Genomic DNA, 55,901 nt, shown 5'->3' on the forward strand with positions numbered 1-55,901 from the left:
CCCTGTTACCGCCGTGAAAGGGCGGTGTCCTAGGCCACTAGACGAAGGGGACACACTACAACATTCACTCCCTGCCGCGTTTCGCTGTGTGCTTTACGCTGCAAGTGGCGCGCATTCTATGGATGGATTGAAAGGTCGTCAACCCCCAGATATAAATTTATTTAAATCAATGACTTCGACCTGCTTTACGCACCGTTTCCGGGTTTTGCGTCGCCCGACGATTGACGCCTATATTCCGACACTCGCCAAGGCGTTATAGTCCACGGCACAGGTGATGGCAATCTGCACCCCAAGGGCCAGCATTTATATAAGCCGGTTCCTGGCCGATACAGATACAGCTTCGCCGATCCAAACCCGTCGAGCGGCGCTAGGCTCCTGTATGCCAAGCCACTACACTCGCACGCGAACCCTATAAAGAGGTCTTACCGGTGACACCACTCATGATCACCCTGCTAGTCATAGCCGGGATCGCAATCTTGATCGCCATTGGCTACATGAACCATGTGGTGGAAAACACCAAACTGGAGAAGGCCCGCACCAAGGTCGAACTCAACGACCGCCTGCGCCGTTGCGGCGAACTGACCGAAACCTTCCCCGGCCAGTTCATGACCCCGGCCCTAAAGCTGCTGCTGACCCGCCTTGAGCTGAACGTCTGCCAGCGCCTGCTGAACCTGGAAAAGACCAGCGCCACCACCAAGGCCCGCATCACCGAACTCAGCGCCCTGGTCGCCCAGGGCGAATCGATCCCGGTCAACAACCCACCAGCCCCGATCCAGACCGAAGCCAAGGCCAAAGACGTCCGCTTCCTCCTCGAAGCCCTCCACGGCCAGATCACCCGCGCCGCCCAGGACGGCTTCCTGCCACCGAACGAAGCCAAACACTGGATCCGCGAAGTACGCCACATCCTCGTACTGCTGCACATCGAGTTCTTCAACAACCTAGGCCAACACGCCCTCCAGCAAAACCAACCCGGCCAGGCCCGCCTCGCCTTCGAACGCGGCGTGCAATACCTGCGCAAACAGCAAGACCCGCAAATCTACGCCGAACAACTCCAATACCTGGAAAAACTCCTGGCCCGCGCCAACGCCCAGGTCATGGACAAGATCGCCCCGGTCGAAGGCGAAGAAAACCAGCTGACCGCCGGCCTCAAAGATGTCGAGGCTGACGCGGACTGGAAGAAGAAAGTGATTTACGACTGAGTGCAGTCAGAGAGAGAAGCCACCGAGAGGTGGCTTTTTTATTGGTAGCGGGAAAGATCAAAATAAAAAGCGCCCTCACCCTAACCCTCTCCCGGAGGGAGAGGGGACTGACCGAGGTGTTTGGGAGAGGTACGCCGACGTGAGATACCGAGTCGAACTCGGTTTTTGAAACGCATGCAACTCGACTCCTGCTTTGGCTTTGGCTTTGGCTTTGGCTTTGGCTTTCACCACTCAACACGATGAGCGTTAGCTCGAGTACCGCTTTTGGCGTGCCGGCCCCATCGGAAGGCTGAGTGGAGGGATTTATCCGTGGGTGGGAGCGCAGCGACCGTGCGGCGAAGCCGCATGCATCGAGAGGAGGTGCAGCGAAGCAAACCGTAGGCGATGCCCCCGGATGAATCCCGGAACGAAGGAACCTCGAGCCTCAGCGAGAGGCCGAACGCAGGGGCCCAGACCTTTGGTTCCTTTGGGGCGTTTGCCAAAGGGACTCGCCGTAAGGGCGAAACCGCCAGCGGCAGCACCCGAAGCAACGGATATTCACCCCAAACAACCAACAACCTGGTCGGCCCAAAGGCCGCCAAGGTCAAAGCCGAAAGTGCCCCACCATCCCCCGCAACTCACTCCCCAACTGCGCCAGCTCAACACTCGAAGCCGCATTCCCCCGCATGGCAATCGAAGACTGATCCGCACTCGCCCGAATACTCGTCACACTGCGATTGATCTCCTCGGCCACCGAACTCTGCTCCTCGGCCGCCGCCGCAATCTGCTGGTTCATCTGCTGAATCAACGAAACCGCCGCCGCAATACTCCCCAACGCACTCTCGGTCTGCAACGCATCACTTACCGCCAGCTTCACCAGTTCGCCACTGCTCTGAATCTGCTGCACCGACGAATGCGCCGCCGAGCGCAAGGCGCTGACCAGCCGCTCGATCTCCTCGGTCGACTGCTGCGTGCGCCGGGCCAGCGCCCGCACTTCATCGGCGACCACCGCAAAGCCCCTGCCCTGCTCGCCCGCCCGCGCCGCTTCGATCGCCGCGTTGAGCGCCAGCAGGTTGGTCTGCTCGGCGACACTCTTGATCACACCCAGCACCGTGCCGATGTTCTGGATTTCCGCACTGAGGCTTTCGATGCTCGAACTGGCCGACGTCGCCGAATCCGCCAGTTGCTCGATCCGCGCCATGCTCTGACGCACCACCTGCTGACCGCTTTCAACCTTGCCATCGGCAGTCTGCGCCGCGAGCGCCGCCTCTTCGGCATTGCGCGCCACATCGTGAACGGTGGCGGTCATCTGGTTCATGGCCGTGGCGACCTGTTCGGTTTCCTCTTTCTGGCTGCTGACCTCAAGGTTGGTCTGTTCGGTCACCGCCGACAGCGATTGCGCCGAACTCGCCAACTGTTCGATCCCCGCCTGCAACCCGCTGACAATCGTGCTCAAACCCGCGCCCATCTGCTGCATGGCCAGCATCAACTGACCGATTTCGTCCCGCCGGGTGACCTCGATCGTTGCACTCAGATCACCGGCCGCAATCTGTTGCGCCACATGAATCACGCTGCGCAACGGCGCCACAATCAGTCGGGTGATCACCCACGCCGCGATCAGCCCGACCAGCAACGCCAGCGCCGACGAGCCAATGATCAGCACCGAATTCTTTTTCAGTTCGCCCTGCATCGCGCCGTCTTGCGCGACATAGGCCTGATCGACCCGCGCCACGACTTCATCGGCCCGCTGGTGCAACTGTTGATAGACAGTCTTTTCCTGAGCCAGCAACCCGGTGTACTCGGCAAGCTTGTCGCTGAAACCGGCAATGTGCCCGGACACTTCATTGAGCACCGTCAGGTAACCCTCGTCCTTGACCGTGGATTTGAGCTGCTCGGCCTGGGCCTGAGCTTGGGCAGCCTGCTCGATATTGCCCTGACCTGCACTGTCATCACCCTTGCGGCTTTGATCCAGACGTACCCGTGCTTCGTTCATTGCCTGCAACATCAAGCGTGAGACTTGGCTGACCTGGCCAGCCTGCTCGATGAATTGCGCCCCGTCCTTGCCTTCGCTGTCTTTCAGGGTGTACGCGCCGTCATCGGCAAGACCGGCCTGCAGCACATCGAGATTGTTGGCGACGCTGGACACCGACCAACTGGCCATTTCCAGCGCCAGGTCCTTGGCCTGGGACAACGAGACGAATTCATCAAACGCCTTGCGATAGGCAACCAGCGACTGTTCTACGTCGCTCATCACCGGCACATTCGCCGAGGATTGCGCCTTGAGCCCATTGGCCATGGCAATCAGACCGTCCACACCTTCGTGCAAGGCATCGACGGTTTTCGGGTTGCCGTGCAAGGCGTAGTCCTGCTCCAGCAGCCGCACCTTGAGCAAGCCACTGTTGAGCGATGACATCTGCTTGAGGCCGTCGAAGCGCTGACTGATGGTTTGCAGGGACCAGACGCCAATCGCCGCCACCAGTGCAGTCAGCAACAACACCAACACAAACCCGATACCCAGTTTTTTTGCCATACCGAGGTTGGCAAAACGTCCTTGCACGGCCGAAATCATTGCGCGTAGCCCCCTGCCATAGTCTGTTGCCGAAGATTCGCAACGGCCTTGAACCAGCACAAGTCTCTGGCGTCGGAATAATGGCAAAAAGCTACGCACGCGTCGTTTTCAGAACGTTCGAGGTCGATCCATGGCTGTATCGCGAAAAAACTGCCGTGCCCGTGGATCACAGGCGTAAGCCACGTTGATCCGCTGCCAGTCGCAGGCTTCGCCACTGGGACTGAACGACGTTGCGCAGGACAACTGAACACCGCAGCGTAGAGCATGCCCGCGCAAACGTGTCTCATCGGCCACTGGCGAACGTGCCCAGATGAACAGGCCGCCCGTGGGCTTGCCGAACACCTCCCAGTCAGCGTCCTCCAGCGCCTGAAGGGCAGCCACACGATCAGTGGAAAGTCGCTGACGCTGACGCTGTACCAGTTTTCGATAGGCACCACTGGCCAGCAATCCGGCCAGAACCGCCTCGCAGAACCTCGAGGTGCCCATGCAACTGATCATCTTGACCCGCGCCATACGCTCGATCAGTTTGTCACTGGCCAAGACAAAACCGACCCGTAGCGAGCTGCTCAGCGTCTTGGAAAAGCTGCCGACATAGATCACCCGCTCCCCGTCATCCAGCGCGGCCAGACGAGTACCGCTGCCATTGTGCAGATCGGCGTAGACATCATCTTCAATCACCCGCAGATCGTAGGTTCTGCTCAATTGCAAGACTTGTCGCGCCACCGCCGGCGCCAGGCAACTGCCCGTGGGATTGTGGTGATGACTGTTGATGAACAGCGCTGTCGGCCTGAACTGTTGCAGTAACGCCTCGAGCGCTTCGATGTCCGGACCGCTCGGAGTGCGGCGCACCTCCAGCATGCGAATGCCGTGCAAGCGCAAAAGTTCGAACAGCGGCGCATGTCCGGGCGTTTCGACCACCACGCAATCGCCGGCCTTGAACAGGGTCCGCATGATCAGGTCCAGAGCGTGGCTGGCACCGGCAGTCGTCAGCACCTGTTCATCGAGGGCCTTGATATCCAGCAATCCGAGACGCTTGGCAATCTGCTCCCGCAACGCCGGAAGACCGAGGGGGTCGTTGTAGTTGAACAGGCTGGCCATATCGGCGCGCGCCACCTGTCGGATCGCATAACTCAGATCATCCGGCTCACGCCAACTCTCCGGCAGGACACCAGCGCCCAGCTTCAATCCGCCGCGCCAGGGCGATTGCGTAACGCGACCGTGCTGCTCGTCGCCTGCCTCGGAGCCATTACTCCCCCGGCAATAATCCGGCAACAACGCCGCCACCATGAATCCCGAGCCCTGGCGCGACGCCAGAATTCCCTGCGCCACCAGACGCTCGCAAGCCTCCATGACGCAGGACTGGCTGAGCAGATTGCGTCGAGCGATCTGTCGTACGGAGGGCAGCCGCGTCGTCGGCGGCACCTGTTCCTGCACGATCCACTCGGTCAACCCGTCAACAATCTGCTGTACAACCGGCACCATCGCCTGTCGGTCAATTCTCAATTCCATGAGCACGCAAACTCCCGTCCGTTTTGCTGGCGGCAGTAAATCACAGCCGCTCCGTTCGGGCTGTGCGACAAAACCGTCAAAAGCCTCCGTTCTAACCATTTGAAACACATTGTTTAGCGGATTCACAAAACCGCTCCCGAGGCGAAAAAAAACCCGCCGATGAGCGGGTCCTTTTTGTACCAGCCGACGCCACCTTAGAAGGCAGTCACGCCACCATCCACCGCCAGCGAATGGCCGGTGGTAAACGCCGCACCATCACTGCACAGGTACAGCACGGCGCTGGCAATTTCCTCGACCTTGCCGATACGGCCGACCGGGTGCATCGCGTTGGCAAATTCGCCTTTCTTCGGATCCGCTTCATAGGCGCGACGGAACATGTCGGTATCGATCACCGCCGGGCATACGGCGTTGACGCGGATTTTCTTCTTGGCGTATTCGATGGCGGCGGACTTGGTCAGACCGATTACCGCGTGCTTGGAGGCGGCATAGATGCTCATCTTCGGCGCAGCGCCCAATCCAGCCACCGATGCAGTGTTGACGATCGCCCCGCCGCCCTGAGCCAGCAGCAACGGCAGCTGGTACTTCATGCACAGCCACACGCCCTTGACGTTGACGCCCATGATCGCGTCGAACTCATCCATCGAGCCTTCGGCCAGTTTGCCCTTCTCGATTTCGATCCCGGCATTGTTGAAGGCATAGTCGAGACGGCCGTAGGTATTGATCACCTCGTCCATCAGATTCTTCACTTCGCTTTCGACGGTCACGTTGCAGCGCACGAAGGTCGCTTCGCCGCCGGCTGTACGAATCAGCGCCACGGTGCCCTCGCCCCCGGCCGCATCCAGATCGGCCACCACCACTTTCAGACCTTCGGCGGCGAACGCCTGGGCCGTCGCGCGGCCGATGCCGTTGGCCGCGCCGGTGACGACGGCTACCTGACCGGAAAACGTCATGCTCATTGTTATGTCCTCGAATGCGGGGGGATTGATGAAGGCAGCATAGCCACAGGGGCCTGAGTGACGTCAGCACTATCAAAAGGCCGGTTAGGCTTGCATGAATCGCAGTGATGAAACCCATGGATCGACTATCACCGTACTGGATCGGCCTGCATTCGCCCCGTGAGCCAACCTTGCGGCATCGCTCATGAAGGTCTATCAACAAGGCTTCATTCAACTCGAGTGCCAGTCATGACCAACCAGACCAATCGTCAGTTCCTGCTCGCCAAACGCCCGGCGGGCGCCGCCACCCGCGAGACCTTCACCTATCAGGAACTCCCGGTCGGCGAGCCGGCGGCGGGGCAGATTCTGGTCAAGAACGAATACCTGTCCCTCGATCCGGCCATGCGCGGCTGGATGAACGAAGGCAAATCCTACATTCCGCCGGTGGGTCTGGGCGAAGTCATGCGCGCACTGGGCGTGGGTAAAGTCGTCGCGTCAAACAATCCGGGGTTTGCCGTCGGCGACTACGTCAACGGTGCCATTGGCGTGCAGGATTATTTCCTCGGCGAGCCAAAAGGTTTCTACAAGGTCGATCCGAAACTGGCACCGCTACCGGTTTATCTGTCCGCACTGGGCATGACCGGCATGACCGCCTACTTCGCCCTGCTCGATGTCGGCGCACCGAAGGCCGGCGATACCGTGGTGTTATCTGGTGCAGCGGGCGCGGTCGGCAGCATTGCCGGGCAGATTGCCAAAATCAAAGGCTGTCGGGTGATCGGGATCGCCGGTGGCGCGGACAAGTGCAAGTTCCTGGTCGATGAACTGGGCTTCGACGGCGCCATCGACTACAAAAGCGAAGACGTGCTCGCCGGTCTCAAACGCGAATGCCCGAAAGGCGTGGACGTGTATTTCGACAACGTCGGCGGCGACATCCTCGACGCGGTGCTGAGCCGCCTGAACTTCAAGGCGCGCGTGGTGATCTGCGGCGCGATCAGCCAGTACAACAACAAGGAAGCCGTCAAAGGTCCGGCCAACTACCTGTCGCTGCTGGTCAACCGCGCGCGGATGGAAGGCTTCGTGGTGATGGATTACGCCGCGCAGTACGCCAGCGCCGCCCAGGAAATGGCCGGCTGGATGGCCAAGGGTCAGCTCAAGAGCAAGGAAGACATCGTCGAAGGCCTGGAAACATTCCCGGAAACCCTGGGCAAACTGTTCAGCGGCGAGAACTTCGGCAAACTGGTATTGAAAGTCTGAAAACAGTGAAGGGAGCCATCGGGCTCCCTTCTTTGATGCTTCAGCTGTTCGCTCAGGCCAGTTCGGCAACCACCGAGGCCAGGGCCTTGGCCGGATCCGCCGCCTGACTGATCGGACGGCCGATCACCAGATAGTCGGAGCCGGCATCCAGCGCCTGACGCGGAGTCAGGATGCGACGCTGGTCGTCCTGCGCACTGCCCGCCGGACGGATCCCCGGGGTCACCAGTTGCAGCGACGGGTGCGCGGTTTTCAGCGCGGTGGCTTCCAGCGCCGAGCACACCAGACCGTCCATCCCGGCCTTCTCGGCCAGTGCCGCCAGACGCAGCACCTGCTCCTGCGGCTCGATGTCCAGACCGATACCTGCCAGATCCTCACGCTCCATGCTGGTCAGCACGGTCACGCCAATCAGCAACGGCTGCGGGCCGCTGCGCTTGTCCAGCTCTTCACGGCAGGCCGCCATCATGCGCAGGCCGCCGGAGCAGTGAACGTTGACCATCCACACGCCCATCTCGGCCGCAGCCTTGACCGCCATCGCCGTGGTGTTGGGAATGTCGTGGAATTTCAGGTCGAGGAATACTTCAAAACCCTTGTCACGCAGGGTGCCGACGATTTCCGCGGCGCAACTGGTGAACAGTTCCTTGCCCACTTTGACCCGGCACAGCTTCGGGTCCAACTGGTCGGCCAGCTTCAGTGCGGCGTCACGGGTAGGGAAATCCAGGGCGACGATGATAGGAGTCTGGCAGGCGGACATGGGTGGGCTCTCAGGCAAGTCGAAATCGGCGCGCATTGTAGCGGAACCGGCGGCGGCGCGGCACCCGATGATCGGTAAATCGTCGCGCCAACCGTGATCAGCATAGCCTTGCAGGGTATTGTGTCGAACCCGATACACAACCGACACGCCGACAACATGCGCCCGCGCTAGCCTCGCCAGCCGCAACAAGTCCTTACAGCAGCCCTTCCCGCCTCACGGCCGGACGCCTATGCTGAAACCACAACCTCGCAGCCTATCTTTGTGGTTGGCGGCCTACTGGCAGATGAACAGCCTCATGCACAACTCCCAAGCCTCCGTGAACGACGAGCAGAAAGACGACAAGCGCTGGAGCATCCGCGCGCTGATCGTCGACGATGACGTGCCGATCCGCGAACTGATGATCGACTACCTGGCCCGCTTCAACATTCACGCCAGCGGCGTCACCGACGGCGCGGCGATGCGCCAGGCGATGCAGGCCGAACATTTCGACGTGGTGGTGCTCGACCTGATGCTGCCCGGCGAGGACGGTCTGTCGCTGTGCCGCTGGCTACGGGCAGAGTCCGACATCCCGATCCTGATGCTCACCGCCCGTTGCGAACCCACCGACCGGATCATCGGCCTGGAACTGGGCGCCGATGACTACATGGCCAAACCGTTCGAACCACGGGAACTGGTGGCGCGGATCCAGACGATTCTGCGTCGGGTGCGCGACGACCGCAGCGAACAGCGTGCGAACATTCGCTTCGACAACTGGCGCCTGAACAGCGTCCTGCGCCAGCTCATCGCTGACGATGGCCTGGTGGTGCCGCTGTCCAATGCCGAATTCCGCCTGCTCTGGGTGTTCATCGAACGTCCGCGCCGGGTGCTCAGCCGCGAACAGTTGCTGGACGCCGCCCGTGGCCGCTCGATCGAAGCCTTCGACCGTAGCATCGACCTGTTGGTCTCGCGTCTGCGGCAAAAACTCGGCGACGACCCGAAAGCCCCGCAACTGATCAAGACCGTACGGGGTGAAGGCTACCTGTTCGACGCCCGGGACATCGGCTGATGCGGGCGCGCTTCGACACGCTGTTCGGCCGCCTGTTTGGCATGCTGTTGGTGGCGATCGTCCTGGCGCACCTGCTAGCCTTTGCCTGGTTCCGCCTCTACGGCCCGCCACCCCCGCCACCGCCGCCGGAGTTCTCGCAAAACCTCGACGGTCAACAGCCGGCTCAGGATCCACGCTACCCGCCCCGTCCACCGCGCCCCTGGTTCGGCGGGCCGATCGTGCCGCTGACCTTCCAGTTCATCTCGCTGATCATCGCCGCCTGGTACGGCGCCAAGCTGCTGACCCGGCCGATCCAGCGCCTGAGCGATGCCGCCGAGCGCCTGAGCGAAGACCTCGACAGCCCGCCGCTGGACGAAACCGGCCCCCGGGAAGCCCGGCAGGCCGCACACACGTTCAACCTGATGCAACACCGCATCCGCGAACAGGTGCAGCAGCGGGCACGAATGCTCGGCGCCGTCTCCCACGACCTGCGCACCCCGCTGTCGCGGCTGAAACTGCGCCTGGAAAACATCAACGACGACAAGCTGCAAGGCCAGATGCGCCAGGATCTGGACGACATGATCGGCATGCTCGACGCCACCCTCACCTACCTGCACGAACAGCGCACCAGCGAAGCCTTGCAATTGATGGACGTGCAGGCGCTGGTCGAATCACTGTGCGAAAACGCCCAGGATCAAGGCGCCGACGTTCAGGTCAGCGGCCACTGCGCACCCTTGCAAGTGCAACCGATGGCACTGCGCTCATGCATCAACAACCTGATGGACAACGCCCTGCGCTACGCCGGCCAAGCGCACATCGAACTGCAAGACCAACGCGAACAACTGCTGATCCGCGTCATCGACCACGGCCCGGGCATCGCGGCAGACAAGCGCGAAGCCGTATTCGAGCCGTTCTTCCGCCTCGAAGGCTCACGCAACCGCAACTCCGGCGGCGTCGGTCTGGGCATGACCATCGCCCGGGAAGCGGCGCAACGTCAGGGCGGACAACTGACCCTGGCAGAAACACCCGGCGGCGGCCTGACCGCCGTGATCCAACTGCCTCGCCGCTGAGCCCGACTGTGTACCAGCCGGTACAAACCTCACATACCCACGACACCTTGCACCTTGAGGCTGCATAAGCCGGTACACCCACCGGTTTTCCAGTCCAAGGAGTGAGCCCGATGATCGGTAGCGTCAGCAACTACACGAGCTATACCAGCAGCACCTCCACCCAAAACGCCCGCAGCCAGCAACTGCAAAAGGAACTGTTCGCCAAGCTCGACAGCAACGGCGACGGCGCCGTGGACCAGGACGAACTGGGCAGTGCCCTGTCACAAAAGTCCAATGACGGCCTGCTGGTCAGCCTGAGCAAACAATTCGGCGATCTGGACAGCGACGCCAGCGGCAGCCTCAGCGCGGAAGAAATGACCGCCATGGCCCCACCTCCACCGCCCCCAGGCGACCAGGCCCCCAACACCGAACTCGCCGACGCCCTGATCAGCGCCCTGGACGCCGACGGCGACGGCGCCATCAGCAGCGACGAACTGAGCAACGGCCTGACCAGCGCCGGCAGCACCGCCGACAGCAGCAAAATCTTCTCGGCCCTGGACAAAAACGAAGACGGCGTCGTCAGCCAGGACGAACTCGCCGCCAGCCTCACCCCACCGCCCCCGCCCCCTCAAGCCACCAGCGACGAACTGTTCAGCCAGCTCGATGCCGACGGCGACGGCGACGGCGACGGCGACGGCGACGGCGACGGCGACGGCGACGGCAGCGTCACCGAGTTGAACAGTGCGTTGCAAGCCAGCGACAGCACCTCATCGAACAACACCGACAACGCCGCCGCCCTGCTCAAAGTGCTGGACAGCGACAGCAGCGCAGGCGTCAGCAGCGACGAACTGAAAGCTGCACTGCATGCAGGTCGCGAACGCCCGGATGACGAACAGACCGCCAGCAATACTCAAACCACTACCGAGGCGCTGAACCGGATGATTGCCAATCTGAGCAAGCAGTACTCGCTCGAAAACACTGCGTCGGTGGGCAAGTATTTGAATGTCGCGACTTGAGATTGGGTGAGGATTTGAGGGACGACTGAGGTTGGACGGGGTAAGTGGTTTGCTTTGACTTGGCGGTGTGTCAACAAAGCGCCCTCACCCTAACCCTCTCCCGGAGGGAGAGGGGACTGACCGAGGTGTTTGGGAGAAGTACGCCGACGTGAAATACCGAGGTGAACTCGGGTTTTGAAACACATAAGTTCACTAATGCCCCCGCCCCCCGCGCCTGCTCCTGCTCCTGCTCCTGCTCCTGCTCCTGCTCCTGCTCCTGCATCGACATTGGCACCAGCACCAGAATCTGCTTTCGCTTTGGCTTCCCACCACTCAACACAATGAGCGTTAGCTCGAGTACCGCTTTTGACGTACCGGCCCCGTTGGAAGGCTGAGTGGAGGGATTTATCCGGGGGTGGGAGCGCAGCGACCGTGCGGCGCAGCCGCATGCATCGAGAGGAGGTGCAGCGAAGCAAACCGTAGGCGATGCCCCCGGATGAATCCCGGAGCGAAGGAACCCCGAGCCTCAGCGAGGGGCCGAACATTGGGGCAAGCCCTTTTGGTTCCTTTTGGGGCGTTTGCCAAAAGGGACTCGCTGTAAAAGCGAAACCGCCAGCGGCAACACCCGAAGAAACGGATATTCACCCAATCCCAAAGAGCCTGGTCGGCCCAAAGGCCGCCAAGTCCAAAGCCTCAAACCCGAGCCTGACTCTTACTCCAATCCGTCAACAAACTATAAGCAACCGCCAAAAGCGTAGGCCCAATAAACAACCCGATAAACCCAAACGCAATCAGCCCCCCAAACACCCCAAGCAACACAATCACCAACGGCAGATTCCCGCCCCGGCTGATCAGATACGGCTTGAGCACGTTATCCACGCCACTGATGATGAACGTCCCCCAGATCCCGAGAAACACCGCCATCCCGTACTCGCCCTTCCAGGCCAGCCACGCCGTGGCCGGAATCCACACCAGTGGCGGTCCCATCGGAATCAGACTGAGCAGGAACGTCACGATCCCCAGCACCAGCGCCCCCGGTACCCCGGCAATCAGGAAACCGATCAGCGCCAGCACCGCTTGCGCCGCCGCTGTACCGATCACCCCGTTGACCACCCGCTGCACCGTACCGGCCACCAGATCGATGTAGTAACCAGCCCGATCACCGATCAGGCGTTCCAGCAGACTGTGCACGAACGCCGCCAGTCGCGGCCCGTCACGGTAGAAAAAGAACACGAAGACAATGCTCAGGGTCAGCTCGAGAATCCCGCTGCCGATCTGCGCACTGCGCGCCAGCAACCAGTTGCCGACCTGCCCCAGATAAGGTTTTACAGTCACCATCAGGGCCGCACCCTGCTGATCGATGCTGTTCCAGATCCCGACAAGACGCTCACCCACCAACGGCACGCCGCCCAGCCAGCTCGGCGCCTCAGGCAATCCGTCGACCTGCACATCCTTGATGAACGCCGTGGCATCGCGCACGTGATCGGCCAGATTGAACCCCAGCCAAACCAGCGGCCCCGCCACCAGCAGCATCCAGCCCATGGTCAGCAACAGCGCCGCGAGGGATTCCCGGTCATTGAGCCAGCGGGTCAGCAAGCGCATCAGCGGCCAACTGGCAAACGCCAGCACCGCGCCCCAGAACAGCGCCGACCAGAACGGCGCCATCACCCAGAAACTGGCACCAAACAGCACCAGCAACAGGATCTGCACCAGCAGACGATCATTATTGGGCATGTAAAATCTCGAAAAAAATCAATCAGGCAAAGAGTAGGCGAACACGTCGAGCGTGTCCGCCAAAAACACCTTATCGCAACAGATCGATGCGCAGACCTTCGCCGTCGACACTGCCGGTTTCCATTCGCGCGGCGCGCACGCCCTGCCCGATCAGCGCCTGCCGCCAGGCCTCGGCCTTGGGCCCGGACACTGTCACCCGCAACGTGGTGTCGAGGTTCAGACCACGGGACAGCAAGCGCAGCCAGGTGTCATCCGGATCGCCGGCGAGCTTCGGAAAGTCCAGTTCGCCGGTGCTTTTCAGCTCCCGCAGCAGCGTGGCCGAGGTCGGCAGCAGGTCACCGAGCGGTGCCAGCGCCTCGAACTGTTCGACGTGCAGATAGGCTTTGCGATTGCCCCGGGTGATGCTGTACAGCGCCACCAGCGTGTTGTCGCGCGGGGCCGCGAGCCTCAGCAGCAGATAGGCCTGCTGCTCGTCGGCACCGTACAGCTTGGCATTACCGAACACCTCATTGGCCCACAGGCTGCTCTCGCCGCAATCCCGGGCCTGGCACCAGAACAACAGCTGGGCATCCTGTTTTTGCAGGGCTTCGCGAGCGAGGGTGAAGGCTTCGGTGGCGGAATGTTCCGGCGGCAATTCGTAGGTCACCGAGGTGGTTTGCCCCCGAGCGCTGACCTGGCCGTCGAAACGCAACTGGCCGCTGATCTTGCGGATCGAGCCGAGCGGGTAGATCCGCTCCAGCTCCACGGCGGGGCGATAGTCGACGATCTGCGCATCGGCCACACGCGGCACGATCGGCAGGTCCTGACTGCCCGGCAGGTCGGCAGCGAATAGAAAGGGACTGAAACAGCACAGCGCCAGCAGACTGATAGATCGCATGGACAGGCTCATCGCAGGGGCATGGCCTGGGTGCCTTGAGGGCAGTTCGAAGTCGCAGCGGTGTAGAAATCCATCTTGGTTGTCTCCCATTTCAACCTGCCCAGCCTCGACAGTTGCCGGGAGCAAGTCAAGGAATGGCGAAGAACCGATTGAAACAGTCTGCGACAAGGCCGGCCCCGGCCTCATCGTTCAGGTGCAGATGGTGCCCGCCCGGCAGCTGTTCCCGGTCAAAGGGTAGACGCTCCAGCAGCTCCGAATGTCTGGCCAGCATGCCGTCAGCTGCGACCACCAATTGCGCAGGGCAGGCAATGCGCTGGACGAAAGCCATCGCCTGTTCCTGGGTCAGACGCAGCGGCGACGGCAGGGTCAGGCGGTTGTCGGTGCGCCAGGTGTAACCGCCGGGCACCGGCATCAGTCCGCGTTGCGCCAGCAGTTCGGCGGCTTCGCGACTGACCGCCACCAGCCCTTTCATCCGCGCCTCGATGGCCCGGTCGAGAGTGTTGTAGACCGGTTTGCGCTTTTCCCGAAGATCGAGCTGCGCCTGTAGTGCCATTCCCATACGCTCGGCGGCGTTCTCGCCTTTGTCGGTAGGAGGAATTACCCCGTCGATCAACGCCAGATGGGTGATGCGTTCGGGCAACGAGCCAGCCAGCACCAGCGAAACAATGGCGCCCATGGAGTGCCCGAGCAGGCCGAAACGTTTCCAGCCGAGTTGCTCGGCGACCTGCAGCACGTCATGGGCGTAGTCCCACAGCGCGTAACCGGCGCCGTTAGGCCGATGCCCGGAGTGCCCGTGACCGGCCATGTCCAGCGCCACGATGCGCAAGCCTTTGAGCTTCGGCGCCAAGCGCGCGAAGCTGTTGGCGTTATCCAGCCAGCCGTGCAGGGCGATCACCGGCAACCCGTCTTCCGGGCCGAACAGGTGCGCCGCCAGTTCGATATGCGGCAGGCTCAGGCGCACTTCTTCGACGGCGGGGTTCATGCGCAATCCTTGTCTTGCCGGCGCTCCCAGCGATCGAACAGGTTTTTCAGTAGTTGTGCGGTGTCCTGCGGACGCTCAAGCGGAAACATGTGCCCGCCGGGCACGGTCAGCGACTCGCCCTGAGGCAGGCGTCCGACAAATCGGGTGTGGTGGTTCATCACCACGCGGCTCTTGTGTCCACGTACCACCGCCAGCGGCACTTTCAATTGCCGGGTATGCGCAGGACTGGTGTGCGGCACGCCGCGATAGATGCTGATCTCGGTTGCAGGATCGAAGCGCAGGCGCAGTTTGTCGCCGACCTTGTGCAGACCGTGCTGCAGGTAGGCATCGAAACATTCCGGATCAAAGCTGCGAAACAACGTCTTGCCGGCAAAATAACCACGGGCACTGTCCAGATCGGCAAACTCTTCGCGCCGCCCCAGCGTGCGGCCGGCCGGGGTCAGTTTGTCGATGAAACCAAAGCGCTTGGCGGCACGGATCACCCATTGATCGGTGCGGGTCAGCACCGGCGAGTCGAGCATCACCACGCCCCGATACAGTTCAGGGCAACGCAGTGCGGCGTGCAAATGCAGCATGCCGCCGAAGGAATGGCCGACACCCCACACCGGTTCATCTTGCTGTTGCAGATGATGGATGAGTTCGTCGACCAGGTGGTACCAGTTGTCACCCGCCGGGAAACGCGGGTCATGGGCGTGTTGTTCCAGATGCGCGACCCGGTACTCGGGCGCCAGCGCCGCGAACAGTTTGCCGTAGGTACCCGAAGGGAAACCGTTGGCGTGGGCGAAGAAGATCGGTTGCGACATACCGGCAAATCCATGAGCGAAAAACAGGCGTTGATTGTCCGTAAGACCGCGTCCCACAGCAATGACCGTAACTGCCAGGAATGATGACAGTCCGGTCAGGGCTATGACGCTCGCGCCATCAACGCGCCGGCGGTTGTTCTCCCAGCGGCACCACCGCCATGGTCAGGCGCGACACACAACTGGCCTTGCCTTCATCGCTGGTCAGGCGAATGTCCCAGACGTGGGTGGTACGGCCGATGTGGATCGGTTTGGCCACCGCCGTGACCCGTCCGCTGCGCAGGCCGCGCAAGTGGTTGGCGTTGATTTCCAGGCCCACGCAATAGAACTTGCTGGCGTCGATGCACAGGTAACTGGCCATCGAGCCGACCGTCTCGGCCAGCACCACCGAGGCGCCGCCGTGCAGCAGGCCGTAAGGCTGGTGGGTGCGATGGTCAATGACCATGCTGGCCGTCAGCGATTCCTCGTCGAAGGACTCGAAGCGAATGTCCAGCACTTCGCCGATGGTGTTTTTCTGGATTGCGTTCAGCTGCTCGATGTTCGGAGTGGTGCGCCACAAGGTCATCGCAGGCTTCCTTTGTTGTTTTGATCGACGCTCAATCCTGCCACAGCACCGCCTCGCTGCGCTCGCTCCATTCTTCGAAGCGTGCTCCGTAGGTGTCTTCGATGATGTTGCGTTTGATTTTCAGGGTCGGCGTGAGGAAGCCGTTCTCCACCGCCCAGCTGTCCTTGACCACCACCAGCCGGCGCAAACGCTCGTGTTTGTCGAGCACGGCGTTGACCTCCTCCAGCAGTTTTTCCAGGCTCGAATGCAGCGGCGCGCGGGGCTCTTCCCGGCCCACGGCGGAAAGAACGCACAACCCCAGCGGTGCACTCAGGCCATCACCGACCACACAGACCTGTTCGATCCGCGAATGCACCGCCAGCCGGTTTTCGATCGGCGCCGGGGCGACGTATTTGCCCTTGCTGGTCTTGAAGATTTCCTTGAGCCGCCCGGTCAGGCGCAAGCGCCCTTCGGCGTCCTGCTCGCCCTTGTCGCCAGTGCGCAGGAAGCCGTCTTCAGTGAGAGTTTCGGCGGTTTTCTGCGGTTCCTTGAAATAGCCGAGCATGTTCGCCTGGCTGCGCACCTGCACTTCGCCGGACTCGTCGATCCGCACTTTGACGTCGGGACACGGCCGGCCAATCCAGCCTTCCTTGTATTGCCCCGGCAGGCAGATGTGCGAATAACCGCAGCTTTCGGTCATGCCGTAGACCTCCAGCACGTCGAGCCCGAGTTTCTGATACCAGCGCAACAGGGTCAGCGGCACCGGCGCCGCGCCAGACAGCGCTACGCGCAAGGCATCCAGCCCCAATCCGGCCAGCACCTTGTGGCCGATCCGTTTGCCGATGAAGGGCAAACCGAGGAGGAAATCCAGACGTTTTGCCGGAATCTTGCTGTAGACCCCCATCTGGAACTTGGTCCAGATCCGCGGCACACCGAACATCGCCGTCGGCCGCGCCCGCTTGAGATCGGCAAGGAAGGTGTCGAGGCTCTCGGCGAAAAACACCGTTTGCCCGGTATAGATCGACGCCAGCTCGACGAACATCCGTTCGGCGACATGACACAGCGGCAAATACGACAGCAGCCGGTCGTTCTCATTGAGGCCGAACAGCTGCGTACCGCGCGTCGTCGCGAATCCGAGATTGGCGAAGCTGTGCATCACGCCCTTGGGCAGGCCGGTGGTGCCGGAGGTGTAAATAATCGTCGCCAGTTGCTCGGCGGCGGGACGTGGATCGTCCTGGATCGGCGAGCTGCGTTGCAGGTCATCCCAGTTGAAATCGAATGTGCCCGGTGGATGCAGCGGCAGGCTGACGGTGGTCAGGCCGGCCGGTACACCCGGCGACATGCCCGGCCAGTCATCGAGTTTGCCGATGAACGCCAGCACGCTTTCCGAGTGGGTCAGCACCTGATTCACCGATTCGGCGGTGAGGTTCGGATAGAGCGGCACCGAAACGTGCCCGGCCATCCAGATCGCCAGATCGGCGATGATCCAGTGCGCGCAGTTTTTCGAGATCAGGGCGATGTGGCTGCCTTGCGGCAATTCCCGGGATCGCAGCCAGTGCGCCGCGCAGCGAGCCTGATGGCCGACGTCGGCCCAGGTCAGTGTCTCGACCTGCCCGCCGCCGATCGGCTGCACCAGAAAACGCTGACGCGGGTGCCGGGCCTCGCGTTCGTAAAACACGTCCAGCGGCAAACGGAAGGCGGAAGACATTCGACTCGCTCCTGTTTTTTGGTCTGGAGCAAGCGTAGTCAACCAAGCAAGTGCTTGGTTGACTATTTCGTACAAAAAATTTCAGGGATGTTTAAGGCTGTTTAGCGTCATCGAACCGATCAGCAACTCGCTATGTTCGAGCTCGGCCAGCCCGGCGGTGCTGACCTTTTCCGGTGGGTAGCCCGCGCCGTGTTGCAGGTAGCTGAGCAAGTTTCCAACCAGCGGATTGTGACTGACCAACAGGACATTGCTCACCGACACCAGTTGTTCAGCAACGCGGTCCGGGTCAACTTCCGGGGTCAGCCACTCGACCGTGCGGATCTCAGGCTCGAATCCAAGGGCTTCGCGCACCAGTTGCGCCGTCTGCTGCGCCCGCAAGTACGGGCTGGCGTAGATGGCGGTCAGCGGCTGGCCGATCAAGCGGGCCGCGCTGCTCAACACTTCCTGGCGACCGTGGGCGGTCAGCTCCCGCTCGGAATCTGGGCGCGAGCCGTAGGGCTCGGCCTCACCGTGACGCAATACCCAGAGTTTCATAGCTTGGGTTCCTCATCCCGAACCGGATGCGGTGCCGGCGCGACGACGTGTGGCGCCTCACCTTCCGGTGTACGCGGCGCCGGCCAGTCGGCGAACGGCCAAGGTTTCTGGTCGCTGTGGAAACTGCCGAAACGACCGATCTGTGCCAGAAACTGGCTCAGGCTGTCGCCGAAATTCATCAGGCTGGCGCTCGGGGCGCCATAGATCAAACGATAGATCAACTGCACCAGCACCACCGCGCCGAGGATGAACTGCGCCACCTGCCAGACCAGGATGTAAACAATCATCCACAACACCCGCAGGAGGATGGATTCATATTTGGCTTCGGTTTTCGGATCGTTCATGGCCTGCTCCCTGCTGAATCAGTTGAAACCACTGGTGGAAATAAAGTCGACATCGGTTTTCGGTTCGGCACGCATCAGCAGACCGATCACCTGCTCAAGCGTGCGCCCTTCGAACAGGATTGCATGCAGTCCGGCGACCAGCGGCATGTACACGCCGACCTCCTGGGCCTTGGCCTTGAGCACTTTCAGGGTGTTGACCCCTTCGGCCACTTCACCCAGGCGCGACACCGCTTCGTCGAGGCTCAAGCCCTGACCGAGGGCGAAACCGACCTGGTAGTTGCGGCTTTTCGGCGACGAGCAAGTGACGATCAGGTCGCCGACACCGGCCAGACCGAGGAAGGTCATCGGGTTGGCGCCCTGATTCACCGCAAACCGGGTCATTTCGGCCAGGGCGCGGGTGATCAGCATGCTCTTGGTGTTCTCGCCCATTTCCAGCGCCACCGCCATGCCGGCGATGATCGCGTAGACGTTTTTCAGTGCGCCGCCCAGCTCCACGCCGAAACGGTCGGCGCTGGCGTAGACGCGGAAAGTGCGGCCATGCAATGCGGCCTGCACGGCTTTGCAGAGTTCTTCATCTTCGCTGGCAACCACGGTGGCAGTCAGCGCGTGCTCGGCGATTTCCCGCGCGAGGTTCGGCCCGGACAGCACGCCGATGCGCGCCTGCGGGGCGATTTCTTCGAGAATCTGGCTCATCAGTTTGAAGGTCTGCGCTTCGATGCCTTTGGTCAGGCTGACCAGCATCTTGCCGCTCAGGCGTTCGGCATGCGCCGCCAGCACTGTGCGCAGTGCGCTGGACGGCAACGCGACGAAACACAACTCGCAGGCGTCGAGGGTTTCCTGCAGGTCGGTGACCGCGGTCACGCCGGGCAGAATCTTGATGCCTTTGAGGTAACGCGGGTTTTCGCGATTGACCCGGATAGCCTCGGCCTGTTCCGGGTCACGCATCCACTGCCGGACTTGATGGCCGTTCTCGGCCAACAGATTGGCCACGGCGGTACCGAAACTTCCGCCTCCCAGGACCGCAATCGGGCGCTGTTCAGTCATATGTAATCCGTTAATCCATACCAGTGGCGATGCCGGCATTATACGGAGCGTCCCCTTCTCGGACAGCCCCGGCGTCAATTACCCGCACTTGTAGGAAGAAGACCAATAAAACCGAGGAAAATGCCTGCAACGTGACTGGAAAAGTCGTCGACCTCGGTTAACATGCGCGCCAATTCTTTGCTATCAAGGCAGCGTCGTGTTTTCTGGCCCCCCTTCCCCGCGTTCGTCCCTGCTGCTGGCGCTGCTGTTCAGCCCAATGCTGCTGGCGGACGACCTGTTTGTCGACAGTGAGGCCTTGCCGCAGATCCTGACCGCCACGCGGCTGAAACAGTCGCCGGCGGAAGTCCCCGGCAGCATGACCGTGCTCGACAGCGAACTGATCAGCGCCAGTGGCGCCCGGGACATCAGTGAACTGCTGCGGCTGGTGCCGGGGATGATGGTCGGCAATATCAGCGGCAATCAGGCCGTGGTGAATTATCACGGAACCAACGCCACTGAAGCCCGACGCATGCAGGTGCTGATCGACGGCCGTTCGGTGTACCGCGCCGGTCTGGCGACCGTGGACTGGAGCGACATCCCGGTGGCCATGGAAGACATCGAGCGCATCGAAGTCTTTCGCGGCCCGAACACCGTCAGCTACGGCGCCAACGCGCTGATGGCAGTGGTTAACATCATCACCCGTAACCCGGCGGACAGCCACGGCACGCGGCTGAAGCTGACGCGCGGCCAACGCGGCATCAACGACTTCTACGCCAGTCAGAGTACCGGCTGGAATGGCGGCGATCTGCGTCTGTCGCTGTCCGGCCAGAAAGACGACGGCTTTGACAGCGACCGCACCGGCGCCGATTACCGCGACAACCGCCGCTTGAACCGCTTCAGCCTCGCGGTCAGCCAGACCCTGAGCGACAACCAGAGCCTGGACTGGCAGATCAACGCCAAGGACGGGACCAATCAGCGGCCTTACACCTACCGACCGGTGTTCTCCGGGATTACCGCTGCCGGGAACAATTCCGACGTGGTTGCCAAGGACTATGCCGGTTCGGTGCGCTGGAATCTGGACCTCAATCCCGATCACAGCCTTTATGTGCAAGGTTCTGCGCAACACTGGGATCGCCAGCAAACCTGGCGCGCCTGTGACGCCGAAGTGTCGTTCAGCCCGCAATTGACGGAGCTGTGGCAACTCAACCCGAACTACACCGAGCGCTTGGCGCGCAACATGACGCTGTTCACCGGCCCCGGCGCACCCGCCGGTACACCGCAGGAAATGGCCCTGGCCAATCAAGTGCTGGACCAATGGCGCAACGGCGCTCGCCAGACCCTGTGCGGCGACATCGACCAGAGTGCCCGGGAATCGCGCTACGACCTGGAATTGCAGGACACCCTCAGCCTGTCCGATAGCCTGCGTCTGGTCAGCGGCCTGAACTATCGTTACGACCGGGCCGATTCCGAGACCTATTTCAACGGCACGCTCGATGACACCACGTGGCGCGCCTTTGGCCAACTGGAGTGGCGCGCCAGCGAACACTGGTTGTTACAGGGCGGCGCCATGTTCGAAGACACGCAATTGATCGGCAGCTCACTGACGCCCCGGTTTGCGATCAACTACCTGTTCAACCCGCGCCACAGCCTGCGAGCGGTGTACTCGGAAGCCATCCGTTCGCCGGACATGTTCGAGAACAACGTCAACTGGAGTTATCAGGTGACCAACCTGCGGCCCGCCGCCTATGGCCAGTCTTCGGCCCGCTACTTCGTCAAGACCCGGGGCCCCGGCGATCTGGACCAGGAGCACATGCGCTCGCGGGAACTGGGCTACAACGGCTATTTCCCGGAGTGGGGCCTGGCGCTGGATGTGAAGCTGTTCTACGACGAAATCACCGGGATGATCAGCGAGCCGCTGCGCAACAATCAGTACATCGCCAGCAACGCCAACGACTCGCGCTTTCGCGGCACCGAAACGCAACTGGACTGGCGCCTGAGTGCGGCCGACCGCTTACGCCTGACCTACGCCTTCGTCGACGCCGAGGCGAGCAACCCGCTGGATCAGCAATTCACCGCACGCAACAGCGGTTCGGCGGGCTGGCTGCGCGATTGGGGCCACGGCTGGAACAGCGCCCTCTTCTACTACGGTGACAACGCGCTCAACGGTTACCGCTTCGAGCGGGTCGACACGCGGATCGCCAAACGCATCGCCCTGGGCAAGGCCCAGCTGCAACTGGCCGGCGTGCTGCAACAACGCCTCGACCATGAGCCGACCACGTTCGTCGACAACAATTACGACGAACGCCGCGTGGTGTATTTCAGCGCCGAGCTGGAGTTCTAGATGCGTTACGCCATGTCACGGAAGATGCCAACGCTCGGCCAATGGCTGGCCGGGCTGTGTCTGTTCCTGACGGCGTGGCTGCATGGCGTGGCGGTGCAGGCGGCCGACATTCTGCTGACTGGCGCCGAAGAAAGCCCCGGCGTGCAGTCCTTCGTCCAGGCCCTGAGCGAACTGCGCCCGACCGACCGCGTGCATTTCCAGCCGCTGGCCAGCCTGCCGGCGCCGGGCAAGTTGCCGTCGAGCCTGCGCCTGATCCTGCTGGATCTGCCGAGCCTCGACTGGCGCATGCAGGAAAGCCAGGGCCCGGCGACGTTGGTGCTGCGCATCAGCCGCCTGCAGGCCCGGCAACGCTTCGGCGACGCGCAACCACCCCACTTGAGCCTGCTGTGGGCCGATCCGCCGCTGAGTCGTCAGCTGCAACTGATCAGCCGGATTCTGCCCCAGGCTGGACGAGTGGGCGTGCTGTTCGATCAGCACAGCGAGTTCCTGCTCAAGGAGCTGCAATCGGCCGCCCAGCCGCTGAAGCTGCAAATCGTCCCACAGCGCTGGGACAACACCCACGACAGCCGTCCCTTGCAGACAGTGCTGAAAAACAGCGACGTGTTGCTGGGCCTCGACGACCCTGACCTGTACAACCCGAAAACCGCGAAGAACCTGTTGCTCAGCAGTTACTCTCGGCAACTGGCGCTGGTCGGGCCGAATGTCGCTTTCGTTCGCGCCGGCAGCCTGGCCAGTACCTACAGCGATCAGAACGACTGGCTGGCCGTCCTCGACGAGTTGCTGGACCGGCCACCGGCCACCTGGCCGCGCACGCTCTATCCCGGGCGTTTTAAAGTCTCAAGTAATGCGCAGGTGGCTCGTTCCTTAGGGATAGAACCGATCAATGAAGCGTCTGTCGCCGCAGAGCTGGCCGAAGGAGAGCGCCGCCCATGATTTTCCGCCGTTGGGACATCAACACCCGCACCCAGTTGATCAGCCTGGGCCCTGCGCTGTTGCTGACCTTGCTGCTGATCAGCTTTTTCACCTTTGTGCGCATTCAGGATTTGCGTCAGGAGCTGAACCACACCGGCCAACTGATCGCCAACCAGCTCGCACCGGCCACCGAGTACGGGGTGATTTCCGGCAACAACGAAGTGCTGGAAAGCCTGCTCAAGGCCACGCTGGCCACGCCGAACGTGCGGTTTCTGGAAGTGCAGGACAGCGCCAATCGGATTCTCTCTTACGTCGAACAGCCGGCGGATGCGCACAATCGTCCGCATCAGGTCGAAGTGTTCCAGGCGCCGGTGCGGCTGCAACGCATCGCCTTGCACAACGATTTCTTTCAGGACGGCAAGAGCAGCCCCGGCGTGGCCAGCGAGGACTATCTGGGACGGGTGATCGTCGGTCTGTCGAATGACGCGTTCAGTCAGCGCCAACAGGAAATTTTGCTCAAGGCCGGGATTCTCGCGTTGTTCGCCCTGCTCTTCACGTTCGTCCTGGCGCGGCGGCTGGCCGGCAGTCTGTCGCAGCCGATTCGCGACATCGGCAATGCGGTCAAGGCGATTCAGGACGGCGATTACAAGACCCCACTGCCGATTGTAGACGACACCGAACTGGGCGCCCTGTCCCAGCACATCAACAACCTGGCCCAGGCGCTGGAACAGGCCAGCCGCGAGCAGCATCAGGCGATGGCGCAACTGATCCAGACCCGCGAAGAGGCCGAGAAAGCCAACAACGCGAAATCGGATTTCCTGGCGATGATGAGCCATGAACTGCGCACCCCGATGAACGGTGTGCTGGGCATGCTGCAATTGCTCGAAACCACCGACATGACTGAGGAGCAGGTCGAGTACGCGGCGCTGGCTTCCGAGTCCACCGAGCATTTGCTCAAGGTGATCAACGACATTCTGGATTTCTCGCGCATCGAGCGTTCGGAACTGGAGCTGGAGCACATTCCGTTCAACCTCGCCGAAGTGATCGGCGCCTGCGCCCAGTCGTTCCAGCACAGCGCGGCGCAACGCGGGTTGGCCCTGCAGCTGCGAATCCCCGAAGACTTGCGCGACTTGCAGGTCCAGGGCGATCCGACGCGGATCCGGCAGATTCTGGTCAACCTGGTCGGCAATGCCTTGAAGTTCACCGAACAGGGACGCGTCAGCATCGAGGCGCAGTGGCAGTCGCTGGATCACGAGTTGCTGTGGTTCACCTGTGCGGTGCGTGACAGTGGCATCGGTATTTCGCCGGAGAGCCTGGAGCTGATGTTCAACGCGTTCCAGCAGGCTGACAGTTCGATTTCCCGTCGTTATGGCGGCACCGGCCTGGGCCTGCCGATTGCCCGCACGCTCGCCGAACGGATGGGCGGCACCTTGCGCGCCCAGAGTGAAGAAGGTCGCGGCTCGGTGTTCACCCTGGAAATACCACTGGCCCTATATAAGCAGGCGCTGCCCGCGCTTGCCGCACCGCGCACATTGAACGGTGCAAGTCACGGCGAAGGCCGAAATGTGCTGCTGGTCGAGGACAACCCGGTCAACCAGACGGTGATCGAAGCGATGCTGCGCAGCCTGGGCTTTACCGTCAGCGTCGCCACCGATGGCGTGCAGGCGGTGCGCAGTGCCGGGGACAACCGTTTCGAAGCGATTCTGATGGATTGCCGCTTGCCGCTGATCGACGGTTACGAAGCGACCCGGCGGATCCGGCAGCTGCCCGGCTGCGGCCAGGTGCCGATCATCGCCCTGACCGCCAATGCTTTACAGGGCGACCGGGAAAACTGCCTCGCGGCGGGCATGAACGATTACCTGGCCAAGCCATTCAAACGCAATGATCTGCAGCAGATTCTGCAGCGATGGGTGCAGTAACAGGGCCCTTTCGAGCATCTGCGACTGGCGTGAAAAGCGAAAGTGCGGCAGTCTTAGGCACCCGAACGAGCCTCAAAAGGGGCTTGATTAAAAATTTCAGTGCACAAGTGTACATTCATGTCCTTGGTGCTGTGACTTTCACCACAACGCAATAGTCTATGAGTAGGCTGCCGGTTCGAGGCATGAACGCGTCGATCGGCCGGGAAGATTTGCCCCACCTGCCGCATGGGATTATTGAGGAGCTCGCATGACCAAACAAAACGCCTTTACTCGGGAAGACCTGCTGCGCTGCAGTCGCGGTGAGCTGTTCGGCCCAGGTAACGCGCAACTGCCCGCCCCGAACATGCTGATGGTGGATCGCATCACCCTGATCAGCGAAGAAGGCGGCAAGTACGGCAAAGGTGAATTGGTCGCCGAGCTGGATATCAACCCTGACCTGTGGTTCTTCGCGTGCCACTTCGAAGGCGATCCGGTGATGCCGGGCTGCCTGGGTCTGGACGCCATGTGGCAACTGGTCGGTTTCTTCCTGGGCTGGCAAGGCCTGCCGGGCCGTGGCCGTGCGCTGGGTTCGGGCGAAGTGAAATTCTTCGGCCAGGTTCTGCCGACCGCCAAGAAAGTCACCTACAACATTCATATCAAGCGCGTCCTCAAGGGCAAGCTGAACCTGGCCATCGCCGACGGTTCGGTGACTGTCGACGGTCGCGAAATCTACACCGCCGAAGGCCTTCGCGTCGGCGTGTTCACCTCCACTGACAACTTCTAAGGGTTATTCGCATGCGCCGCGTCGTTATCACTGGTCTGGGCATCGTTTCGTGCCTGGGCAATGACAAAGAGACCGTCTCCGCTAACCTGCGTGCAAGCCGCCCTGGCATCCGGTTCAACCCGGAATACGCCGAAATGGGTCTGCGTAGCCAGGTTTCCGGCTCCATCGACCTCAACCTTGAAGAGCTGATCGATCGCAAGATCTATCGCTTCGTCGGCCACGCAGCGGCTTACGCCTACCTGGCCATGAAAGACGCCATCGCCGACTCCGGTCTGACCGAAGAGCAAGTGTCCAACCCGCGTACCGGCCTGATCGCAGGTTCCGGCGGCGCGTCGACCCTGAACCAGATGGAAGCGCTGGACATCCTGCGCGAGAAAGGCGTCAAGCGCGTCGGCCCATACCGTGTAACGCGGACCATGAGCAGCACCGTTTCGGCTTGCCTGGCCACGCCGTTCAAGATCAAGGGCCTGAACTACTCCATCGCTTCTGCCTGCGCCACCAGTGCTCACTGCATCGGTACCGCCATGGAACAGATCCAGATGGGCAAGCAGGACATCGTGTTCGCCGGCGGCGGTGAAGAGGAGCACTGGAGCCAGTCGTTCCTGTTCGACGCAATGGGCGCTCTGTCCAGCAAGCGTAACGACACCCCGGAACAAGCCTCCCGCGCCTACGACGCCGACCGTGACGGTTTCGTCATCGCTGGCGGTGGCGGCATGGTGGTGGTCGAGGAGCTGGAACACGCTCTGGCCCGTGGCGCGAAAATCTACGCGGAAATCGTTGGCTACGGCGCAACGTCCGACGGCTACGACATGGTGGCCCCGAGCGGCGAAGGCGCGATCCGCTGCATGCAGCAGGCGCTGTCCACCGTCGATACCCCGATCGACTACCTGAACACCCACGGCACTTCGACTCCGGTCGGCGACGTCGCGGAAATGAAAGGTGTGCGTGAAGTATTCGGCGACAAGGCCCCGGCCATCAGCTCCACCAAGAGCCTGTCGGGTCACTCCCTGGGCGCCGCCGGCGTTCACGAAGCGATCTACTGCATGCTGATGATGGAAGGCAACTTCATCGCCGGTTCGGCCAACATCGACGAACTGGACCCTGAAGTGGCCGATCTGCCGGTGCTGACCAAGACCCGCGAGAACGCCACCATCAACACCGTGATGAGCAACAGCTTCGGCTTCGGTGGCACCAACGCCACCCTCGTGCTGAAGCGCTGGGAAGGCAAGTAATTCCCTCCCGCTGAGCCGCACATGAAAACGCCCCGACCGGTTCGGGGCGTTTTTTTTCGCTTGGAGAAAGGCATTTTCAGCGGCGCCAAGATGAAACGTTTGTCATGCAACTTACCGCCCTGCGACTGAATGTCGCGGATTCCGCGGGCTCCAGCGCTGTTGCAGATTTCGCAAGAATACATTGCACGAATCGGACATTTACTTAGCAGGCTAACAAAATCTATAAAAGAGGCCTGCACACGCCTTGCTGCAGATAACTTGAGATTTGGAGCTAGCAGATGACTGTAAAAGTAACTGAACGCGACGATTCACACATGTCCCATGAAGGCGTAGCCGCCGGCGTACGGATCTGGGATGTGCATCAACAAGACTTGCTGGTCGGCATGTTCCACAACGAGATCGACGCCCACAACTACAAGGCCGAACTGGAACTGCAGGAACGCCAGCGGGATCTGAAATCCGCCTGAAGCAAAACCACAGCATTGAAAACGACAAACCCCGCCATGAGCGGGGTTTGTCGTTGTTGGGTGCTTCAGGGCCGCTTCGCAGCCAGACGAGACCCGATTACCACATCAGATCATCAGGGATCACATAGGCCGCGTACGGATCGTCCTCGGCATTGACCTCTTCAACCTTCTCGTTGAGCTGCACGATGCGCTGTGGATCGCGCTCCTGGATCTTCAGGGCCGCCTCACGAGGAATCACTTCGTAGCCGCCGGCATGGTGCACGATCGCCAGCGAGCCGCTGCTGAGCTTGTTGCGCATCAGCGTGTTGACGGAGATGCGCTTGACCTTCTTGTCGTCGACGAAGTTGTAGTAGTCCTCGGTCGTCAGCTTCGGCAGACGCGAGACTTCGATCAACTGCTTGACCTGCGCAGCGCGGGCCTTGGCCTCGGCCTTCTCCTGCTGCTGACGGTTCAGCTCCTGATCGCGCTTGACCTTCTCGGCCATGGCTTCCTGGGCGGCGCGCTGCTGGGAGTCATCCAGTTCGATCTGGCCTTTGTGGGCCAGACGCTGTTGTTTCTGTTTGTCTTTGCTGACCTGCTTGGCCTGCTTTTGGTTGACCAGCCCTGCTTTGAGCAACTGGTCGCGAAGGGAAAGGCTCATTGATGCTTACTCACTTGGGCAACGGCTCAGCCGCAGCTGGGCAAATTCTTTTCCTGACGTTTGGCTTCGCCCCACAGGGCGTCCAACTCTTCGAGGGTGCAATCTTCCATGGGTCGATGGGTGTCGCGCAATGCCTGTTCGATAAAACGGAAACGTCGCTCGAACTTGGCGTTGGCGCCACGCAATGCAGTTTCCGGATCGACCTTCAGGTGCCGGGCCAGATTGACCACCGAAAACAGCAGGTCGCCGATCTCGTCAGCCACCGCTTGCGGGTCATTTTCGGACATGGCTTCGAGCACTTCATCGAGCTCTTCACGGACTTTGTCCAGCACCGGCAACGCATCCGGCCAGTCGAAACCGACCTGCCCTGCGCGCTTCTGCAACTTGGCCGAGCGGGACAGTGCCGGCAACGCAGCCGGCACATCGTCGAGCAGTGACAGTTGCTGCGGCTCGGCGGACTTCTCGGCACGTTCTTCGGCCTTGATCTCCTCCCAGCGCTGCTTGACCTGCTCTTCGTTCAAACGTGGCACGTCCAGCGGCGCATACAGATCGCCGGTCGGGAATACGTGCGGATGACGACGAATCAGCTTGCGCGTGATGCTATCGACCACCCCGGCAAATTCGAACCGCCCCTCTTCCCGCGCCAGCTGGCTGTAATACACCACCTGAAACAGCAGATCGCCCAACTCCCCCTGCAAGTGGTCGAAGTCGCCGCGCTCGATGGCATCGGCGACTTCGTAGGCCTCTTCAAGGGTGTGCGGGACGATGGTCGCGTAAGTCTGCTTGATGTCCCACGGGCAACCATACTGCGGGTCGCGCAGACGATTCATCAGGTGCAGCAGGTCTTCAAGGCTGTAGATCGGTTTCATGGAGTCCGGTTACGCCGCGTTTCGATGATGTTCGGCAACTGGGAAATCCGCCCCAGCAACCGCCCCAGCGCGTCCAGACCCGGAATCTCGATGGTCAGGGACATCAGCGCGGTGTTGTCCTCCTTGTTCGAGCGGGTGTTGACCGCCAGCACGTTGATCCGCTCGTTGAGCAGCACCTGCGAAACGTCACGCAGCAGACCGGAACGGTCGTAGGCGCGGATGACGATGTCCACCGGATAGGTGAGCACCGGCACCGGCCCCCAGCTGACCTGGATGATCCGCTCCGGCTCGCGCCCGGCCAGTTGCAGCACCGAGGCGCAGTCCTGACGGTGAATGCTCACGCCACGGCCCTGGGTGATGTAGCCGACGATCGCATCGCCCGGCAACGGCTGGCAGCAGCCGGCCATCTGGGTCATCAGGTTGCCGACGCCCTGGATCTGGATGTCGCCGCGCTTGCCCGGCTTGTAGCCGGTGGCCTTGCGCGGGATCAGTTCCAGCTGTTCGTTGCCGCGTTCCGGCTCGACCAGCTGTTGCGCCAGGTTGACCAGTTGCGCCAGACGCAGGTCGCCGGCCCCGAGGGCGGCGAACATGTCTTCGGCGGTTTTCATGTTGGCCTTGTCGGCCAGCTTGTCGAAATCCACCGCCGGCAGGCCGAGGCGATTGAGTTCGCGCTCGAGCAGGGTCTTGCCCGCCGCGACGTTCTGGTCGCGTGCCTGCAGCTTGAACCAGTGCACGATCTTCGCCCGCGCCCGGGACGTGGTGACGTAGCCCAGGTTCGGGTTCAGCCAGTCGCGGCTTGGGGTGCCGTGCTTGCTGGTGATGATCTCGACCTGCTCGCCGGTCTGCAGGCTGTAGTTGAGCGGAACGATGCGCCCGTTGATCTTCGCGCCACGGCAGTTGTGACCGATTTCGGTGTGCACGCGGTAGGCGAAATCCAGCGGCGTCGCGCCCTTCGGCAAGTCGATGGCGTGACCGTCCGGGGTGAAGATGTAGACCCGATCCGGCTCGATATCGACCCGCAACTGTTCGGCCAGACCACCGATGTCGCCCAGCTCTTCGTGCCACTCGAGGACCTGACGCAGCCAGGAGATTTTCTCTTCGTAGTGATTGGAGCCGGACTTGACGTCGGTGCCCTTGTAGCGCCAGTGCGCGCAGACGCCGAGCTCGGCCTCTTCGTGCATCGAATGGGTCCGGATCTGGACTTCCAGCACCTTGCCTTCCGGGCCGATCACCGCCGTGTGCAGCGAGCGGTAGCCGTTCTCTTTCGGGTTGGCGATGTAGTCGTCGAACTCTTTCGGGATATGCCGCCACAGGGTGTGGACGATGCCGAGCGCGGTGTAGCAGTCGCGCATTTCCGGCACCAGCACGCGCACCGCACGCACGTCATAGATCTGGCTGAATTCCAGACCCTTGCGCTGCATTTTGCGCCAGATCGAATAGATGTGTTTGGCCCGACCGCTGATGTCGGCTTCGACGCCGGTGGCTTGCAGCTCGTCCTTGAGCTGGGTCATCACATCGGCGATGAAACGCTCACGATCCAGCCGCCGTTCATGCAGCAGCTTGGCGATCTGTTTGTATTGATCGGGTTCCAGGTAACGGAAGGACAAGTCCTCCAGTTCCCATTTGATATGGCCGATGCCGAGTCGATGCGCGAGCGGCGCATAGATGTCGAACACTTCCCGGGCGACCCGGTTACGTTTTTCGTCGTCGGCGGTTTTCACTGCACGGATCGCGCAGGTGCGTTCGGCGAGCTTGATCAGCGCGACACGCACGTCGTCGACCATCGCCACCAGCATCTTGCGCAGGTTTTCCACCTGGCCCTGGGTGCCGAGCACCATCGACTGGCGGGGGCTGAGGCTGGCACTGATTGCCGCCATGCGCAGCACGCCGTCGATCAGCTTGGCGACCACCGGGCCGAAGCGCTGGCTGACCGCCGCGAGTTCGATCTGGCCTTCGCGCACGCCGCGATAGAGAACCGCAGCCACCAGCGAATCCTGATCGAGCTTGAGGTCGGCAAGGATCTCGGCGATCTCGAGGCCAGTGCTGAAACTGCCGCTGCCTTCGGACCAGAGATTCTTCGCTGCATTGGACTGTTGCTCGGCCTGGCGAGCGTACTCGCAGGCCTCTTTCAAGGCTTCGCGATCCAGTGCCAGATCGACACTGACCGCATGATCGAGCCAAGCCTCGAGATTGATACTGCCGTCAGTGTTGATCGGCTGGTGTGCTCTCACCTGTACCATCTTGCTTTACCTTCCCTACGACGCAGATTCAATGCGTCAAATCACTGACCGTCAATGCCCGTTCGCGCTCGCGGGGCCAAGGCGAGCGCTACGGACGACCAGTCGGATCAGACGAGCCATCCTGGCTCGCTTCAAATAACGCCATGGCCTCGACATGTGCCGTCTGAGGAAACATATCGAGAATCCCGGCACGTTTTAACCGGTAGCCCTGCTTGATCAATTCGACCGTATCGCGCGCCAGAGTTGCAGGGTTGCACGACACGTACACCAACCGTTTGGCGCCCAAGGCCGCCAGCTTGCGCACCACCTCGAAAGCACCGTCGCGCGGTGGGTCCAAGAGTACCGCAGAAAAGCCGTTTCCGATCCACTCGGCATCGGTCAAAGGCTGGGATAAATCGGCCTGAAAAAACTTTGTGTTATGCAAATTGTTACTGGCGGCATTGGCCGCCGCGCGATCAACCATGGTCTGCACGCCTTCGACCGCCACCACTTCACGCGCAGCTTTTGCCAGCGGCAAGGCAAAGTTGCCGAGACCGCAGAACAGGTCGAGCACGCGCTCATCCGCTGTCGGTTTCAACCACTCCAGCGCCTGGGCGACCATGGCCTCGTTGACCCCGGCATTGACCTGGATGAAATCCCCCGGCCGGTAAGCCAATTGCAGATCCCACTGTTCCAGGTGATAGCCAAGCGACTGTGCATCATCCACCGGCTGCGGTTCGCCTTCGCCATGCAGCCAGAGCTGCGCTTCATGGAACGCGCAGAAATCCTTGAGAATCGTCAGGTCGGCTTCGGACAGCGGCGCCATGTGACGCAGCAGGACGGCGAGTGACGAGCCACTGAACAATTCCACATGCCCCAGCGCCTGAGGTTTGCTCAAGCGACGCAGCATCTCCGGCAAGCGGGTCATGATCGGCTGCAAGGGCTGTACCAGCACCGGGCATTCGCTGATCGCAACGATGTCCTGGCTGCCGGCGGCACGGAAACCGACTTCAAGCTTTTTGGCCTTGCTGTCCCAGCGCACGGCGATCCGGGCGCGGCGACGGTAGCCGAATTCGGGACCGGTCAACGGCGCCGCCCACTCCTCGGGTTCGGCTCCGGCGACTCGCGACAACTGCTCGGCGAGCATGCGCTGTTTCAGGGCAAGCTGTTCGTTGTGGGGCAAATGCTGGACGCTGCAACCGCCGCAGCGGCCGGCGTGCTGGCAAGGTGCGGGACGACGCAATTCACTGGCGCTGAACACGCGCTCGGTACGCGCCTCGACCACTTTGCCGTGGGCGCCTAGCACCCGCGCTTCGACCTCTTCACCGGCGAGGGCGCCGAGGACGAACCAGGTTTTGCCTTCAAAAAACGCGATGCCGCGACCGTCATTGGCCAGGCGCTCGATGCTCAGGCGCTGCTTTTTGCCGGTCGGGATTTGCGGGGCCTTGCTGCCGCCGGTGGGCTGGAAGCGCAGGCCTCTCTCGTGCTTGGCCATCAGTTGGGCGCGTCGAAAATGCCGGTCGACAGGTAACGGTCGCCACGGTCGCAGATGATCGCAACGATCACCGCGTTTTCAACTTCTTTGGACAGGCGCAGCATCGCTGCCACTGCACCGCCCGAGGACACGCCGCAGAAGATGCCTTCTTCGCGGGCCAGACGCCGGGTAACGTTTTCGGCCTCGCTTTGCGCCATGTCGACGATGCGGTCGACGCGGTCGGCCTGATAGATCTTCGGCAGGTATTCCTGCGGCCAGCGGCGGATGCCGGGAATGGCCGAGCCTTCCATCGGTTGCAGGCCGACGATCTGTACGTTGTCGTTCTGCTCCTTGAGGTAGCGCGACACGCCCATGATGGTGCCGGTGGTACCCATGGAGCTGACGAAATGGGTGATGGAGCCCTGGGTCTGACGCCAGATTTCCGGGCCGGTGGTGGTGTAGTGCGCTTCAGGATTGTCGCCGTTGGCGAACTGATCCAGCACCTTGCCACGGCCTTCGGCTTCCATCCGCTGGGCGAGATCGCGAGCGCCTTCCATGCCCTCTTCCTGGCTGACCAGAATCAGCTCTGCGCCGTAAGCGGTCATCGCCGCTTTACGTTCGGCGCTGGAGTTGTCCGGCATGATCAGGATCATCTTGTAACCCTTGATCGCGGCGGCCATCGCCAAGGCGATCCCGGTGTTGCCCGAGGTCGCTTCGATCAGCGTATCGCCTTCGTGGATCTGCCCGCGCAACTCGGCACGGGTGATCATCGACAGCGCCGGACGATCCTTGACCGAACCCGCCGGGTTGTTCCCTTCAAGCTTGAGCAAAAGGGTGTTGCTGGTGACACCGGGCAGGCGCTGCAAACGCACCAGCGGCGTGTTGCCGACGCAATCGGCGATGGTTGGGTACTGCAAGGTCATGGCGTTTTTCGCAATCCGGACAGCGGGGGCGCCTATCATACCGGCAAACCTGCGCAGGCCATATCACGCAAAGTGTGGTGCTTATGGTTTCTTGGAATAAGCAGTAAAAGTCTCACCAGTGGTGAGACTTTTTAAAGAGTGTCGGCAGTGCTGACACTTTCCTGTGCCGCTCACACAATCTGCGGGCGGCCCATGTCCACTGTGGGATCTGGCTTGCCAGCGAAGACTTCAGGAATGACAGCACTGTCCTCCGCCACCAAGCGCAGATTCAGTCGCAATCCCGACGGGCCATTCTCAGCCCACAAAGTACCGCCCTGGCGTTGCACCGCGTTCCTCGCGATGCTCAGGCCCAGACCGAATCCACCATCCCCCGGCCGCGAGCCGTCGAGGCGGATGAAGGGCGAAAAGATCCGCTCAAGATCCGCGTCGGCCACACCACCGCCCTCGTCCTCCAGCCACAGGTGCCAGTAATCGCCCTCCCGTCGACCGTCGAGCCGCACGATGCCGCCCGGTGGCGAATGACGAATCGCATTGCGCAGGATGTTTTCCAGAGCCTGTGCCAGGGTGTTGAGATTGCCGCGTACCCAGCAGGAAGCTTCAACACCGCACTGCAACTGCCCCACCGGACAGCAGCTTTCGTAGCAGGCGTTTTCCGTGAGCATTTCCCACAGCGCCTGAATCTGGATCGCTTCGTCCGGCAACGGTGCGCGTTCGGTGTCGAGCCAGGCCAGTTGCAGGGTGTCCTCCACTAGTCGCTGCATCACGTCGACTTCGCGACCGATGCGCTCGCGCAACGGTTGCAGCTGTTGCTCGCTTTCACTGGCGACCCGCAACCGGCTCAGGGGCGTGCGCAGTTCGTGGGACAGGTCGCGCAGCAGTTGCTGTTGCAAGGCCACGGTGGACTGCAGGCGTTCGGACATCGAATCGAAGGCGCGGGCCAGTTCGCCGAGTTCATCGGGGCGCTGGGTGATGCCGCTCGACAACCGCACATTCAGTTCATCGGCGCGCCAGGCGTTGGCCTGCTCGCGCAGATTGTTAAGCGGCACCACCAGCAGGCGATACAGGCCGACGCACAGCAGCAGGGTGAACAGGCCGGGAATCACACCGTTGGTGATGACCCGCCAGAACACCCGGTATTTCCCCGGCAGGAATCGCTCGGGCAACTCGATGACCAGACTGCCGGCAGTCGGGTCAGTGGGGAACGGAACCCGCAGCCACGGTCGGCCCCTTTTATGAATCGGCCAGTCCAGACCTCGCAGGAAGGTCAGGTGCTGAAGCTCTTGAGCGTTGAACGGTTGGCTGCCCAGCGACTGCAGGTTGCCGCCGATCACGCCGACCCAGCCGGCCTCGCGCAGCTCCATGCTTTGCAACCAGCTATCGATGCCATCGCGCTCGCCCTGCTGCCAGGCGCGCTCCGCCTCGGCGGCATAACGGCTCAGGGTGCGACGGGCGTCGTCGGAGAGGAACTGATTGCGCTGCTCCATGTACCAGCCCCAGGACCAGCTCAGCCAGATCATCAGCAGACAGAACGCCACCAGCAGACAGGCGAGCTTCCAGAACAGCGAGTGCCGGCCCGGCAGGTCAGACACTTTCATCGACGGCACTCAGAACGTAACCCTTGCCCCACACCGTGCGCACTTCGCGCTCGGTGTAGCCGACCGACTTGAGTTTGCGGCGAATCTGGCTGATGTGCATATCAAGGCTGCGATCGTGGGCCGCATAACCGCGCTGAAGAACGTGCTGATAAAGGAAGGCCTTGCTCAGCACTTCCTCGTCGTTGCGATTGAGGGTTTCCAGCAGGCGGTATTCGCTGCGGGTCAGGCCGGCGGGCTGGTCGAGGTAGAACACGTCGCACTGCTCGTCGTCGAAACGCAGCCCGCCGACCGGCACTACCGGGGCGACGGCAGCTGGACGACGGTCGAGGGCGACCCGGCGCAGGATCGCTTCGATCCGCACATGCAGCTCGGCCATGCTGAAGGGTTTGGGCAGGTAGTCGTCGGCGCCGAGACGGAATCCGCTGATACGGTCGGCCTCAGCACCGAGGGCTGACATCAGCAACACCGGCGTGGAATGGCTCTGACGCAGTTGGGTCAGGACATTCAATCCGTCGAGCCCCGGCAACAGAATATCCATCAACACCACGTCGAACGGCTGGCGCCGGGCGATGCTCAGGCCTTCGCTACCGTTCTGGCACCAGGTGACCTGGAAGCCGCTGCGGCCCAGTTGTTCATGGACATAAGCACCGAGGACGGGATCGTCTTCGATGGAAAGAATGCGGGGCTGGCCAATAGAGACAGGAGTCATGACTATCTGCAAATAATTCTCAGTTTGGCGATTATTCAAGATTGCCCGGCGCCCGGCAACCCAAGCTTGACCTGTCGGACAGATGACCGCTCCCCAAGCGAAGGACGACGACATCATTTTTCCCAAGATTGCCCGCAAGCAAATCGCTACACTGCGCCGATACCGCGTGCCGGACGCACGTGTGAGTCAACGATCAGCGGGATGCAGGAGAAAGGCGTGCTCAAGAAACTGGGAATCAAAGGTCGCGTATTGTTGCTGACCCTGTTGCCGACCAGCCTGATGGCACTGGTGCTGGGCGGGTATTTCACCTGGACGCAGCAGTCCGACCTGCAAGCCCAATTGATGCAGCGCGGCGAAATGATCGCCGAGCAACTGGCCCCGCTGGTAGCCCCGGCCATGGGCCACGGCGATGCCGAATTGCTCGAGCGCATCGCCACTCAGTCCCTCGAGCAACCGGACGTACGCGCCGTGACCTTCCTCGCGCCCGACCGCTCGCCCCTCGCCCACGCCGGCCCGACCATGCTCAATCAGGCGCCGAGTGGCGACAGCGCGCATTTGCTGCGACGCAGCGGCAACGACGCCACCCGCTATCTGCTCCCGGTCTTCGGCAAACACCGCAACCTCGCCGGCGAGCTGATCCCGCAAGAGTCCGACCGTTTACTCGGTTGGGTGGAACTGGAGCTGTCGCACAACGGCATGTTGTTGCGCGGCTACCGGAGCCTGTTCGCCAGTCTGTTGCTGATTGGCGCGGGGCTGGCCGGCGCCGCCTTGCTGGCCTTGCGCATGGGCCGCACGATCAACCGCCCGCTGAGCCAGATCAAACAGGCCGTCGCCCAGCTCAAGGACGGTCACCTGGAAACCCGTCTGCCGCCATTGGGCAGTCAGGAGCTGGATGAACTGGCGTCCGGCATCAACCGCATGGCCGGCACCCTGCAAAACGCCCGCGAAGAATTGCAGCACAGCGTCGATCAGGCCACCGAAGACGTGCGCCAGAACCTGGAAACCATCGAGATCCAGAACATCGAGTTGGACCTGGCCCGCAAGGAAGCGCTGGAAGCGAGCCGGATCAAATCCGAATTTCTCGCCAACATGAGCCACGAGATCCGTACACCGCTCAACGGCATTCTCGGTTTCACCCACCTGTTGCAGAAAAGCGAGCTGACCCCGCGCCAGCTCGACTACCTGGGCACCATCGAAAAATCCGCCGACAGCCTGCTGGGGATCATCAACGAGATCCTCGACTTCTCGAAGATCGAGGCCGGCAAGCTGGTGCTCGACCATATCCCGTTCAACCTGCGCGACCTGTTGCAGGACACCCTCACCATCCTCGCCCCCGCTGCCCACGCCAAGCAGCTGGAACTGGTGAGTCTGGTGTACCGCGACACGCCGCTGTCGCTGGTCGGCGATCCGCTGCGCCTCAAGCAGATCCTGACGAATCTGGTGAGCAACGCGATCAAGTTCACCCGCGAAGGCACCATCGTCGCCCGCGCCATGCTCGAAGAAGAAAACGACGACAGCGTGCAGTTGCGCATCAGCATTCAGGACACCGGTATCGGGCTGTCGAACCAGGATGTACGCGCGTTGTTCCAGGCCTTCAGCCAGGCCGACAACTCGCTGTCGCGCCAACCCGGCGGCACCGGTCTGGGGCTGGTGATTTCCAAGCGCCTGATCGAACAGATGGGCGGCGAAATCGGGGTCGACAGCACGCCGGGCGAAGGCTCGGAATTCTGGATCAGCCTGAACCTGCCCAAGACCCGCGACGACGCCGAAGACCTGCCCGCCGCGCCATTGCTCGGGCGCCGGGTGGCGGTGCTGGAAAATCACGAGCTGGCGCGTCAGGCCCTGCAGCATCAACTGGAAGACTGCGGCCTCGACGTCACGCCGTTCAATACCCTGGAAAGTCTGACCAATGGCGTCACCGGCGCCCATCAGACCGATCAGGCCATCGATCTGGCGGTGCTCGGCATCACCAGCAACGACATGCCGCCGGAACGCCTCAACCAGCATATCTGGGATCTTGAGCACCTCGGTTGCCGGGTGCTGGTGTTGTGCCCGACCACCGAACTGACGCTGTACCACCTTTCAGTGCCCAACCCTCACAGCCAGCTGCAATCGAAACCGGCCTGCACCCGCAAACTGCGCCGGGCCTTGTCGGACATGGTCAATCCGCGCCAGTCGCGCAGCGAACCGGGCGAACCGCTGTCGAGCCGCGCGCCGAAAGTGCTGTGTGTCGACGACAACCCGGCCAACCTGTTGCTGGTTCAGACCCTGCTCGAAGACATGGGCGCCAAGGTGCTGGCCGTTGAAAGCGGTTACGCCGCGGTCAAGGCGGTACAGAGCGAAAGCTTCGATCTGGTGCTGATGGATGTGCAGATGCCCGGCATGGACGGACGCCAGAGCACCGAAACCATTCGCCAGTGGGAAAGCGAGCGCCATTGCACGCCGCTGCCGATCGTCGCCCTCACCGCCCACGCCATGGCCAATGAAAAACGCGCGCTGCTGCAAAGCGGCATGGACGACTACCTGACCAAGCCGATCAGCGAGCGGCAACTGGCGCAGGTGGTGCTGAAGTGGACGGGTCTTGCACTGCGCAATCAGGCGCCGGACCGAGGCGGTGAAAGCCTGCTGGGCAATCAGGAACTGCCGATTCTCGATCACGAAGAAGGTTTGCGCCTGGCTGCCGGTAAGGCGGATCTGGCGGCGGACATGCTGGCGATGCTGCTGGCCTCGCTCGAAGCCGACCGGGAAGCCATCCGCACCGCCCGCGACCATCAGGATCAGAACGCTCTGCTTGAACGGGTGCACCGCCTGCATGGCGCCACTCGCTACTGCGGCGTGCCGCAATTGCGCGCCGCCTGCCAACGCAGCGAAACCCTGCTCAAGCAGGACGATCCCAAGGCCTCGGCCGCGCTGGACGAGCTGGAACGGGCGATCAATCGTCTGGCGGCCCAGGCGAAGATCAGCGCCTGATCCAGCGCAATGCCGGTCAACGTCGACGCAGCTACAGTTGTTGCGGGTGATTTGCGCCCGCGTCGATGCTCCAGGAGGATTTCATGCGCACGATCGTTTTCAGCAGCCAGTCCTACGACCGCGACAGTTTCCTCGCCGCCGACTGCCCGGCCGGGATCGAACTGCATTTCCAGCCGGCCCGGCTCAGCCTCGACACGGCCGCGCTGGCCGAACATCACGAGGTGGTCTGCGCGTTCATCAATGATGACCTCAGCGCCCCGGTGCTCGAACGCCTGGCTGCGGGCGGGACACGCCTGATTGCCTTGCGTTCGGCCGGCTACAACCATGTGGACCTGGCCGTCGCCAAACGCTTGGAGCTGGCCGTAGTGCGCGTACCGGCCTACTCGCCCCATGCGGTGGCCGAGCACGCGGTGGCGTTGATCCTCGCCCTCAACCGACGCCTGCACCGCGCCTACAACCGCACCCGCGAAGGCGATTTCAGCCTGCACGGCCTCACCGGTTTCGATCTGGTGGGCAAAACGGTCGGCATCGTCGGCACCGGACAGATCGGCGCAACCTTCGCGAAGATCATGCACGGCTTCGGCTGTGAATTGCTGGCCTACGACCCGTATCCAAATCCTGCCGTCGAAGCGTTGGGCGCACGCTACCTGAGCCTGCCGGATCTGTTGGCGCAGTCGCGGATCATCAGCCTGCACTGCCCGCTCAACGAACAGAGCAGACACCTGATCAACCGCGATTCGCTGGCGCACATGCAACCGGGGGCGATGCTGATCAACACCGGGCGCGGCGGTCTGGTGGACACGCCGGCGCTGATCGACGCCCTGAAAGACGGTCAGCTCGGTTATCTGGGACTGGATGTGTATGAAGAGGAAGCGCAGCTGTTTTTCGAGGACCGCTCCGACCTGCCGCTACAGGACGACGTGCTGGCGCGGCTGCTGACGTTCCCGAATGTGATCGTCACCGCGCATCAGGCGTTCCTGACCCATGAGGCGCTGGGCGCGATTGCCGCGACCACCTTGCACAACATCGCGACCTGGGCGACGGGCACGCCGCAGAACCAGGTCGAAGGCTGAACGAACGGACTCAGACCGGAGGCGGCGTCGGGGTAATCGCCACGCACAGGCTCAACAGCGCCAGCCAGCCGAATCCCAGCAAACGTTGCTTGAAGGAGTGCCCGCTGCGCAGCAGGAACCAGACAAACACCAGCGGCATCAGAAACGCCATGATCTTCAGCCAGCCTTCCACCGGACGCGAGCCATCCGGGTTCAGCACCGGCTCGACCGGCTGCGAACGACGGCGTCGCCCCGCAGCGGCCGGCATGATCTTCGGCCGCTCGGGGGCCGGCGGCGGAACGTAGGCCTCGGGCACGGCCTTGTTGCGCGGCAGGCTACCGAAGGAAATTGTCGACGTGCCCTTTTCGGCTTGAGGCGCCTGCGCCTCTGCCAGCGGGGCTCCGCAATGAATGCACGCCGTGGCTTCGGAGCTGATGCTCCGCTTGCATTCATAACATTCGATCAGCGCCATGTTCCGTTCCTTGAAAATGAAGGCGGCAGTTTGCCACGACTGCGGTGTCGATTTGAACCGGATCGAAGGTCGCACGCGCGCATCATTCTGCAATCAAGCCCGTGCTAGCATGTCGCGCATATTTGGAGGACCCATGGTCGAACACGATTTTCGCTACACCCTGATGAACCCGCAACACACCCTCACCGAATGCCGCGCCCTGGTTCCGGGCCGCTATCAGGTCACCGGCAACGGGGGCTCGATCCGCATCGGCGACGTGCTGGTCGTGACCCTCAAAGGCAGCAAGGACTTGTCCATGCGTCTGACCGTCGACACCGTCCGCCACCTGATCAACCCACCGGGTCAATGGACCGCAATGACCACCGGTCCGGTGTTCGGTGAACTGGCGATCCACACCTGGCAGGTCAACTGCGACAGCTGCGCCAAGGAGCTGAGCTTCGAATTCGCGGTGGACGCCAAGCTGGGCAAGCCTGCGGAAAAACCGGCCGCCACGGCACGTATTGCGGAGCTGGGCTGGAAAGCCGTCGGCGACAAACATCTGTGCCCGAAATGCCAGGAGCCGGCGTGATGAAACACCTGGCCCTGACCGCCGCTGTCGGCGCCGGCCTGATGGGTTGCGCCGCAGAGCCTGTGCAACTGCAGCAGAACCGCAGCTACATTCTGGAGTGGATCGGCGAGCGTCCGCTGATGGACTACAGCCACCTGACCGTGACCCTCGGCGATGATGGCCGGGCGTATGGCAACGGCGGCTGCAACCATTGGTTCGCGCCGTACACCCTGGAAGGCGACAAACTAAGCTTCGGCAAGATCGGCAAGACCCGCAAACTCTGCGCGCCGGCGCTGATGGAGCAGGAGCAACGCTTCCTCCAGGCCCTGGAGCACGTGGAGCGCTGGGACATCTCGCCGATCGAGCAGATGCGCTTCTGGCCGGCTGAAGGCAAGCCGTTGCGCTGGTGGCTGGAAGAGGGTTGATCCTTTAGATCGCCCCTCGATCATTCCCGCGCTCCGCCGTGGGAATGATCAGCCAAGACGAATCAATTGGTCGCCTGCAATGCCTCGAGCTTCGCCATCACCCCCGCCGCCGTCTGCTCGCCCATCAACTGTTCCCGCACCTTGCCCTTGTTGTCGATGATGTAAGTCACCGGCAAGGCTTCACTGCGCGGCAGCTCGAACAGTTCCGCCGGATCCTGCGCCAGCACGGTGAACTTGATGCCCAGCTTCTCGCTGGCGCTCTTCAGCTCTTCACCTTGCACGTTGTCGAAGTTGACCCCGAACACGCCGATCTTCTTGCCCTTGAGTTCGTCCGCCAGGTGATTGAGTTCCGGGATTTCCGTGCGGCACGGGCCGCACCATTCGGCCCAGTAATTGAGCACGATCCATTGTTTGTCGAGGCGCTCGGACGCCACTTTCTGCCCGTTCTGGTCGATGCCGTAGTCGTTACCGCAGCCCCCCAGCATCAACGCCCCGATGATCGTCAATGCCGCTGCCAGTGCCCGTGTCATGTCGTGTTCCTTGTGAAAAATTGAATGCGCCTGCGACCCATCGCCTCCCAAGGTTCTGGATTGCGCGCTGCACAGTTAGAATAGCCGCCACTCTACGCAATAAGCGACCCGCCCATGACCGATCTGACGCTTTATCACAACCCGCGCTGCTCGAAATCCCGCGGTGCGCTCGAACTGCTCGAAGCCCGTGGCCTGACGCCGAACGTGGTGCGCTACCTCGAAACCCCGCTGGACGCCGCGCAGATCAAGGCCCTGCTCGGCAAGCTGGGCATCAGCGCACGGCAACTGCTGCGCACCGGCGAAGACGAGTACAAGACCTTGAATCTGGCCGATGCCAGTCTCACCGAGAAACAATTGATTGAAGCGATCGCGGCCCATCCAAAGCTGATGGAGCGACCGATTCTCGAAGCCGGCGACAAAGCCGTCATCGGCCGTCCACCGGAGCAGATCCTGGAGCTGCTGCCGTGAGTGCGCCGTACATTCTGGTTCTGTATTACAGCCGCAGCGGCTCGACCAACGAGATGGCCCGGCAGATTGCCCGTGGCGTCGAGCAGGCCGGCCTCGAAGCGCGCCTGCGCACCGTGCCGGCGATCTCCACCGAGTGCGAAGCCGTGGCGCCGGACATTCCGGATGAAGGCGCGCTGTACGCCACATTGGATGACCTGAAGAACTGCGCCGGCCTGGCCCTCGGCAGCCCGACCCGTTTCGGCAACATGGCCGCGCCGCTCAAATACTTCCTCGATGGCACCAGCAACCTGTGGCTGACCGGCGCGCTGGTCGGCAAGCCGGCCGGAGTGTTCACCTCCACCGCCAGCCTGCACGGCGGTCAGGAAACCACCCTGCTGTCGATGATGCTGCCGCTGCTGCACCACGGCATGCTGATCACCGGCCTGCCTTACAGCGAGTCGGCGCTGCTGGAAACCCAGGGCGGCGGCACGCCGTACGGCGCCAGCCATCACGCCGGGGCCGACGGCAAAAGCGGTCTCGATCAGCACGAAGTGGCGCTGTGCCGCGCACTCGGCGCACGTCTGGCCAAGACCGCCCAGAAACTGGGGAACTGAGATGGCCAGAAAGCCGAAAGTCCTGCCCGCCGTCGAATGGCTGGAGCCACGGGTGCGGGCGATGCGGGTGATCAGTCTGCTGTGCTTTTTCGGCCTGGCCGGACTGCTCGCCGCGTATTACCTGGTGTTCGCCGACCTGCACGGCGCGCGGCCGTGGGTGATTCTGCTGATCGAGCTGATCCCGTGGATCGTGCTCGCACCGGGCATGATCATGGGCAGCGCACGCGGGCATTCGTGGATGTGCTTTGTGGTGAATCTGTATTTCATCAAGGGCGCGCTGGCCGCTTACGACCCGAGCCGGCAGCTGTTCGGCGTGCTGGAGATGATCGCCAGTCTGGCGGTGTTCTGCTCGGCGCTGTTGTATGTGCGGTGGCGGTATCAGCTGAACCGCAAACTGGCGGGCGAAGGCGAAATCTCCGTCGCCTGACTGCGCTCCAACTCCAAGATCGTTCCCACGCTCCGCGTGGGAATGCATCAAGAGACGCTCCGCGTCTCAGGGACGCAGAGCGTCCCGGGCGGCATTCCCACGCAGAGCGTGAGAACGATCACCCTAGAGTCAATGATTGACGGTGTACGCCAGCATCATCGAGATCTGGCTCATCGGCCGTCCACCGCTCTCTTCATGCCACTGGTTAAACGCGTTCTGCACCGTCGCCAGATCCCGCAGACTGCTCGGCACCTTGTCGACGATCTTCTGTGCATTCAACGCCGCGACCACGTCGTAGCTCGGCACAAACGTATCCTTGCCGACCATCCGCAAAAACCGTGGCGCCGACAGCCCGCCCAATTGATGGCCGTGCTTTTTCAGGTAGGTCCACAGGCCGACGATGTCGGTCACCGGCCAGTCGGCCAGCAACGCGCCGAAACTGCCCTTCTCTTTCTCGACGTCCAGAATGAACTGCGCATTGCGCGGCACACTCTTGAGCTTGCCCAGATGACGGATGATCCGCGCATCCTGCATCAGCCGTTCAAGGTGTTCGGCGCTCATCAGCACGACCTTTTCCGGGTCGAACTTGAAGAACACTTCTTCGAAGGCCGGCCACTTGGCGTCCACCAGACTGTGCTTGAGCCCGGCACGAAATACCCGCAGGGCCATGGTCGAGAGATAACGGTCGTCGCTGATCTTGCGCAGTTGCGCCGGGGTCTTGGGAACGGGCAGATGGGCTTCCAGTTCAGCCGCCGAACCGAAGCGGTTCAGACAGTATTCGTGCAGCCACTTGTAGTCGCGCATGCCCTCTCCTAAAAAATGAATTGAAAACGGCGCCCGCGAGCGCCGTTTCTTTCGAGCGATCAGATCACTTACAGGTTCACCACATTGACGAAACGCGAAGCCGCCGTCTCGTCGATCTTCAGGCTGGTGAAGTCAAACAGGTTACGGTCAGCCAGTTGCGACGGGATCACGTTCTGCAGGCTGCGGAAGATGCTTTCGGTGCGGCCCGGGGTCTTGCGTTCCCAGTCCTGGAGCATTTCCTTGACCACCTGGCGTTGCAGGTTTTCCTGGGAACCGCAGAGGTTGCACGGGATGATCGGGAATTGCTTGAAGTCCGAGTAGGCCTGGATGTCTTTCTCGTTGCAGTAGGCCAGCGGACGGATCACCACGTTGCGCCCGTCATCGGCGCGCAGCTTCGGCGGCATGGCCTTGAGGCTGCCGTTGAAGAACATGTTGAGGAAGAACGTCTCGACGATGTCGTCGCGATGATGACCGAGGGCCATTTTGGTCGCGCCGATTTCGTCGGCGAAGGTGTACAGCGTGCCGCGACGCAGGCGCGAGCACAGCGAGCAGGTGGTCTTGCCTTCCGGGATCAGCTCCTTGACCACCGAGTAGGTGTCCTTCTCGACGATGTGGTACTCGATGCCCAGCTCTTTCAGGTAGGCCGGCAGCACGTGCTCGGGGAAACCCGGCTGCTTCTGGTCCATGTTCACGGCGACGATCTCGAACTTGATCGGTGCAACCTTCTGCAGGTGCATCAGCACGTCGAGCATGGTGTAGCTGTCCTTGCCCCCGGACAGGCAGACCATGACCTTGTCGCCGTCTTCGATCATGTTGAAGTCGGTGACGGCTTCGCCGGCCAGGCGGCGCAGGCGCTTTTGCAGTTTGTTCTGGTTGACCGTAAGAGTGCCCATGACGCGAAATCCGTGAGGTGTGACGAAAGGCGGGCATTTTACGCAAAAACACTTGGCTTGTGGCCACAGGTTGTCGCCCCCTCGAATGCCCGTTTGCACAGACCCCGACGCGATTACCCCGAAGTTTTACAGCGCGATTTGCTCTAAGCCCCTACCACCTGTGCGGTTAAGACCTTTCTATACTGCGACATAAGGTCGCACACAATCTGAAGACCTGTATTTGCTCGGCCGCATTGGCCCGTAGGCGCTCCGCTGGGGGGCGATGGCAATAACGAGAGGAGTGACTGGCATGATCCATCACGTAGTGGGACTTTTTACCCACCCCGATCAGGAATGGAAGGAAATCCGTGGCGACCAGGAAGAAAGCATCAGCCACATGTACCTGACGCACACACTGATTCTGGCGGCGATCCCCGCTGTTTCGGCATTTATCGGCACGACTCAGGTCGGCTGGGTGATCGGCAACCGCGCACCGGTGATGCTCACCGTCGAAAGCGCGTTGTGGATGACGATCATGTCTTATCTGGCAATGCTCGGCGGGGTCGCGGTCATGGGTGCATTCGTGCACTGGATGGCCCGCACGTATGACGCCAACCCGAGCCTGGCCCGTTGCGTGGCATTTGCCACCTACACCGCGACACCGTTGTTCGTCGGCGGGCTGGCGGCGCTCTATCCGCACATGTGGCTGGGGATGATCGTCGGCACGGCGGCCATCTGCTACACGGTGTACCTGTTGTATGTGGGGCTGCCGACCTTCATGAACATTCCGTCCGACGAGGGCTTCCTGTTTTCCAGCTCGGTGCTGGCGGTGGGGCTGGTGGTGCTGGTCGCCATCATGGCGTTTACTGTGATTGTCTGGGGACTGGGCGTGGGGCCCGTCTACACCAACTAGCGACCGGTTCGTCTCGAGAAGAACAAGATCCGCCAACACAGGCCGCCGCAAGGCGGCCTTCTCATGCCTTGAATAAACGTCGCGACCATTCGGCAGTTTGGCGATACGCAACGCCGAAAGGTTGCGGCATACTCCAAATCTCTGGAGATCCATCAAGCATGCCCGAGCAACTCAATACCCGCGTCGAAGACTGTTTCCAACTCGCTGAATCCTTTTTCAAACGTCCCTTCAAACGCCCCGTGGTGAGCCTCAAGCTGCGCGGGCAAAAAGCCGGAGTCGCGCATCTGCACGAGAACCTGCTGCGCTTCAATCCGCAGCTGTACCGGGAGAACACCGAACATTTCCTCAAGCAGACCGTGGCCCACGAAGTTGCGCACCTGATCGCCCATCAACTGTTCGGCGACCGCATACAGCCCCACGGCGAGGAGTGGCAACTGATCATGCGCGGCGTTTACGAATTGCCGCCGGACCGTTGCCATACCTATGAAGTCAAACGGCGCAGCGTGACGCGCTACATCTATAAATGCCCGTGTGCGGATAGCGATTTTCCGTTTTCGGCGCAGCGCCATAGTCTGGTCCGGCAGGGGCGGCGCTATCTGTGCCGCCGATGCCGGAACACGCTGGTGTTCAGTGGCGAGATGCGGGTCGAGTAAGTCAGGCGATCACTTTGGCTCGCCGCAATTCGGCAATACGCTCAACACTCAAGCCCAACTCCCCCAACACCTGATCCGTATGCTGCCCCAGCGCTGCCCCCACATGCCGCGGCGCCGGCAACGCCTTGGAAAACTTCAGCGGGCAAGCGATCTGCGCCTGCGCCGAACCATCTCCACGCGGCACCTGAGTCACCAGTTCCCGCGCCTGCAATTGCGGATGCTGCACCGCCTCGCCCAGGTTCAACACCGGTTCGACACAGGCGTCGATCGCGGCGAACAGCTCGCACAGTTCAGCAAAGTCATGCTTCTCGAACTCGACCTTCAAGGCGTCCTTGAGCGCCCGCTGCTGCTCGGGTTTGGGCGACAAACCCTGCGCCGCCAGTTCCGGCCGGCCCAGCGCCGCACACAGTTGCTGCATGAAGGCCGGTTCCAGACTGCCCACCGACATCCAGCGCCCGTCGCGGGAGCGGTAGTAATCGTAGAAGCTGCCGCCATTGAGCATCTGATCTTCCCAGCCCGGCTCCTCGCCGCAGGCCAGATACCCGGCACCGGCCATGGCATTCAGGCTGAATGCACAGTCGGTCATGCTCACGTCCAGATGGGTGCCCTGCCCGGTTTGCTGACGGGAAATCACCGCTGCCAACAGGCCGATCACCCCGTGCAGCGAGCCGCCGGCGACATCCGCCACCTGCATGCCCAGCGGCAACGGCCCGCTGTCGGCGCGGCCGGTGTAACTGGAGAGCCCGGCCAGCGCCAGATAGTTGATGTCGTGGCCGGCGCGATCCTTGTACGGCCCGGTCTGGCCGTAACCGGTAATCGACACATAAATCAGCTTCGGATTGATCGCCTTCAGCGTCTCGTAACCCAGCCCCAGGCGCTCCATCACTCCGGGTCGGAATTGCTCCAGCACGATGTCGTAATCCACCAGCAACTGCTTCACCAGCTCCAGCGCCTCGGGCTGCTTGAGGTCCAGGGCCAGGCTGCGCTTGTTGCGATTGAGATAAGCGTGACTGGCCGAGCCACCGTGATCGTGGGGCGGCAACACCCGCACCAGGTCGAGACGGGTCGGCGACTCGATGCGCAGCACTTCGGCGCCCATGTCCGCCAGCAGCAGCGAGGCGAACGGCCCCGGCAGCAGGGTCGAGAAATCCAGAATCTTCAGTGAGGCCAACGGTGCAGACATGGGCAATCTCCATCAACGATGCATGCAGCCTAGGCAGCCCTCGGCGATGGGGCAATTACCGGATGCATCAGTTGTGCTGACCGTTGCGCTCAAACAGCAGGCAAGAAAAAACCCGCCGAAGCGGGTTTTTCCATTCAAGCGATGCTTACTTCACATTGCTCGGGGTCGGGCCTTCGGCCACGCCCAGGTCATCTTCAGGACGGGTATCGGCGATACCGCGACCGCCCGAGGCCAGCTCGGCGTCCAGCACGTCGGTGTCCAGCTCCTTGACCCACTTGGCCACAACGATGGTGGCAACGGCGTTGCCGACCAGGTTGGTCAGGGCACGGGCTTCGGACATGAAGCGGTCGATACCCAGGATCAGCGCCAGACCGGCCACCGGCAGGTGACCTACCGCCGACAGGGTGGCCGCCAGCACGATGAAGCCCGAACCGGTCACACCGGCGGCGCCTTTGGAGGACAGCAGCAACACCACCAGCAGGGTGATCTGGTGAGTGATGTCCATGTGGGTGTCGGTCGCCTGAGCGATGAACACGGCCGCCATGGTCAGGTAGATTGCGGTGCCGTCGAGGTTGAACGAGTAGCCGGTCGGGATCACCAGACCTACCACCGATTTCTTCGCGCCCAGACGCTCCATCTTGATCAGCATGCGTGGCAGTACCGATTCCGAAGAGGAAGTACCCAGCACGATCAGCAGTTCTTCACGGATGTAGCGGATCATTTTCAGCACGCTGAAACCGTGCATGCGGGCGATACCGCCGAGCACGATCAGGATGAACGCCAGGCAAGTGATGTAGAAGCAGATCATCAGTTGACCCAGCTGTACCAGCGAGCCGACACCGTAGGCACCGATGGTGAACGCCATCGCACCGAAGGCACCGATGGGCGCGAGCTTCATGATCATGTTGATGATGTTGAACATCACGTGAGCGAAGCGATCGATGAAGTCCAGGATCGGCTTGCCGTAGGCACCCAGGCGGTGCAGGGCGAAACCGAAGATCACCGAGAACATCAGCACTTGCAGGATGTCACCGGTGGCGAACGCGCCGACGATGGTGGTCGGGATCACGTTGAGCAGGAAGCCGACAACGCTCTGGTCTGCGCCTTGAGCAACATAGGTCGCGACTTTCGAGGCGTCGAGGGTGCTGACGTCGATGTGCATGCCGTTGCCCGGTTGCACGATGTTGACCACGATCAGGCCCACCAGCAGTGCGATGGTCGAAACGATTTCGAAGTACAGGAGTGCGTAGCCGCCGGTCTTGCCGACCGATTTCATGTTCTGCATGCCGGCGATGCCGCTGACCACGGTGCAGAAGATGATCGGGGCGATGATCATTTTGATCAGTTTGATGAACCCGTCACCCAGCGGCTTTACGGCCACGCCGAACTGCGGGTAGTAGTGGCCGAGCGCAATACCGATACAGATTGCGACGATCACCTGGAAATACAGGGATTTGTACAGTGGCTGACGAGTCGTCATTGCAAAGTTCCTCAAGAGTCCCGCGCGGCAACATCCATCTGTTGAACGCGACACCTGAATTGCGAACCCTCCTGCACTGGAGGGATTTGTTGTGTCGAACGGCGCTGTTCCGGACCGGCTCGGCGCACGCTTCTGTCGCTCTTATCGCAAACGTCGTGCCACTTTGGTGCAAATCGCTGCAAGCCTTTTGATATCAGGGGATACGGCTTTTTCTGTGTCACCATTCGGTGACTCAAGTGTGGCGGATTTCCGCCAACTCGCCCGACCTCGTCCTACAATTTGGCGGAAATCCGCCTTGTTACCGATCAAAGGCAGCAGCTACCATCGGTCGCCCGAGGAAGGATCTGCCGCCCATGCGCGAACGCACCATCGCCAGTCACTTTGCCCGCGCCGCCCTCGGTGGCGCGGGGCGCTCGGGTTACGACTATTCGGACCTGCTGCAGCAACTGGGTATCAGCCCCGAACTGCTCGACGAGCCGCGCGCGCGGATCGCCCCGGAACAATTCACCCAACTGATCCAGAACTTGTGGCTGGCCCTGGACGACGAATACCTGGGTTTTGGCAACGCACCGAGCAAACCCGGCAGCTTCGCCATGATGTGCCACGCGATCATTCATTGCCGCAGCCTGGAAAAGGCTCTGCAACGCGGCTTATTGTTTTATAGCCTATTCCCCGAAGCTCCGCGTCTGACCCTGACCCATGAAGACGAATGGGTGCGCCTGAGTCTCGACGATGCGCAATTGTGGGACCCGGATCACTTTCTCAGCGAGAGCCTGCTGGTGATCTGGCATCGCCTCGGCAGCTGGCTGATCGGCCAGCGGATTCGTCTGGAACAGGCGAGCTTCAGCTACCCGAAACCGGCGCACGGGGCGGAATACGACCTGCTGTTTTCCTGCCCGCTGGAATTTTCGGCAGCGCAAAGCAGCCTGGTGTTTCACAGTCGCTATCTGCACATGCCGCTGTTGCAGGACGAACGCACCCTCAAGCATTTCCTCGAACGCTCCCCCGCCGACCTGCTGTCCCGCCCGGACGACGGCAACAGCCTGAGCAGCCGGCTGCGTCGCTTGCTCAGCCATGACAGCGCACGCTGGCCGGACCTCGAAGCGGTGGCGGCGCACCTGCACATCAGCCCGCAAACCCTGCGCCGGCATTTGCGCGAGGAAGGCACCAGTTTTCAGGAATTGAAGGATCAGTTGCGCCGGGACATCGCGATTTATCACCTGGGGCGCGCGGATCTGTCGTTGCAACAGATCGCCGAACAACTCGGTTTCTCCGAGCCGTCGGCGTTTCATCGGGCGTTCAAGAAGTGGACGGGGCTGACGCCGGGGGCTTATCGGGCGCAGGCGTGAGTATCAATACAAGCCGATGGGCCGAAGCTCCAAGCGTTGATTATCTGTTTGTCGATACAGAAAGCCACATCAATGGAGAGCCAACGGCACCTCCCGACGCCCGTTCGACAATGCTGAAAGCCTTGGCGGCACCGCCTAACTGATCAGGCCTGTATGGAGCCCTGATTTTCAGATCCTTACCGATCTGGTGCGCTCCCAATGTCTGTTGCAAGGCATACACGGTTCCGACGGCACTCCCCCAAAAAACAAAGGTAAGTACATCTCCGATACTCATTCCGTGAGTGCGGAGCGTGATTGGAGTCTTTCCACTTTCATCGATTATCTCAAGACGGCCACTCTCGAAGGCTCCCAACGAGCCATGGTCAGGAACCGGGCTCCGCAAGTCACCTTCAACTTGAAACTCCGAAACGGGACTGGTCCATTGCTGCCCACCATTGTTCACGGTGTATACAAACGCAACATGGCCATACTTGTTCGCCTTCAGGTGACGGGGTTCAACAGGAATTATGACGTCCTTGCCTGCATCACTCGCCTCGATCCGAAAGTACTTGACCCAACTGGACTCGCAATCAGACCCATGACAGAAAAGGGCAACCAGTGCACCAGGTGAGAGCGCATCTGACGCCCTGATCCTTAGACTCACCCCCTTGTCAGCCAATTCCGAAGAGATGCGAGTGCCTTCGACCTCATCCAACTCAGGCCAATAAATCACGCCCTCAGCCAGATACAAGGTCTTGGGTGAAAAGGGAGGATCAATGAATAAATAGTCGTAGGAGAGTTCCAGAGGTTGGCCTCTGAGGTCAATCGCACGATTGGCGGGTATGACGAGAGTCGTATCCTTATCAGCCGTCGTGATGGTTGTGACGTTCGCCCAATCCGACGACGAATATCTCGTACGAACATGAGCAACCAAAGGTGCCCCGACCTTTTGTCCTGAAAAATAAGGAATTCGAAATGTCATGTCCTTACTCGACACAGTAAGGGGAATCACTCCGTTCTTCGCTCCATCAATCGAAGATGCAGGAAGATCAATTCTGCGTCGGCGCTTCGCCTGAACAATTTTTTTCTGTTCTTGAGCAGTGATGAACGCAACCATTTCCAGTCTCCCTGTTCCGAAAGCATCACGGCTCGATCCCATGATGGACAAAAACAGAGTGTTGGAAATACGCGGAATGAACCACTGTCAGATCTGACAGTGGCGATGAATGGCCATAACCCCGGCGCCACCTGAAAGAGACTCGGCTTCACACAGCCGGGAAATGAATCCTGAACGCCGCCCCACCCATCGGTGAATCCCCCAGCGTCAATTTCGCGCTGTAGCTCTCGATGATGTCCTTGACCACCGCCAGCCCGATGCCCTGCCCCGGGTGCTGGCGGTCCAGGCGTTCGCCGCGTTCGAGAATCCGTGCGCGCTGATCCGGTGGTACGCCGGGGCCGTCGTCTTCGATGCACAGCTCCATTCCGGAATGGCTTTCACGCACGCTGATGCGCACTTCGCCCAGACACAGGCGGTAGGCGTTTTCCAGCAAGTTGCCCATCATTTCCAGCAAGGCGCCCTGCTCGATCGGCACATAGCAATGCTCCGGCAGATCGAAGGCGACGCGTACGTGTTTGTCGCGGTAGACCTTGTCCAGCGTGTCGCACAGGCTTTGCAGCACCGGGCGCAGGCGCACCTGATGGCGCACCAGACCGCTTTTGCGCAGGCTGGCGCGTTGCAACTGGTAGCCGATCTGCTGGCTCATGCGTTCGATCTGGGTTTGCAGCACCCAGGCCTGATCGCGGTCTTCGGGGCGCTGTGCCATGTCTTCGCTGACGCCTTGCAACACCGCCAGCGGGGTTTTCAGGCTGTGGGCCAGATCGTCGAGGGAGTCGCGGTAACGGCTGCGTTGCTGGCGTTCGCTGTGCAGCAGGCGGTTGAGCGAACCGGTCAGGCGCAGCAGTTCGCGCGGGTGTTGTTCGCTGAGGCTTTCTAGGGTTCCGCCTTCGATTTCGTCGAGCTCCTGACTGAGCCGGCGCAAGGCTTTCAGGCCCCAGGTCAGGCCGATCCACAGCAGTGCGAGCAGCACCAGCAACGCTGCGCCAAAACCGAGGTAGAGATTTTCCCGCAGCCCTTCGAGGGTGGTTTCGTATTCGCGCACCGGTTGCAGGGCCACGATGCTGAAGGCCGCGCTCTTGCCGCCGAGCAGTTTGACTTCAACGTCGTAGACGAAGAATTCCTGGCCGTTGGTTTCACGGATCCGCGCGAACTCGTTGCCGAGGCCGTCGTAGCGCGGCGTGTAGTTGATCTTCTCTTCCTGGGTGCCCTTCGAGCGCCAGACCAGGTGCCCTTCGCGGTCATAGATGTAGCCGAGCAGGCGATTGTCCGTGAGGTTGAAGCGCTCGTCGGGCAACTGTGCCGGCATCATCAAGCGGTTGTTTTCAACCCGTGCGGCGGAGATCAGCGTGGTGACATCGGACGCCAGCCGTTGCTCGATCGAGTCCTGCAGCGCCAGGCTGAAAGCGCCCTGCATCGCCGGGAGCAAGGCGAGCATGAACAACACCGCCAGGGTGGTGGCGGCGAGCATCAGCCGGACGCGAAGGGAACGGATCAAGTGCAACGCTCATTGAACAGGTAACCGAGGCCGCGCACGGTGTCGATCGGCTTGAACCCGGCCGGGCCTTCGAGCTTGCGACGCAGACGGCCGACCAGCACTTCGATCACGTTCGGATCGCGCTCGTCGTCATCCGGGTACAGCTGCTCCATCAGCCGATCCTTGGGCACCACTTGCTGGTGATGACGCATGAGGTATTCGAGAATCCGGTATTCGTAGGCGGTCAGCGCCAGCGGTTGCTCGTCGAGGGTCGCCTGCTTGCGATTGAGGTCGAGCAACAGCGGGCCGGCGACAATGGTCGACTGGGTGAAACCGCTGGAGCGGCGCAGCAAGGCATTGAGTCGCGCTTCAAGTTCTTCGAACTGGAACGGCTTGACCAGATAATCGTCAGCCCCGGCTGCCAGACCTTCGACCTTGTCTTGCCAGTTGCCGCGCGCGGTGAGGATCAGGATCGGAAACGTCTTGCCGCCCGAGCGCAGCTGGCGGATCAGGTCGAGGCCACTCATGCCCGGCAGTCCAAGGTCGATCACCGCCAGGTCAAAGTTGAATTGCCCGGTCTGGTACAACGCCTCTTCGGCATTGGCCACGGACTCGACCACGTGACCGCTCTCCGTCAGGCGGGTTTGCAGGTGATGGCGCAACAGCGCTTCATCTTCGACGACCAACAGTTTCATGACGCTCTCCCGGGTAAATCGACAACTCCAAAGGCTTTCGCCTCACATGGCTGCGCCGGGTCGGCCCTCGAAGGACGACCCGGCGCGGGCCTGACGCCAATCGCTTAGAAAGCGTAGTTGGCCGACAGGTAAGTCTGGGCGCTGCTGGTCAAGTCCAGCGAGCCTTGCTTGCTGCCGCCGCTCTCTTTCATCTCGGTGCTGGCGTTGCTGCGCAGGTAACGGTAACCGAGTTCGACCGAGGTGTTCTGCGAGACTTGCTGCAGCACACCGAACTGACCGCCGACCGCGTAACCGATGTCGCTGTCGCGGCTGTAGCCCGGCGAATCCTGGGTCAACTTGGTCAGACCGGCCGTGGCACCGCCGAACAGCTTGGTGCTGCCGCCCACCGGGTAGAACAGATCGTAGCTGCCCAGCAGGTTTTCCTGGCGCAGTTTAATGCCATTGTGCGAGCCCGACACGTTGTCGTAGGTGGCGTAGTAGCGACCCTGGCTGTTTTGCTGACCCAGGCGCAGGCCGTAGGTGTTGTTGCCGTCGATGGCCGCAGTGGCGTCCGGGTGGCCGAGGTTGTCGTTCAGGGCGTTGGATTTTTTGATCTTGTCGCTGGTCTGGCCAAAGGTCAGGCCGGCGAAGTTGCTGGTGGTGTCGGCATGGGCCGCGATACTGGCGCTCATTACGGTAAAAGCCAGCAGCAGTTTATTTAAACGAGTCATGGAGTTTCCTCTTTCACAGTGCTGTTTGGGTATGGCGCAAGGTTACTGCCCCTCCCCTGTACCGCCCCTGAACGCTCTCTGAACCTGGCCTGAATGAAATGAACTAGGCTGTTTTGACCCTTTATTGTCAGGAGACCCGATCATGCGCCTGCTTCTAACCCTCGCCCTCCTTGTCTTCAGCGGCCTCAGCCAGGCTGCGATCAAGACCGAGGAAATCCCCTATCAGAGTGCTGACGGCACCCAGCTGATCGGTTACTACGCCTACGACGACGCGATCAAGGGCCCGCGCCCCGGCGTGGTGGTGGTGCATGAATGGTGGGGCCTGAACGACTACGCCAAGCGTCGCGCCCGGGACCTTGCCGGGCTCGGCTACAGCGCGCTGGCCATCGACATGTACGGTGAAGGCAAGAACACCGAGCACCCGAAAGACGCGATGGCCTTCATGCAGGCGGCCACGCAGAACGCCGATGCAGCGAGCAAGCGCTTTCAGGCCGGGCTGGATCTGTTGAAGAAACAGCCGCAGACCGACAAGGATAAAATCGCCGCCATCGGTTACTGCTTCGGCGGTGGCGTGGTGCTGAATGCGGCGCGTCAGGGTGTGCCGCTGGCCGGCGTGGTGAGCTTCCACGGTGCGCTGGCCACCAAGACGCCGGCTACGCCGGGCAGCGTGAAGGCGAAAGTCCTCGTCGAGCACGGCGCGCTGGACAGCATGGTCACCCCGGACAACGTCGCGGCGTTCAAGTCGGAAATGGACAAGGCCGGCGCCGACTATCAATTCGTCAGTCTCGACGGTGCCAAGCACGGCTTCAGCAATCCTGACGCGGATCGCCTGAGCCACGGCGATCACGGTGGCCCGGATATCGGCTACAACAAGGCCGCCGATGAAAAATCCTGGTCGGACATGCAGGCGTTCTTCAAGAAAATCTTTGGCTGATTCCAGTTAACCGATCGTTCCTGCGCTCTGCGTAGGAACGATCACTTCCTCTGCACTATCCAGCCTGAAGACAACCCGGCAAAATGCCCGACATGACTGCCAGCCCTTTCCTCCCCGCCTGCTGCACTCCGCTCGATGCCCATTGGCCGCTGCCGACCGCATTGCCCGACACCGTGTTTATGAGCACCCATTTCGACCCGTCGCAACTGCTCGGCGATGACTTCCGCCGCAGCGCCATCGAGCCGCCGTCGAGCATCCAGCGTTCGGTGGCCAAGCGGCAGGCGGAATTTCTTGCCGGGCGGATTTGTGCACGGGCGGCGTTGCAGCAGCTGGAAGGCTCGAGCATTGTTCCGGCGATCGGCGAGGATCGCGCGCCCATTT

The 55,901-nt window shown here is 61.6% G+C and carries 53 protein-coding genes and 1 pseudogene (1 of these 54 running past the window's edge); 23 read left to right on the plus strand and 31 right to left on the minus strand.

Features of this window, described 5'->3' with window-relative positions; genetic code table 11:
* Positions 1–440: 440 nt before the first annotated feature.
* Entirely contained in the window at positions 441–1,199 is a 759-nt protein-coding gene (locus tag ACODTD_RS25590; protein ID WP_011335462.1) for a hypothetical protein, read from the plus strand.
* Between the two features lie 583 nt (positions 1,200–1,782).
* Here ACODTD_RS25590 and ACODTD_RS25595 read toward each other — a convergent pair.
* The 4 genes and pseudogenes from ACODTD_RS25595 to ACODTD_RS25610 all read right to left on the minus strand — a co-directional run bounded on the left by ACODTD_RS25595 (position 1,783) and on the right by ACODTD_RS25610 (position 6,212).
* Positions 1,783–2,664, minus strand: coding sequence for a methyl-accepting chemotaxis protein (locus ACODTD_RS25595; RefSeq protein ID WP_371921047.1), 882 nt, complete (start codon positions 2,662–2,664; stop codon positions 1,783–1,785).
* Positions 2,644–3,747 (minus strand): annotated as a pseudogene (locus tag ACODTD_RS25600) (HAMP domain-containing protein); the annotation flags it as partial. The gene ACODTD_RS25595 and the pseudogene ACODTD_RS25600, both read right to left, overlap by 21 nt.
* Positions 3,748–3,855: 108 nt before the next feature.
* Positions 3,856–5,256, minus strand: coding sequence for an aminotransferase-like domain-containing protein (locus tag ACODTD_RS25605; protein WP_011335464.1), 1,401 nt, complete (start codon positions 5,254–5,256; stop codon positions 3,856–3,858).
* Between the two features lie 194 nt (positions 5,257–5,450).
* Positions 5,451–6,212 carry an SDR family oxidoreductase gene (locus tag ACODTD_RS25610; protein WP_007917441.1) on the minus strand — a complete coding sequence of 254 codons (762 nt, stop codon included), beginning with the start codon at positions 6,210–6,212 and terminating at the stop codon, positions 5,451–5,453.
* 228 nt (positions 6,213–6,440) lie between these two features.
* Between ACODTD_RS25610 and ACODTD_RS25615 the strand changes: the two genes are divergently transcribed.
* On the plus strand, positions 6,441–7,445 hold the full coding sequence (locus ACODTD_RS25615) for an NADP-dependent oxidoreductase (RefSeq protein WP_011335465.1): 1,005 nt from the start codon (positions 6,441–6,443) through the stop codon (positions 7,443–7,445).
* A 52-nt stretch (positions 7,446–7,497) separates the two neighbouring features.
* On the opposite strand, the gene pyrF is transcribed toward ACODTD_RS25615, so the two are convergent.
* Positions 7,498–8,196 (minus strand): orotidine-5'-phosphate decarboxylase, encoded by a 699-nt coding sequence (gene pyrF / locus ACODTD_RS25620; protein WP_007960372.1) that lies wholly within the window; start codon positions 8,194–8,196, stop codon positions 7,498–7,500.
* 295 nt (positions 8,197–8,491) lie between these two features.
* Here pyrF and ACODTD_RS25625 point away from each other — a divergent pair, with 295 nt between their 5' ends.
* The 3 genes from ACODTD_RS25625 (at position 8,492) to xopAW (ending at position 11,285) form a co-directional block, all read left to right on the plus strand.
* The gene (locus ACODTD_RS25625; RefSeq protein ID WP_039772900.1) at positions 8,492–9,241 is read left to right on the plus strand and encodes a response regulator; all 750 of its coding nucleotides are present in this window, start codon (positions 8,492–8,494) and stop codon (positions 9,239–9,241) included.
* Positions 9,241–10,290, plus strand: coding sequence for a sensor histidine kinase (locus ACODTD_RS25630; RefSeq protein ID WP_221615391.1), 1,050 nt, complete (start codon positions 9,241–9,243; stop codon positions 10,288–10,290). The genes ACODTD_RS25625 and ACODTD_RS25630 overlap by 1 nt, the downstream gene beginning before the upstream one ends.
* Before the next feature lie 110 nt (positions 10,291–10,400).
* Positions 10,401–11,285 carry a XopAW family type III secretion system calcium-binding effector gene (gene xopAW, locus ACODTD_RS25635; protein WP_489105347.1) on the plus strand — a complete coding sequence of 295 codons (885 nt, stop codon included), beginning with the start codon at positions 10,401–10,403 and terminating at the stop codon, positions 11,283–11,285.
* A 672-nt stretch (positions 11,286–11,957) separates the two neighbouring features.
* Here the strand turns inward: xopAW and ACODTD_RS25640 are convergent.
* From ACODTD_RS25640 to ACODTD_RS25680, 9 genes are all read right to left on the minus strand, one after another.
* Positions 11,958–12,998, minus strand: coding sequence for an AI-2E family transporter (locus ACODTD_RS25640; protein ID WP_221615389.1), 1,041 nt, complete (start codon positions 12,996–12,998; stop codon positions 11,958–11,960).
* 70 nt (positions 12,999–13,068) lie between these two features.
* Positions 13,069–13,875, minus strand: a complete 807-nt coding sequence (locus tag ACODTD_RS25645; RefSeq protein WP_007957816.1) for a DUF4892 domain-containing protein — start codon at positions 13,873–13,875, stop codon at positions 13,069–13,071.
* 127 nt (positions 13,876–14,002) lie between these two features.
* Positions 14,003–14,857: an alpha/beta hydrolase gene (locus ACODTD_RS25650; RefSeq protein ID WP_201815937.1), complete on the minus strand. Its 855-nt coding sequence runs from the start codon at positions 14,855–14,857 to the stop codon at positions 14,003–14,005.
* Complete coding sequence (locus ACODTD_RS25655) at positions 14,854–15,660, minus strand: alpha/beta fold hydrolase (RefSeq protein ID WP_085683559.1); 807 nt, start codon at positions 15,658–15,660, stop codon at positions 14,854–14,856. Before ACODTD_RS25655 ends, ACODTD_RS25650 begins: the two co-directional genes overlap by 4 nt.
* 118 nt (positions 15,661–15,778) lie before the next feature.
* Positions 15,779–16,222: a hotdog fold thioesterase gene (locus tag ACODTD_RS25660; protein WP_007957810.1), complete on the minus strand. Its 444-nt coding sequence runs from the start codon at positions 16,220–16,222 to the stop codon at positions 15,779–15,781.
* A 31-nt stretch (positions 16,223–16,253) separates the two neighbouring features.
* Complete coding sequence (locus ACODTD_RS25665) at positions 16,254–17,909, minus strand: AMP-binding protein (protein WP_201815938.1); 1,656 nt, start codon at positions 17,907–17,909, stop codon at positions 16,254–16,256.
* A gap of 81 nt (positions 17,910–17,990) precedes the next feature.
* Positions 17,991–18,443: a phosphohistidine phosphatase SixA gene (sixA, locus tag ACODTD_RS25670; RefSeq protein ID WP_085655763.1), complete on the minus strand. Its 453-nt coding sequence runs from the start codon at positions 18,441–18,443 to the stop codon at positions 17,991–17,993.
* Positions 18,440–18,787: a DUF4389 domain-containing protein gene (locus ACODTD_RS25675; protein ID WP_011335474.1), complete on the minus strand. Its 348-nt coding sequence runs from the start codon at positions 18,785–18,787 to the stop codon at positions 18,440–18,442. The genes sixA and ACODTD_RS25675 overlap by 4 nt, the downstream gene beginning before the upstream one ends.
* Positions 18,788–18,805: 18 nt before the next feature.
* Entirely contained in the window at positions 18,806–19,831 is a 1,026-nt protein-coding gene (locus ACODTD_RS25680) for an NAD(P)H-dependent glycerol-3-phosphate dehydrogenase (protein ID WP_041475401.1), read from the minus strand.
* A 256-nt stretch (positions 19,832–20,087) separates the two neighbouring features.
* Between ACODTD_RS25680 and ACODTD_RS25685 the strand changes: the two genes are divergently transcribed.
* The 6 genes from ACODTD_RS25685 to ACODTD_RS25710 all read left to right on the plus strand — a co-directional run bounded on the left by ACODTD_RS25685 (position 20,088) and on the right by ACODTD_RS25710 (position 27,444).
* Positions 20,088–22,151 carry a TonB-dependent receptor plug domain-containing protein gene (locus ACODTD_RS25685; protein ID WP_236676427.1) on the plus strand — a complete coding sequence of 688 codons (2,064 nt, stop codon included), beginning with the start codon at positions 20,088–20,090 and terminating at the stop codon, positions 22,149–22,151.
* Positions 22,152–23,084 carry an ABC transporter substrate-binding protein gene (locus tag ACODTD_RS25690; RefSeq protein WP_201815942.1) on the plus strand — a complete coding sequence of 311 codons (933 nt, stop codon included), beginning with the start codon at positions 22,152–22,154 and terminating at the stop codon, positions 23,082–23,084. It begins immediately after the preceding gene.
* Positions 23,081–24,982: an ATP-binding protein gene (locus ACODTD_RS25695; protein ID WP_201815943.1), complete on the plus strand. Its 1,902-nt coding sequence runs from the start codon at positions 23,081–23,083 to the stop codon at positions 24,980–24,982. Before ACODTD_RS25690 ends, ACODTD_RS25695 begins: the two co-directional genes overlap by 4 nt.
* Before the next feature lie 247 nt (positions 24,983–25,229).
* Positions 25,230–25,745 (plus strand): 3-hydroxyacyl-[acyl-carrier-protein] dehydratase FabA, encoded by a 516-nt coding sequence (fabA, locus tag ACODTD_RS25700; RefSeq protein ID WP_003227150.1) that lies wholly within the window; start codon positions 25,230–25,232, stop codon positions 25,743–25,745.
* 11 nt (positions 25,746–25,756) lie between these two features.
* On the plus strand, positions 25,757–26,977 hold the full coding sequence (gene fabB, locus ACODTD_RS25705) for a beta-ketoacyl-ACP synthase I (protein WP_007957797.1): 1,221 nt from the start codon (positions 25,757–25,759) through the stop codon (positions 26,975–26,977).
* A gap of 278 nt (positions 26,978–27,255) precedes the next feature.
* Positions 27,256–27,444 carry a hypothetical protein gene (locus ACODTD_RS25710; protein ID WP_007957795.1) on the plus strand — a complete coding sequence of 63 codons (189 nt, stop codon included), beginning with the start codon at positions 27,256–27,258 and terminating at the stop codon, positions 27,442–27,444.
* A 97-nt stretch (positions 27,445–27,541) separates the two neighbouring features.
* Here ACODTD_RS25710 and ACODTD_RS25715 read toward each other — a convergent pair whose 3' ends face one another.
* From ACODTD_RS25715 to ACODTD_RS25745, 7 genes are all read right to left on the minus strand, one after another.
* Positions 27,542–28,084 (minus strand): DUF2058 domain-containing protein, encoded by a 543-nt coding sequence (locus tag ACODTD_RS25715; protein ID WP_011335479.1) that lies wholly within the window; start codon positions 28,082–28,084, stop codon positions 27,542–27,544.
* A 26-nt stretch (positions 28,085–28,110) separates the two neighbouring features.
* Positions 28,111–28,944 (minus strand): nucleoside triphosphate pyrophosphohydrolase, encoded by an 834-nt coding sequence (gene mazG, locus ACODTD_RS25720; RefSeq protein ID WP_041475600.1) that lies wholly within the window; start codon positions 28,942–28,944, stop codon positions 28,111–28,113.
* Positions 28,945–28,949: 5 nt separating this feature from the next.
* Positions 28,950–31,193, minus strand: a complete 2,244-nt coding sequence (relA, locus tag ACODTD_RS25725) for a GTP diphosphokinase (protein ID WP_007957789.1) — start codon at positions 31,191–31,193, stop codon at positions 28,950–28,952.
* An 88-nt stretch (positions 31,194–31,281) separates the two neighbouring features.
* Complete coding sequence (gene rlmD / locus ACODTD_RS25730; protein WP_011335481.1) at positions 31,282–32,667, minus strand: 23S rRNA (uracil(1939)-C(5))-methyltransferase RlmD; 1,386 nt, start codon at positions 32,665–32,667, stop codon at positions 31,282–31,284.
* Positions 32,667–33,569, minus strand: coding sequence for a cysteine synthase CysM (gene cysM / locus ACODTD_RS25735; protein WP_041475402.1), 903 nt, complete (start codon positions 33,567–33,569; stop codon positions 32,667–32,669). Before cysM ends, rlmD begins: the two co-directional genes overlap by 1 nt.
* 170 nt (positions 33,570–33,739) lie before the next feature.
* A complete protein-coding gene (locus ACODTD_RS25740) occupies positions 33,740–35,164 on the minus strand; it encodes a sensor histidine kinase (protein ID WP_201815946.1) in 1,425 nt (474 codons plus the stop codon).
* Positions 35,151–35,873 carry a response regulator transcription factor gene (locus tag ACODTD_RS25745; protein ID WP_201815959.1) on the minus strand — a complete coding sequence of 241 codons (723 nt, stop codon included), beginning with the start codon at positions 35,871–35,873 and terminating at the stop codon, positions 35,151–35,153. Before ACODTD_RS25745 ends, ACODTD_RS25740 begins: the two co-directional genes overlap by 14 nt.
* A 216-nt stretch (positions 35,874–36,089) precedes the next feature.
* On the opposite strand from ACODTD_RS25745, the gene ACODTD_RS25750 reads away from it, so the two are divergent.
* Both ACODTD_RS25750 and ACODTD_RS25755 read left to right on the plus strand, forming a co-directional pair.
* The gene (locus ACODTD_RS25750; protein ID WP_201815962.1) at positions 36,090–38,843 is read left to right on the plus strand and encodes a response regulator; all 2,754 of its coding nucleotides are present in this window, start codon (positions 36,090–36,092) and stop codon (positions 38,841–38,843) included.
* Positions 38,844–38,926: 83 nt separating this feature from the next.
* Positions 38,927–39,916 carry a 2-hydroxyacid dehydrogenase gene (locus ACODTD_RS25755; RefSeq protein WP_011335486.1) on the plus strand — a complete coding sequence of 330 codons (990 nt, stop codon included), beginning with the start codon at positions 38,927–38,929 and terminating at the stop codon, positions 39,914–39,916.
* A 10-nt stretch (positions 39,917–39,926) separates the two neighbouring features.
* Here ACODTD_RS25755 and ACODTD_RS25760 read toward each other — a convergent pair whose 3' ends face one another.
* The gene (locus ACODTD_RS25760; RefSeq protein WP_011335487.1) at positions 39,927–40,367 is read right to left on the minus strand and encodes a hypothetical protein; all 441 of its coding nucleotides are present in this window, start codon (positions 40,365–40,367) and stop codon (positions 39,927–39,929) included.
* 133 nt (positions 40,368–40,500) lie between these two features.
* Between ACODTD_RS25760 and ACODTD_RS25765 the strand changes: the two genes are divergently transcribed.
* Positions 40,501–40,935 carry a hypothetical protein gene (locus ACODTD_RS25765; RefSeq protein ID WP_007957770.1) on the plus strand — a complete coding sequence of 145 codons (435 nt, stop codon included), beginning with the start codon at positions 40,501–40,503 and terminating at the stop codon, positions 40,933–40,935.
* On the plus strand, positions 40,935–41,339 hold the full coding sequence (locus tag ACODTD_RS25770; protein WP_007957769.1) for an META domain-containing protein: 405 nt from the start codon (positions 40,935–40,937) through the stop codon (positions 41,337–41,339). The genes ACODTD_RS25765 and ACODTD_RS25770 overlap by 1 nt, the downstream gene beginning before the upstream one ends.
* 62 nt (positions 41,340–41,401) lie before the next feature.
* Here ACODTD_RS25770 and ACODTD_RS25775 read toward each other — a convergent pair whose 3' ends face one another.
* Positions 41,402–41,869: a TlpA disulfide reductase family protein gene (locus tag ACODTD_RS25775; RefSeq protein ID WP_011335488.1), complete on the minus strand. Its 468-nt coding sequence runs from the start codon at positions 41,867–41,869 to the stop codon at positions 41,402–41,404.
* Positions 41,870–41,983: 114 nt separating this feature from the next.
* Between ACODTD_RS25775 and arsC the strand changes: the two genes are divergently transcribed.
* From arsC to ACODTD_RS25790, 3 genes are read left to right on the plus strand one after another with little or no spacing between them, the layout of a single operon-like run.
* Positions 41,984–42,337, plus strand: a complete 354-nt coding sequence (gene arsC / locus ACODTD_RS25780; RefSeq protein ID WP_011335489.1) for an arsenate reductase (glutaredoxin) — start codon at positions 41,984–41,986, stop codon at positions 42,335–42,337.
* Entirely contained in the window at positions 42,334–42,930 is a 597-nt protein-coding gene (gene wrbA, locus ACODTD_RS25785; RefSeq protein WP_007957765.1) for an NAD(P)H:quinone oxidoreductase, read from the plus strand. Before arsC ends, wrbA begins: the two co-directional genes overlap by 4 nt.
* A gap of 1 nt (position 42,931) precedes the next feature.
* Positions 42,932–43,357: a DUF2069 domain-containing protein gene (locus ACODTD_RS25790; RefSeq protein WP_039772886.1), complete on the plus strand. Its 426-nt coding sequence runs from the start codon at positions 42,932–42,934 to the stop codon at positions 43,355–43,357.
* A 129-nt stretch (positions 43,358–43,486) separates the two neighbouring features.
* On the opposite strand, the gene ACODTD_RS25795 is transcribed toward ACODTD_RS25790, so the two are convergent.
* Both ACODTD_RS25795 and ttcA read right to left on the minus strand, forming a co-directional pair.
* The gene (locus ACODTD_RS25795; protein ID WP_085683575.1) at positions 43,487–44,161 is read right to left on the minus strand and encodes a DNA-3-methyladenine glycosylase I; all 675 of its coding nucleotides are present in this window, start codon (positions 44,159–44,161) and stop codon (positions 43,487–43,489) included.
* A gap of 68 nt (positions 44,162–44,229) precedes the next feature.
* On the minus strand, positions 44,230–45,054 hold the full coding sequence (ttcA, locus tag ACODTD_RS25800) for a tRNA 2-thiocytidine(32) synthetase TtcA (protein WP_011335493.1): 825 nt from the start codon (positions 45,052–45,054) through the stop codon (positions 44,230–44,232).
* Positions 45,055–45,343: 289 nt separating this feature from the next.
* On the opposite strand from ttcA, the gene ACODTD_RS25805 reads away from it, so the two are divergent.
* Positions 45,344–45,946 carry a Yip1 family protein gene (locus tag ACODTD_RS25805; protein WP_007957761.1) on the plus strand — a complete coding sequence of 201 codons (603 nt, stop codon included), beginning with the start codon at positions 45,344–45,346 and terminating at the stop codon, positions 45,944–45,946.
* A gap of 158 nt (positions 45,947–46,104) precedes the next feature.
* Positions 46,105–46,599, plus strand: coding sequence for a SprT family zinc-dependent metalloprotease (locus ACODTD_RS25810; RefSeq protein WP_007957760.1), 495 nt, complete (start codon positions 46,105–46,107; stop codon positions 46,597–46,599).
* A gap of 1 nt (position 46,600) precedes the next feature.
* Here ACODTD_RS25810 and ACODTD_RS25815 read toward each other — a convergent pair whose 3' ends face one another.
* The gene (locus ACODTD_RS25815) at positions 46,601–47,782 is read right to left on the minus strand and encodes a CaiB/BaiF CoA transferase family protein (protein WP_011335495.1); all 1,182 of its coding nucleotides are present in this window, start codon (positions 47,780–47,782) and stop codon (positions 46,601–46,603) included.
* 145 nt (positions 47,783–47,927) lie between these two features.
* Positions 47,928–49,262, minus strand: a complete 1,335-nt coding sequence (locus tag ACODTD_RS25820) for a dicarboxylate/amino acid:cation symporter (protein ID WP_007957758.1) — start codon at positions 49,260–49,262, stop codon at positions 47,928–47,930.
* A 353-nt stretch (positions 49,263–49,615) separates the two neighbouring features.
* Between ACODTD_RS25820 and ACODTD_RS25825 the strand changes: the two genes are divergently transcribed.
* A complete protein-coding gene (locus ACODTD_RS25825; RefSeq protein WP_201815969.1) occupies positions 49,616–50,611 on the plus strand; it encodes an AraC family transcriptional regulator in 996 nt (331 codons plus the stop codon).
* Positions 50,612–50,651: 40 nt separating this feature from the next.
* Here the strand turns inward: ACODTD_RS25825 and ACODTD_RS25830 are convergent, their stop codons facing one another.
* The 4 genes from ACODTD_RS25830 to ACODTD_RS25845 form a co-directional block, all read right to left on the minus strand.
* Positions 50,652–51,707 carry a hypothetical protein gene (locus ACODTD_RS25830; RefSeq protein ID WP_201815973.1) on the minus strand — a complete coding sequence of 352 codons (1,056 nt, stop codon included), beginning with the start codon at positions 51,705–51,707 and terminating at the stop codon, positions 50,652–50,654.
* 148 nt (positions 51,708–51,855) lie between these two features.
* Positions 51,856–53,202, minus strand: a complete 1,347-nt coding sequence (locus tag ACODTD_RS25835; RefSeq protein WP_221615381.1) for an ATP-binding protein — start codon at positions 53,200–53,202, stop codon at positions 51,856–51,858.
* Positions 53,199–53,876 carry a response regulator transcription factor gene (locus tag ACODTD_RS25840; RefSeq protein WP_011335499.1) on the minus strand — a complete coding sequence of 226 codons (678 nt, stop codon included), beginning with the start codon at positions 53,874–53,876 and terminating at the stop codon, positions 53,199–53,201. Before ACODTD_RS25840 ends, ACODTD_RS25835 begins: the two co-directional genes overlap by 4 nt.
* A 104-nt stretch (positions 53,877–53,980) precedes the next feature.
* Positions 53,981–54,586 (minus strand): hypothetical protein, encoded by a 606-nt coding sequence (locus ACODTD_RS25845; RefSeq protein WP_064598671.1) that lies wholly within the window; start codon positions 54,584–54,586, stop codon positions 53,981–53,983.
* 142 nt (positions 54,587–54,728) lie between these two features.
* Between ACODTD_RS25845 and ACODTD_RS25850 the strand changes: the two genes are divergently transcribed.
* Together ACODTD_RS25850 and ACODTD_RS25855 are read left to right on the plus strand one after the other, a co-directional pair.
* Positions 54,729–55,520 (plus strand): dienelactone hydrolase family protein, encoded by a 792-nt coding sequence (locus tag ACODTD_RS25850; protein ID WP_201815977.1) that lies wholly within the window; start codon positions 54,729–54,731, stop codon positions 55,518–55,520.
* 92 nt (positions 55,521–55,612) lie between these two features.
* Positions 55,613–55,901, plus strand: partial view of a 4'-phosphopantetheinyl transferase family protein gene (locus ACODTD_RS25855; protein WP_201815979.1) — the start only. 437 nt of this gene lie beyond the right edge of the window; the window shows 289 of its 726 coding nt (coding positions 1–289); its start codon is at positions 55,613–55,615; the stop codon falls past the right edge of the window.

The sequence above is a fragment of the Pseudomonas sp. FG35 genome (assembly GCF_057809295.1).

Bases quoted from the DNA above. Each gene is read 5' to 3' on its own strand.
- ACODTD_RS25590 (WP_011335462.1), top strand. From the start codon at position 441: ATGATCACCCTGCTAGTCATAGCCGGGATCGCAATCTTGATCGCCATT.
- ACODTD_RS25595 (WP_371921047.1), bottom strand. From the start codon at position 2,664: ATGCTGGCCATGCAGCAGATGGGCGCGGGTTTGAGCACGATTGTCAGC.
- ACODTD_RS25605 (WP_011335464.1), bottom strand. From the start codon at position 5,256: ATGGAATTGAGAATTGACCGACAGGCGATGGTGCCGGTTGTACAGCAG.
- ACODTD_RS25610 (WP_007917441.1), bottom strand. From the start codon at position 6,212: ATGAGCATGACGTTTTCCGGTCAGGTAGCCGTCGTCACCGGCGCGGCC.
- ACODTD_RS25615 (WP_011335465.1), top strand. From the start codon at position 6,441: ATGACCAACCAGACCAATCGTCAGTTCCTGCTCGCCAAACGCCCGGCG.
- pyrF (WP_007960372.1), bottom strand. From the start codon at position 8,196: ATGTCCGCCTGCCAGACTCCTATCATCGTCGCCCTGGATTTCCCTACC.
- ACODTD_RS25625 (WP_039772900.1), top strand. From the start codon at position 8,492: ATGCACAACTCCCAAGCCTCCGTGAACGACGAGCAGAAAGACGACAAG.
- ACODTD_RS25630 (WP_221615391.1), top strand. From the start codon at position 9,241: ATGCGGGCGCGCTTCGACACGCTGTTCGGCCGCCTGTTTGGCATGCTG.
- xopAW (WP_489105347.1), top strand. From the start codon at position 10,401: ATGATCGGTAGCGTCAGCAACTACACGAGCTATACCAGCAGCACCTCC.
- ACODTD_RS25640 (WP_221615389.1), bottom strand. From the start codon at position 12,998: ATGCCCAATAATGATCGTCTGCTGGTGCAGATCCTGTTGCTGGTGCTG.
- ACODTD_RS25645 (WP_007957816.1), bottom strand. From the start codon at position 13,875: ATGCGATCTATCAGTCTGCTGGCGCTGTGCTGTTTCAGTCCCTTTCTA.
- ACODTD_RS25650 (WP_201815937.1), bottom strand. From the start codon at position 14,857: ATGAACCCCGCCGTCGAAGAAGTGCGCCTGAGCCTGCCGCATATCGAA.
- ACODTD_RS25655 (WP_085683559.1), bottom strand. From the start codon at position 15,660: ATGTCGCAACCGATCTTCTTCGCCCACGCCAACGGTTTCCCTTCGGGT.
- ACODTD_RS25660 (WP_007957810.1), bottom strand. From the start codon at position 16,222: ATGACCTTGTGGCGCACCACTCCGAACATCGAGCAGCTGAACGCAATC.
- ACODTD_RS25665 (WP_201815938.1), bottom strand. From the start codon at position 17,909: ATGTCTTCCGCCTTCCGTTTGCCGCTGGACGTGTTTTACGAACGCGAG.
- sixA (WP_085655763.1), bottom strand. From the start codon at position 18,443: ATGAAACTCTGGGTATTGCGTCACGGTGAGGCCGAGCCCTACGGCTCG.
- ACODTD_RS25675 (WP_011335474.1), bottom strand. From the start codon at position 18,787: ATGAACGATCCGAAAACCGAAGCCAAATATGAATCCATCCTCCTGCGG.
- ACODTD_RS25680 (WP_041475401.1), bottom strand. From the start codon at position 19,831: ATGACTGAACAGCGCCCGATTGCGGTCCTGGGAGGCGGAAGTTTCGGT.
- ACODTD_RS25685 (WP_236676427.1), top strand. From the start codon at position 20,088: ATGCTGCTGGCGGACGACCTGTTTGTCGACAGTGAGGCCTTGCCGCAG.
- ACODTD_RS25690 (WP_201815942.1), top strand. From the start codon at position 22,152: ATGCGTTACGCCATGTCACGGAAGATGCCAACGCTCGGCCAATGGCTG.
- ACODTD_RS25695 (WP_201815943.1), top strand. From the start codon at position 23,081: ATGATTTTCCGCCGTTGGGACATCAACACCCGCACCCAGTTGATCAGC.
- fabA (WP_003227150.1), top strand. From the start codon at position 25,230: ATGACCAAACAAAACGCCTTTACTCGGGAAGACCTGCTGCGCTGCAGT.
- fabB (WP_007957797.1), top strand. From the start codon at position 25,757: ATGCGCCGCGTCGTTATCACTGGTCTGGGCATCGTTTCGTGCCTGGGC.
- ACODTD_RS25710 (WP_007957795.1), top strand. From the start codon at position 27,256: ATGACTGTAAAAGTAACTGAACGCGACGATTCACACATGTCCCATGAA.
- ACODTD_RS25715 (WP_011335479.1), bottom strand. From the start codon at position 28,084: ATGAGCCTTTCCCTTCGCGACCAGTTGCTCAAAGCAGGGCTGGTCAAC.
- relA (WP_007957789.1), bottom strand. From the start codon at position 31,193: ATGGTACAGGTGAGAGCACACCAGCCGATCAACACTGACGGCAGTATC.
- rlmD (WP_011335481.1), bottom strand. From the start codon at position 32,667: ATGGCCAAGCACGAGAGAGGCCTGCGCTTCCAGCCCACCGGCGGCAGC.
- cysM (WP_041475402.1), bottom strand. From the start codon at position 33,569: ATGACCTTGCAGTACCCAACCATCGCCGATTGCGTCGGCAACACGCCG.
- ACODTD_RS25740 (WP_201815946.1), bottom strand. From the start codon at position 35,164: ATGAAAGTGTCTGACCTGCCGGGCCGGCACTCGCTGTTCTGGAAGCTC.
- ACODTD_RS25745 (WP_201815959.1), bottom strand. From the start codon at position 35,873: ATGACTCCTGTCTCTATTGGCCAGCCCCGCATTCTTTCCATCGAAGAC.
- ACODTD_RS25755 (WP_011335486.1), top strand. From the start codon at position 38,927: ATGCGCACGATCGTTTTCAGCAGCCAGTCCTACGACCGCGACAGTTTC.
- ACODTD_RS25760 (WP_011335487.1), bottom strand. From the start codon at position 40,367: ATGGCGCTGATCGAATGTTATGAATGCAAGCGGAGCATCAGCTCCGAA.
- ACODTD_RS25765 (WP_007957770.1), top strand. From the start codon at position 40,501: ATGGTCGAACACGATTTTCGCTACACCCTGATGAACCCGCAACACACC.
- ACODTD_RS25770 (WP_007957769.1), top strand. From the start codon at position 40,935: ATGAAACACCTGGCCCTGACCGCCGCTGTCGGCGCCGGCCTGATGGGT.
- ACODTD_RS25775 (WP_011335488.1), bottom strand. From the start codon at position 41,869: ATGACACGGGCACTGGCAGCGGCATTGACGATCATCGGGGCGTTGATG.
- arsC (WP_011335489.1), top strand. From the start codon at position 41,984: ATGACCGATCTGACGCTTTATCACAACCCGCGCTGCTCGAAATCCCGC.
- ACODTD_RS25790 (WP_039772886.1), top strand. From the start codon at position 42,932: ATGGCCAGAAAGCCGAAAGTCCTGCCCGCCGTCGAATGGCTGGAGCCA.
- ACODTD_RS25795 (WP_085683575.1), bottom strand. From the start codon at position 44,161: ATGCGCGACTACAAGTGGCTGCACGAATACTGTCTGAACCGCTTCGGT.
- ttcA (WP_011335493.1), bottom strand. From the start codon at position 45,054: ATGGGCACTCTTACGGTCAACCAGAACAAACTGCAAAAGCGCCTGCGC.
- ACODTD_RS25805 (WP_007957761.1), top strand. From the start codon at position 45,344: ATGATCCATCACGTAGTGGGACTTTTTACCCACCCCGATCAGGAATGG.
- ACODTD_RS25810 (WP_007957760.1), top strand. From the start codon at position 46,105: ATGCCCGAGCAACTCAATACCCGCGTCGAAGACTGTTTCCAACTCGCT.
- ACODTD_RS25815 (WP_011335495.1), bottom strand. From the start codon at position 47,782: ATGTCTGCACCGTTGGCCTCACTGAAGATTCTGGATTTCTCGACCCTG.
- ACODTD_RS25820 (WP_007957758.1), bottom strand. From the start codon at position 49,262: ATGACGACTCGTCAGCCACTGTACAAATCCCTGTATTTCCAGGTGATC.
- ACODTD_RS25825 (WP_201815969.1), top strand. From the start codon at position 49,616: ATGCGCGAACGCACCATCGCCAGTCACTTTGCCCGCGCCGCCCTCGGT.
- ACODTD_RS25830 (WP_201815973.1), bottom strand. From the start codon at position 51,707: ATGGTTGCGTTCATCACTGCTCAAGAACAGAAAAAAATTGTTCAGGCG.
- ACODTD_RS25840 (WP_011335499.1), bottom strand. From the start codon at position 53,876: ATGAAACTGTTGGTCGTCGAAGATGAAGCGCTGTTGCGCCATCACCTG.
- ACODTD_RS25845 (WP_064598671.1), bottom strand. From the start codon at position 54,586: ATGACTCGTTTAAATAAACTGCTGCTGGCTTTTACCGTAATGAGCGCC.
- ACODTD_RS25850 (WP_201815977.1), top strand. From the start codon at position 54,729: ATGCGCCTGCTTCTAACCCTCGCCCTCCTTGTCTTCAGCGGCCTCAGC.